Source organism: Bradyrhizobium sp. (genome assembly GCF_035652035.1).
Lineage (GTDB): Bacteria > Pseudomonadota > Alphaproteobacteria > Rhizobiales > Xanthobacteraceae > Bradyrhizobium.
The window spans coordinates 1-55298 of sequence record NZ_DASREO010000112.1; the positions used below are offsets into that span (position 1 = coordinate 1).

The 55298-nt window shown below is 60.1% G+C and carries 61 protein-coding genes, 2 tRNA genes and 2 pseudogenes (1 of these 65 running past the window's edge); 35 read left to right on the forward strand and 30 right to left on the reverse strand.

Annotated features, from left to right (window positions below):
- The 10 genes and pseudogenes from VFB05_RS30980 to VFB05_RS31025 form a co-directional block, all read left to right on the forward strand.
- A pseudogene (locus VFB05_RS30980) lies at nt 1-1320 on the forward strand (hypothetical protein); the annotation flags it as partial.
- Nucleotides 1321-1357: 37 nt separating this feature from the next.
- The gene (locus VFB05_RS30985) at nt 1358-2794 is read left to right on the forward strand and encodes a hypothetical protein (protein WP_325019797.1); all 1437 of its coding nucleotides are present in this window, start codon (nt 1358-1360) and stop codon (nt 2792-2794) included.
- A 166-nt stretch (nt 2795-2960) separates the two neighbouring features.
- A complete protein-coding gene (locus VFB05_RS30990; protein WP_325019799.1) occupies nt 2961-3518 on the forward strand; it encodes a lysozyme in 558 nt (185 codons plus the stop codon).
- The gene (locus VFB05_RS30995; protein WP_325019802.1) at nt 3502-3681 is read left to right on the forward strand and encodes a hypothetical protein; all 180 of its coding nucleotides are present in this window, start codon (nt 3502-3504) and stop codon (nt 3679-3681) included. The genes VFB05_RS30990 and VFB05_RS30995 overlap by 17 nt, the downstream gene beginning before the upstream one ends.
- A 184-nt stretch (nt 3682-3865) precedes the next feature.
- A complete protein-coding gene (locus VFB05_RS31000; RefSeq protein WP_325019804.1) occupies nt 3866-4225 on the forward strand; it encodes a hypothetical protein in 360 nt (119 codons plus the stop codon).
- Between the two features lie 2 nt (nt 4226-4227).
- Entirely contained in the window at nt 4228-4419 is a 192-nt protein-coding gene (locus VFB05_RS31005) for a hypothetical protein (RefSeq protein WP_325019806.1), read from the forward strand.
- 408 nt (nt 4420-4827) lie between these two features.
- Nucleotides 4828-5208: a hypothetical protein gene (locus VFB05_RS31010; protein WP_325019808.1), complete on the forward strand. Its 381-nt coding sequence runs from the start codon at nt 4828-4830 to the stop codon at nt 5206-5208.
- 48 nt (nt 5209-5256) lie between these two features.
- Nucleotides 5257-6204 carry a metallophosphoesterase gene (locus tag VFB05_RS31015; protein ID WP_325019810.1) on the forward strand — a complete coding sequence of 316 codons (948 nt, stop codon included), beginning with the start codon at nt 5257-5259 and terminating at the stop codon, nt 6202-6204.
- Nucleotides 6205-6391: 187 nt separating this feature from the next.
- Nucleotides 6392-6673: a DUF4406 domain-containing protein gene (locus VFB05_RS31020; protein ID WP_325019812.1), complete on the forward strand. Its 282-nt coding sequence runs from the start codon at nt 6392-6394 to the stop codon at nt 6671-6673.
- A 28-nt stretch (nt 6674-6701) separates the two neighbouring features.
- Nucleotides 6702-7934, forward strand: coding sequence for a hypothetical protein (locus tag VFB05_RS31025; protein WP_325019814.1), 1233 nt, complete (start codon nt 6702-6704; stop codon nt 7932-7934).
- Between the two features lie 6 nt (nt 7935-7940).
- Here the strand turns inward: VFB05_RS31025 and VFB05_RS31030 are convergent, their stop codons facing one another.
- The 5 genes from VFB05_RS31030 to VFB05_RS31045 all read right to left on the reverse strand — a co-directional run bounded on the left by VFB05_RS31030 (nt 7941) and on the right by VFB05_RS31045 (nt 10793).
- On the reverse strand, nt 7941-8303 hold the full coding sequence (locus VFB05_RS31030; protein WP_325019816.1) for a hypothetical protein: 363 nt from the start codon (nt 8301-8303) through the stop codon (nt 7941-7943).
- A 12-nt stretch (nt 8304-8315) separates the two neighbouring features.
- Nucleotides 8316-8567, reverse strand: a complete 252-nt coding sequence (locus tag VFB05_RS32290) for a DUF551 domain-containing protein (RefSeq protein WP_414643342.1) — start codon at nt 8565-8567, stop codon at nt 8316-8318.
- A gap of 434 nt (nt 8568-9001) precedes the next feature.
- Nucleotides 9002-9268 carry a hypothetical protein gene (locus VFB05_RS31035; RefSeq protein ID WP_325019818.1) on the reverse strand — a complete coding sequence of 89 codons (267 nt, stop codon included), beginning with the start codon at nt 9266-9268 and terminating at the stop codon, nt 9002-9004.
- A gap of 1101 nt (nt 9269-10369) precedes the next feature.
- Complete coding sequence (locus tag VFB05_RS31040) at nt 10370-10555, reverse strand: hypothetical protein (RefSeq protein WP_325019820.1); 186 nt, start codon at nt 10553-10555, stop codon at nt 10370-10372.
- 19 nt (nt 10556-10574) lie between these two features.
- Entirely contained in the window at nt 10575-10793 is a 219-nt protein-coding gene (locus tag VFB05_RS31045; protein ID WP_325019822.1) for a hypothetical protein, read from the reverse strand.
- Between the two features lie 123 nt (nt 10794-10916).
- Between VFB05_RS31045 and VFB05_RS31050 the strand changes: the two genes are divergently transcribed.
- The gene (locus tag VFB05_RS31050; protein WP_325019824.1) at nt 10917-13259 is read left to right on the forward strand and encodes a putative bifunctional diguanylate cyclase/phosphodiesterase; all 2343 of its coding nucleotides are present in this window, start codon (nt 10917-10919) and stop codon (nt 13257-13259) included.
- A gap of 18 nt (nt 13260-13277) precedes the next feature.
- Here VFB05_RS31050 and VFB05_RS31055 read toward each other — a convergent pair whose 3' ends face one another.
- From VFB05_RS31055 to VFB05_RS31070, 4 genes are all read right to left on the reverse strand, one after another.
- Nucleotides 13278-13748, reverse strand: a complete 471-nt coding sequence (locus tag VFB05_RS31055; protein ID WP_325019826.1) for a PaaI family thioesterase — start codon at nt 13746-13748, stop codon at nt 13278-13280.
- The gene (locus VFB05_RS31060) at nt 13745-13981 is read right to left on the reverse strand and encodes a hypothetical protein (protein ID WP_325019828.1); all 237 of its coding nucleotides are present in this window, start codon (nt 13979-13981) and stop codon (nt 13745-13747) included. Before VFB05_RS31060 ends, VFB05_RS31055 begins: the two co-directional genes overlap by 4 nt.
- A gap of 1 nt (nt 13982) precedes the next feature.
- Complete coding sequence (locus VFB05_RS31065; RefSeq protein WP_325019830.1) at nt 13983-14543, reverse strand: bifunctional transcriptional activator/DNA repair enzyme AdaA; 561 nt, start codon at nt 14541-14543, stop codon at nt 13983-13985.
- 85 nt (nt 14544-14628) lie between these two features.
- Complete coding sequence (locus VFB05_RS31070; RefSeq protein ID WP_325019832.1) at nt 14629-15192, reverse strand: nitroreductase; 564 nt, start codon at nt 15190-15192, stop codon at nt 14629-14631.
- A 179-nt stretch (nt 15193-15371) separates the two neighbouring features.
- Here VFB05_RS31070 and VFB05_RS31075 point away from each other — a divergent pair, with 179 nt between their 5' ends.
- Complete coding sequence (locus VFB05_RS31075; RefSeq protein WP_325019834.1) at nt 15372-15818, forward strand: outer membrane protein assembly factor BamD; 447 nt, start codon at nt 15372-15374, stop codon at nt 15816-15818.
- Between the two features lie 27 nt (nt 15819-15845).
- Here VFB05_RS31075 and thrS read toward each other — a convergent pair whose 3' ends face one another.
- Entirely contained in the window at nt 15846-17903 is a 2058-nt protein-coding gene (gene thrS / locus VFB05_RS31080; RefSeq protein ID WP_325019837.1) for a threonine--tRNA ligase, read from the reverse strand.
- A 200-nt stretch (nt 17904-18103) separates the two neighbouring features.
- Between thrS and VFB05_RS31085 the strand changes: the two genes are divergently transcribed.
- Nucleotides 18104-19354, forward strand: coding sequence for a hypothetical protein (locus tag VFB05_RS31085; RefSeq protein WP_325019839.1), 1251 nt, complete (start codon nt 18104-18106; stop codon nt 19352-19354).
- Between the two features lie 159 nt (nt 19355-19513).
- Nucleotides 19514-20695 (forward strand): MFS transporter, encoded by a 1182-nt coding sequence (locus VFB05_RS31090; RefSeq protein ID WP_325019842.1) that lies wholly within the window; start codon nt 19514-19516, stop codon nt 20693-20695.
- A gap of 9 nt (nt 20696-20704) precedes the next feature.
- Here the strand turns inward: VFB05_RS31090 and VFB05_RS31095 are convergent, their stop codons facing one another.
- On the reverse strand, nt 20705-22000 hold the full coding sequence (locus VFB05_RS31095; RefSeq protein ID WP_414643343.1) for an alpha/beta hydrolase: 1296 nt from the start codon (nt 21998-22000) through the stop codon (nt 20705-20707).
- Nucleotides 22001-22459: 459 nt separating this feature from the next.
- On the opposite strand from VFB05_RS31095, the gene VFB05_RS31100 reads away from it, so the two are divergent.
- Together VFB05_RS31100 and VFB05_RS31105 are read left to right on the forward strand one after the other, a co-directional pair.
- Entirely contained in the window at nt 22460-23836 is a 1377-nt protein-coding gene (locus tag VFB05_RS31100; RefSeq protein WP_325020055.1) for an APC family permease, read from the forward strand.
- Nucleotides 23837-23855: 19 nt separating this feature from the next.
- Complete coding sequence (locus VFB05_RS31105) at nt 23856-25088, forward strand: hypothetical protein (RefSeq protein ID WP_325019844.1); 1233 nt, start codon at nt 23856-23858, stop codon at nt 25086-25088.
- Between the two features lie 15 nt (nt 25089-25103).
- On the opposite strand, the gene VFB05_RS31110 is transcribed toward VFB05_RS31105, so the two are convergent.
- Nucleotides 25104-25271, reverse strand: a complete 168-nt coding sequence (locus VFB05_RS31110) for a hypothetical protein (protein WP_325019846.1) — start codon at nt 25269-25271, stop codon at nt 25104-25106.
- Between the two features lie 116 nt (nt 25272-25387).
- Nucleotides 25388-25648 carry a membrane protein insertion efficiency factor YidD gene (gene yidD / locus VFB05_RS31115; protein ID WP_325020057.1) on the reverse strand — a complete coding sequence of 87 codons (261 nt, stop codon included), beginning with the start codon at nt 25646-25648 and terminating at the stop codon, nt 25388-25390.
- A gap of 377 nt (nt 25649-26025) precedes the next feature.
- Between yidD and VFB05_RS31120 the strand changes: the two genes are divergently transcribed.
- Nucleotides 26026-26865, forward strand: a complete 840-nt coding sequence (locus VFB05_RS31120; RefSeq protein ID WP_325020059.1) for a hypothetical protein — start codon at nt 26026-26028, stop codon at nt 26863-26865.
- A gap of 34 nt (nt 26866-26899) precedes the next feature.
- On the opposite strand, the gene VFB05_RS31125 is transcribed toward VFB05_RS31120, so the two are convergent.
- Nucleotides 26900-27373, reverse strand: a complete 474-nt coding sequence (locus VFB05_RS31125; RefSeq protein WP_325019848.1) for an iron-sulfur cluster assembly scaffold protein — start codon at nt 27371-27373, stop codon at nt 26900-26902.
- A 228-nt stretch (nt 27374-27601) separates the two neighbouring features.
- Here VFB05_RS31125 and folE point away from each other — a divergent pair, with 228 nt between their 5' ends.
- The 4 genes from folE (at nt 27602) to VFB05_RS31145 (ending at nt 31509) form a co-directional block, all read left to right on the forward strand.
- A complete protein-coding gene (gene folE / locus VFB05_RS31130) occupies nt 27602-28315 on the forward strand; it encodes a GTP cyclohydrolase I FolE (protein ID WP_325019850.1) in 714 nt (237 codons plus the stop codon).
- 64 nt (nt 28316-28379) lie between these two features.
- The gene (gene hisI / locus VFB05_RS31135; protein ID WP_325019852.1) at nt 28380-28805 is read left to right on the forward strand and encodes a phosphoribosyl-AMP cyclohydrolase; all 426 of its coding nucleotides are present in this window, start codon (nt 28380-28382) and stop codon (nt 28803-28805) included.
- Nucleotides 28806-29082: 277 nt separating this feature from the next.
- The gene (locus VFB05_RS31140; protein WP_325019854.1) at nt 29083-30180 is read left to right on the forward strand and encodes a transglycosylase SLT domain-containing protein; all 1098 of its coding nucleotides are present in this window, start codon (nt 29083-29085) and stop codon (nt 30178-30180) included.
- 153 nt (nt 30181-30333) lie between these two features.
- Complete coding sequence (locus tag VFB05_RS31145; protein ID WP_325019856.1) at nt 30334-31509, forward strand: DUF2336 domain-containing protein; 1176 nt, start codon at nt 30334-30336, stop codon at nt 31507-31509.
- A 44-nt stretch (nt 31510-31553) separates the two neighbouring features.
- On the opposite strand, the gene VFB05_RS31150 is transcribed toward VFB05_RS31145, so the two are convergent.
- The 4 genes from VFB05_RS31150 to VFB05_RS31165 all read right to left on the reverse strand — a co-directional run bounded on the left by VFB05_RS31150 (nt 31554) and on the right by VFB05_RS31165 (nt 35448).
- Nucleotides 31554-32156 (reverse strand): c-type cytochrome, encoded by a 603-nt coding sequence (locus tag VFB05_RS31150; RefSeq protein WP_325019858.1) that lies wholly within the window; start codon nt 32154-32156, stop codon nt 31554-31556.
- A gap of 226 nt (nt 32157-32382) precedes the next feature.
- Nucleotides 32383-33024: a c-type cytochrome gene (locus tag VFB05_RS31155; RefSeq protein WP_325019860.1), complete on the reverse strand. Its 642-nt coding sequence runs from the start codon at nt 33022-33024 to the stop codon at nt 32383-32385.
- Nucleotides 33025-33078: 54 nt separating this feature from the next.
- Nucleotides 33079-33855, reverse strand: coding sequence for an outer membrane protein (locus VFB05_RS31160; protein WP_325019862.1), 777 nt, complete (start codon nt 33853-33855; stop codon nt 33079-33081).
- A 30-nt stretch (nt 33856-33885) separates the two neighbouring features.
- The gene (locus VFB05_RS31165; protein WP_325019864.1) at nt 33886-35448 is read right to left on the reverse strand and encodes a cytochrome C; all 1563 of its coding nucleotides are present in this window, start codon (nt 35446-35448) and stop codon (nt 33886-33888) included.
- 254 nt (nt 35449-35702) lie between these two features.
- Here VFB05_RS31165 and VFB05_RS31170 point away from each other — a divergent pair, with 254 nt between their 5' ends.
- Nucleotides 35703-36353 carry a c-type cytochrome gene (locus VFB05_RS31170; RefSeq protein ID WP_325019866.1) on the forward strand — a complete coding sequence of 217 codons (651 nt, stop codon included), beginning with the start codon at nt 35703-35705 and terminating at the stop codon, nt 36351-36353.
- Nucleotides 36354-36420: 67 nt separating this feature from the next.
- Here VFB05_RS31170 and VFB05_RS31175 read toward each other — a convergent pair whose 3' ends face one another.
- Nucleotides 36421-36852: a MarR family winged helix-turn-helix transcriptional regulator gene (locus VFB05_RS31175; RefSeq protein ID WP_325019868.1), complete on the reverse strand. Its 432-nt coding sequence runs from the start codon at nt 36850-36852 to the stop codon at nt 36421-36423.
- A gap of 214 nt (nt 36853-37066) precedes the next feature.
- Between VFB05_RS31175 and VFB05_RS31180 the strand changes: the two genes are divergently transcribed.
- Nucleotides 37067-37333 carry a high-potential iron-sulfur protein gene (locus VFB05_RS31180; RefSeq protein ID WP_325019870.1) on the forward strand — a complete coding sequence of 89 codons (267 nt, stop codon included), beginning with the start codon at nt 37067-37069 and terminating at the stop codon, nt 37331-37333.
- 192 nt (nt 37334-37525) lie between these two features.
- On the opposite strand, the gene VFB05_RS31185 is transcribed toward VFB05_RS31180, so the two are convergent.
- The 5 genes from VFB05_RS31185 to VFB05_RS31205 form a co-directional block, all read right to left on the reverse strand.
- Nucleotides 37526-38551, reverse strand: coding sequence for an ABC transporter substrate-binding protein (locus tag VFB05_RS31185; RefSeq protein WP_325019872.1), 1026 nt, complete (start codon nt 38549-38551; stop codon nt 37526-37528).
- A gap of 183 nt (nt 38552-38734) precedes the next feature.
- Nucleotides 38735-39298: a hemerythrin domain-containing protein gene (locus VFB05_RS31190; RefSeq protein ID WP_325019874.1), complete on the reverse strand. Its 564-nt coding sequence runs from the start codon at nt 39296-39298 to the stop codon at nt 38735-38737.
- Between the two features lie 768 nt (nt 39299-40066).
- Nucleotides 40067-40642, reverse strand: coding sequence for an Hpt domain-containing protein (locus VFB05_RS31195; protein ID WP_325019876.1), 576 nt, complete (start codon nt 40640-40642; stop codon nt 40067-40069).
- A 16-nt stretch (nt 40643-40658) separates the two neighbouring features.
- Complete coding sequence (locus tag VFB05_RS31200; protein ID WP_325020061.1) at nt 40659-41204, reverse strand: response regulator; 546 nt, start codon at nt 41202-41204, stop codon at nt 40659-40661.
- A 111-nt stretch (nt 41205-41315) separates the two neighbouring features.
- A complete protein-coding gene (locus VFB05_RS31205) occupies nt 41316-42095 on the reverse strand; it encodes an NAD kinase (RefSeq protein WP_325019878.1) in 780 nt (259 codons plus the stop codon).
- 127 nt (nt 42096-42222) lie between these two features.
- Here VFB05_RS31205 and VFB05_RS31210 point away from each other — a divergent pair, with 127 nt between their 5' ends.
- Nucleotides 42223-43788, forward strand: a complete 1566-nt coding sequence (locus tag VFB05_RS31210; protein WP_325019881.1) for a S10 family peptidase — start codon at nt 42223-42225, stop codon at nt 43786-43788.
- A 24-nt stretch (nt 43789-43812) separates the two neighbouring features.
- On the opposite strand, the gene VFB05_RS31215 is transcribed toward VFB05_RS31210, so the two are convergent.
- Nucleotides 43813-45201: a serine hydrolase domain-containing protein gene (locus tag VFB05_RS31215; RefSeq protein ID WP_325019884.1), complete on the reverse strand. Its 1389-nt coding sequence runs from the start codon at nt 45199-45201 to the stop codon at nt 43813-43815.
- Between the two features lie 126 nt (nt 45202-45327).
- Nucleotides 45328-45873, reverse strand: coding sequence for a tetratricopeptide repeat protein (locus tag VFB05_RS31220; RefSeq protein ID WP_325019886.1), 546 nt, complete (start codon nt 45871-45873; stop codon nt 45328-45330).
- A gap of 285 nt (nt 45874-46158) precedes the next feature.
- Here VFB05_RS31220 and VFB05_RS31225 point away from each other — a divergent pair, with 285 nt between their 5' ends.
- The 4 genes from VFB05_RS31225 to VFB05_RS31240 all read left to right on the forward strand — a co-directional run bounded on the left by VFB05_RS31225 (nt 46159) and on the right by VFB05_RS31240 (nt 48657).
- Entirely contained in the window at nt 46159-46452 is a 294-nt protein-coding gene (locus VFB05_RS31225) for a His-rich protein BRANT (protein ID WP_325019888.1), read from the forward strand.
- A 372-nt stretch (nt 46453-46824) separates the two neighbouring features.
- Entirely contained in the window at nt 46825-47229 is a 405-nt protein-coding gene (locus VFB05_RS31230) for a hypothetical protein (RefSeq protein WP_325019890.1), read from the forward strand.
- Nucleotides 47230-47511: 282 nt separating this feature from the next.
- Nucleotides 47512-48234 carry an outer membrane protein gene (locus VFB05_RS31235; RefSeq protein WP_325019892.1) on the forward strand — a complete coding sequence of 241 codons (723 nt, stop codon included), beginning with the start codon at nt 47512-47514 and terminating at the stop codon, nt 48232-48234.
- A 234-nt stretch (nt 48235-48468) separates the two neighbouring features.
- On the forward strand, nt 48469-48657 hold the full coding sequence (locus VFB05_RS31240; RefSeq protein ID WP_325019894.1) for a hypothetical protein: 189 nt from the start codon (nt 48469-48471) through the stop codon (nt 48655-48657).
- Between the two features lie 105 nt (nt 48658-48762).
- On the opposite strand, the pseudogene VFB05_RS31245 reads toward VFB05_RS31240, so the two are convergent.
- A pseudogene (locus tag VFB05_RS31245) lies at nt 48763-48990 on the reverse strand (hypothetical protein); the annotation flags it as partial.
- A gap of 167 nt (nt 48991-49157) precedes the next feature.
- Between VFB05_RS31245 and VFB05_RS31250 the strand changes: the two are divergent.
- From VFB05_RS31250 to VFB05_RS31275, 6 genes are all read left to right on the forward strand, one after another.
- Nucleotides 49158-49280 (forward strand): glucose transporter, encoded by a 123-nt coding sequence (locus tag VFB05_RS31250; RefSeq protein ID WP_325019896.1) that lies wholly within the window; start codon nt 49158-49160, stop codon nt 49278-49280.
- 327 nt (nt 49281-49607) lie between these two features.
- Entirely contained in the window at nt 49608-49865 is a 258-nt protein-coding gene (locus tag VFB05_RS31255; protein ID WP_325019898.1) for a hypothetical protein, read from the forward strand.
- A 71-nt stretch (nt 49866-49936) separates the two neighbouring features.
- Nucleotides 49937-50011: transfer RNA gene (locus VFB05_RS31260), tRNA-Thr, on the forward strand.
- 133 nt (nt 50012-50144) lie between these two features.
- A complete protein-coding gene (locus VFB05_RS31265) occupies nt 50145-50534 on the forward strand; it encodes a hypothetical protein (protein WP_325019900.1) in 390 nt (129 codons plus the stop codon).
- A 170-nt stretch (nt 50535-50704) separates the two neighbouring features.
- Nucleotides 50705-51349: a hypothetical protein gene (locus VFB05_RS31270; protein WP_325019902.1), complete on the forward strand. Its 645-nt coding sequence runs from the start codon at nt 50705-50707 to the stop codon at nt 51347-51349.
- A gap of 41 nt (nt 51350-51390) precedes the next feature.
- The gene (locus VFB05_RS31275; RefSeq protein ID WP_325019905.1) at nt 51391-51810 is read left to right on the forward strand and encodes a hypothetical protein; all 420 of its coding nucleotides are present in this window, start codon (nt 51391-51393) and stop codon (nt 51808-51810) included.
- 81 nt (nt 51811-51891) lie between these two features.
- Here the strand turns inward: VFB05_RS31275 and rlmB are convergent, their stop codons facing one another.
- Complete coding sequence (gene rlmB / locus VFB05_RS31280) at nt 51892-52725, reverse strand: 23S rRNA (guanosine(2251)-2'-O)-methyltransferase RlmB (protein WP_325019907.1); 834 nt, start codon at nt 52723-52725, stop codon at nt 51892-51894.
- Between the two features lie 223 nt (nt 52726-52948).
- Between rlmB and VFB05_RS31285 the strand changes: the two genes are divergently transcribed.
- Nucleotides 52949-53034: transfer RNA gene (locus VFB05_RS31285), tRNA-Tyr, on the forward strand.
- A gap of 159 nt (nt 53035-53193) precedes the next feature.
- On the opposite strand, the gene VFB05_RS31290 is transcribed toward VFB05_RS31285, so the two are convergent.
- Nucleotides 53194-54543, reverse strand: coding sequence for an MFS transporter (locus VFB05_RS31290; protein ID WP_325019909.1), 1350 nt, complete (start codon nt 54541-54543; stop codon nt 53194-53196).
- Between the two features lie 84 nt (nt 54544-54627).
- Nucleotides 54628-55298, reverse strand: partial view of a phytanoyl-CoA dioxygenase family protein gene (locus VFB05_RS31295; protein WP_325019911.1) — the 3' portion only. Its footprint extends 202 nt past the window's final position; the window shows 671 of its 873 coding nt (coding positions 203-873); the start codon falls outside the window, past its right edge; its stop codon occupies nt 54628-54630.

Genomic DNA, 55298 nt, shown 5'->3' on the forward strand with positions numbered 1-55298 from the left:
GATTCCGGTCAGTGGAAGCCTGCGAAGACGGCTGTAAATCCCCAAACGAGGGAAATGGTCGCATTTGACGGCAAGGACTGGCAGAAGGTCACAACGCATGGCCACGGTGTCCTTGGCTATATCGATGATGCCGTGCGCGCCCTCGCCAGCGGCATGACCTTTGGATATGCGGACGAACTCGCTGCCAAGATGGGTGAGCTTACCGGGGTCGGGGGCAAGAAGGGTGACTATGAAGGCAACCTGGCTCAGCAAAGGGCGAGGGACAAGGAGATACCTGCGGCCATTAGCGTGCCCGGAGAAATAGCCGGTAGCGTCGCCAGTACGATGGCGGCGGCTCCGGCAACTGCGGCGGCGGGAGCGGTGACGGGACTCTCCAAGCTCCCCACGGTCGCGAAGGCTATATCCAGTGGCGCCGGGGTTGGTGCTTTGTTCGGATCGGGACAGTCTGAGGGAGGTCTAGAAGATAGACTTAAAGGTGCGGCCGAGGGCGGCGCAATAGGTGCCGCTACAGGTGGCGTTCTTTCGTTGGCGGGTAAGATATTCGGCGCGGCCGGCGACAAGATCATGACCAGCGTAATTCGCCCGACTTCTCGAGATATTGCGGACGGATTCTCGTTGGACACAATCAAGCGGTTCGATCTCGGCGGAAGCCTGAACACCACTTATGAGAAAACCCAAAGCAAGCTTGGCGAATTATCAACCCAGCTTAGGGAAAAGCTAGCGTCTTCAAGGGAAACGATCAACCTTGAAGATATCGTTGATCAGACCCGGAAAGAACTTAATAGCTCCGGAAAACTGAAGGGTTTCGGCGCAAACCAGAAGATCGCCTCTGCACTGGATAGCCTTGGCGAGGAAGTAAACCTCGTTGGTAATAATCTCTCAATACCTGATGCACAGATCGTCAAGCAGGCTTCAGGATCGTTCGGAGCGTGGCAGTTTGGCAGACCCGATCCGGAATCAAAGGCGTCAGAGATCGTCTATAACGTATTCTATAACAAGCTGAAGACAGCGATCGAGAAGGCGTCTCCCGAAGGGGTCAAGGAAATCAATCAGGATATTTCCAAGCTGATCCCGGTCAGTAACGCTCTGATCAGGCGGATGCCTGTCGCGAGCCGAAACAACATGGTTTCCCTCACCGACATGGTAAGCCTTGCGGCATCTCTCGCAGACCCAAGGGCGATGGGATTGTCGGCTCTTAGCTTTATCCAAAAGAGCGGAGCGGCGGGTAATTCCCTGTCGAAGCTAGGCGCGAAGATACCAAGCGCAACCGTTCCTGCAACCGTTGGCAATACCTTGGGCGCATCTGCGTTCCAGCAATAACCTCAAACATTTCTAGTCTGAAAAGGATGGTGGCCTGATGGCTGCACCGTTTACGGTAACGTCTGTCTCGAATTACAACTCTAATCCTCCCTCGGATGACGGTTCTCAGACATCGGCCAACCGCGTCCAGTGGTCTACACAAAAGAGCAAGCTTTCCGATCCGATAAAGACGGCGTTCGATTCGAGCGAAACAAACACGTCAACGGCCTTCGGAAAGGTAGTGGGGGGTGCTGGCTTTACCAGCACTGCCGTAGACTACACGGTCTCGGCCTCCGATCAGGGAAAAATCATCAAGTGTACAGTCTCGGGGAAGACGATAACGACGCCTGATGCGACCTCTGTAGGCTCTCCCTTCGTCTTTTGCGTTTTGAACAATTCGTCCGGCGACATCACCTTCAAGGGAAACGGCACTCAGACCATTGATGGTCTGGCAAGCTTCACGATACCGGCTGGTTGCGGCTGTATGGCCAACACCGATGGAACTAACTGGTTCACGGATGGCCAGAACTTCAACAACGTGCTTCAGAGACCGCAGGGTTATCTAACCCTCACCTCTTTGACTCCTATCATAACGGGAGACGTTTCGGCGGCGACGGCTGTTTATTATACGCCATACGATGGTGATCGCATTCCGATTACCGTTGACGGCGCTAGTTTCAAGATGAGGCAGTTCTCAGAGCTAACACTGACTCTTGTTGCCAACCATCTTGCTAGTACCCTCTATGACGTGTTCGTGTTCGACAATTCGGGAACCACAACGATAGGAACTGGTCCCGCCTGGAATACGAATACCGCAGGATCATGCGCGAGAGGTACCGGAGCGGGTACTACTGAGCTACAGCGGGTTCACGGTCTTTGGACTAACAAAAACTCCATGACCGCAAGAAACGGTGCAACAACTTACACGGTTGCAGCCAACGAGGGGACTTACGTTGGCTCTATCTTCATTGACGGATCGGCAGGACAGGTCACATGCCATCGCACATGGGGACAGAGCCGAAAATGGGGAGTGTGGAACGCATTCAATAGAGTTCCAGTATACTTGAAATGCGGAGACTCCACAGCATCGTGGACTTATACAAGCACTACCATAAGACAGTCTGACGCGGCTTCAGGAAATACGCTTACTGTGTTTTCTGGCCTTGCTGAAAATGTCTTTGATCTGTCGTTCAAGCAGAAATTGCAATATATCAACGTCAATGCGACGAGCGCAAACTCTGGCGCGCAAATCGGTATTGGATGGAATAGTACAACTGCCATTTCCGGAACGGCTGGAGCGGCTGTAGAGAACTACGGACAAACGGCAACGCTTGCTTCCATCATGACGCAAACAGTGACCGCAGAATATATTAGCCCTCCTTCGATTGGCATAAACAATGTGAATGCGGTTGAGTCCGCTCTTGTGAACGCTAATGCCCAGACGTTCTTTGGAACGGAAGCCAATATGTCTCTAACTGCTCGATGGATGGCCTAACAGACACCGCAGCACACACCGTCCCTGCAAACTAGGGGTGGCGGCGGGTTCTTGTGTGAGGTCTCTCTCTTTTGGTCGCATCCAGAGAACATAACAATCAAGAGCATAGCTAAAATTAGTTTCATGATCTGACCGTATCTGAAACCCTAAACCGAAGATGGAATAGATGAAAAAGTCAGCCAAGGCAACGGCCGGGGCGGGAGCGATACTTCTTGCGCTATCATTTCTTCAGCCTTGGGAGGGGCTGTGGACAACGGCAAAAGTCGATACGATCGGTACCGGCGACCCTCCCACAGTTTGCTATGGCGCAACTCGCGCCGAGATTCCTGATCTCAAGCCCGGCGACAAATACACCAAGGCGCAGTGCATCGCGCTGCTGAAAAAGAGCCTCCCGAAATACTGGGCCGGGATAGCGGATTGCATCCATGTCGATCTTCCTGATGGTGCGCAGGCCGCATTGATATCAGCTTCCTATAACGCCGGTCCAAAGGCCGTGTGTCGATCTCCCATGGTTGAGCGCATGAACGCTGGCGATCTGTTCGGCGGCTGCGATGCCTTCTCTGGATGGTATGTCCGCGCAAAGGGACGGGTGGTTCAAGGTCTCGTCAATCGTAGAAATGCCGAGAAGGCGCTTTGCCTGCATAAACCAAAGTCTCAACCGCTTCCGTGGTGGAAGCAAATCTTTCTCAAACTGAAAGGAATTCCCTATGTTCGCATGGGTTGACGTTGCATTTTGGCTTCCTGGCGGAATCGCTTTGGGAGTCTGGCAGTATCAAAACATCATGAAATTGATACTTGGTGGAGAAGGATTGGCGGCCAAGATGAAGGCTGACGCCGAAGCCATCCTTGCAAAGATTGCGGCCGCAAAAGCTGCCGTTACCAAGTGAACTTCGATGGCATAGCTCCGGTCGTTCGCATCTTCTTGCGATACTTTGGAGCTACACTGGCGACCAAGGCCGGTGTTTCAATCGACGTTACAGACCCAGATATCGTCAATGTCATTACGATGGTTGTCGGGGCCTCATGTTCTGCGGCTTCCGAGACCTGGTACTACATCGCCAAGAAGAGGGGATGGCGGTGCTAGGGATCATCTTTAGTGGTCTGACCTCTCTCGCGACCTCCGCTGTTACTGCTTACAACAAGACCAAAGACGTTACTATCACGGCGATCCAATCGGCCGTTGGTATTGCAGCGTCACAAGCACAGGCCATGTCCCTGTGGATTGGCCATCCGCTTTCCCCGCCATCGATCCTCGCCTATTCCGTTGCTCTCTACTATAGCAAGGCGATTGCCTACGACAAAGTAATCAGCTTTTGGATAACCGGACACGACGGGTTCACCCCTCCGGTTACTGGCGCGACCTCTTACGTCGCCATGACGATCATTTCCGGAATGTTCTTCTCCGGTATCGCAAATATCATCAAGAGGTAGACATGAAAAAACTCGTCATTGTGAGTGCGTTGCTGCTTGGCGGTTGCTCATCGATGGAAAGACCTCAATTGGGTATCATCCATCATTCAAAACCAAAGGTGGAGGCGGAGCCTCCAGCGGCTGTTACACCCAACGATCAGGTCAAGAAGCGTTGGACAGATAAGTTCAAGCATCATCCGAAGTTCTTTCACTGAGCGGCAAGATGAATCACCACGACGCCATCTCCGTTCCTCTGGCTGTTATCAGCATATTTTCCCCGGCCTGGATTCATCACTTGCAGGACATCTGGTCAATCATACTGCCTGCTGGCGGTGCAATCCTCCTGTGTTTGCAGATCGTCTATTACTGGCGAATGATCTTTAAACAATGATCCGCGCGGTCATCATCGCCGCAACAATTTCAACCCTCTATTGCCTTTGGCTCGATCAACCCAAGCCGGTCATGCCGGTGCAGGTGGATTACTGCGTCATCGATATGCACGTAGCTGCGAAGGACGATTTCGGTCAATGGCACACAGGTTGGACAAAGGGATACGGACCTTGCTCTCTCCTAGATCGCTACGAGAACGCATAAACTGGTCCCTCGTGGGGGCCATTATTGTGATGGCCGTTCTTCTGTTCTTTCTCTACGGCGTTCAATTTGCTGTCGCCAGGGACGGGGGTCAATGGGAGCAAACCGATCCAGAAGTCAGGCAATGGTATCGAAGCCTCATGCAGCCCGACAATCCTTCAGTCTCATGTTGTGGCGAGGCTGACGCCTATTGGTGCGATGAAATCCATGTAAAAGACAGCAAGACCTTCTGCAATATCACGGATGATCGTGACAACGAGAAGCTGAGACGAACTCCTGTTCCTATTGGGACCGAGATCGAAATTCCCGACCGCAAGCTGACCTGGAAATACGGCAATCCGACCGGCCACAGCGTTGTGTTCCTGAGTTCTGGCGGGTCCGTCTATTGCTTCGTTCAGGGCGGGGGTGTTTGAAGTCCGCTAAGCGGCGATGATTTTCATCAACAAATCATTGAGGCTTAGATGCCAGAAGCAAGATGCTCAAACGAAGAGTTCATGCGTCTGTTCAGTTCGATTGGTGCAACGGCTTTATCAGAAAAGCTTGGAATAACAGAAAGAAATGTCTACAAACGACGCAGGCGCCTAGAGAATAATCTCGACAGTCTCCTTTCCGCTCCAAGCACTGCTTCAATTCAATATCCCGGCCGCGTTCCTCTTCAAATCGCTAATGGTCAAGTCCTCGTAGGAAGCGACTTCCATATCTGGCCAGGTGAACAATCTACCTGCCTTCGCGCCTTCAAGAAGTTTGTAGACGACATCAAGCCAACCGCCATTATCCTGAATGGCGACGTGATGGATTTCCCGCGCATCTCTCGTCACCCCCAGAACTGGGAGAAGGCGCCGGATGTCGTGGAAGAGCTAGAATCCGCGCAAGATCATCTGAACGATATTGTTATTCGCTCCAGGCGCGGCACACAGAAGATTTGGACGCTTGGCAATCACGATGCGCGTTTTGAGGCTCTGATAGCCAACTCAACGCCGCAGATGCGAGGCGTGAAGGGTGTTCACCTCTCTGACCATTTCGGTGCGTGGCAGAAAGCAATGTCCTGCATGATCAATGATGGCGTGGAGGGCGGAGCCACGATGGTCAAGCATCGCTGGAAAGGGGGCATGAACGCCACAAGAGCAAACACCCTCAATGCCGGTATCTCGATGGTCACTGGCCACCTTCATTGTCAGAACGTGCGACCTCTTTCTGACTATCGTTCTTATGATCGTTACGGCGTCGATACTGGCTGCGTGGCTGACAAGAACCATCGTGCGTTCTCTTATACGGAAGATTCTCCGCTTGATTGGCGGAGCGGGTTTGCGGTCCTGACATACCGGGATGGGCGTCTGTTGTTTCCTGAGTTGGTGACGAAATGGTCTGACAACGAAGTACAATTCCGAGGGGAAATCATCAGGGTATGAAAAACTATCGTCAGATCATCGATGGGGAATGGTACGAGGCGTCATGGACCGGGCAGCGTGATATGTGCTGCCACTGCGGTCTTGTTCACATCACGGATTATAAGGTTGAAAAGGGTAAGCTGTTCTTCCGCGCGAGACAGAGCGAGAGAGCCACCAAGGACGCTCGTAAGAGATTCAAGTTCGAGCGGTGAAAGTCTATATTGCCGGCCCAATGCGCGGGCGCGTTGATCTAAACAAACCTGCGTTTGCCAAAGCCGCAAACCGCTTCAGACTAGAGCATCATCAGGTCTTCAATCCCGCATCAGCCAATATCGAGGGAATGCCTCTCCGCGGGATCATGGCCTATGTCCTTGGCCAGCTCTGTGAGTGCGACGCTATCGCCATGTTGCCGGGCTGGTGGCGAAGCGGCGGGGCAAGGATCGAGTGGCTTCTCGCCAAATATCTCAAACTGAAAGTGATCTATCTATGACGTTTCTATACATGCGCTGGGAGTTGACATGAGCCTATTTGGCGGGCCGATGATCCCCGACTCTGGCGGCCCGATGATGCCGGTTCGTAGCCTTTCTACTTCCTATGTCGGTCACGTCGCGACTGGATGCCGAGTTCCTCAGTCCCTCAATGCGCCGACAGCGGCACAAATGATGTCGCGTTCTCGTCATCGCATGGCTGCGAGTACCCCAACAATAAGGATCGGCATTCCGCACTGGTTTATCGCCAATACCAATAGTTCCGCCATTGAAGAGACTGTTGCGGCCGGCGCTGCGTTATTCACCGGATCGCTGGAGTATCCGGCCGGAACATTTACACAGCTTACTTGGGATGGGCAGATCGAGCCTTTTCTAGTCCCTATTGGCACCTTTTTTTCTGATCCGGTCACGGCGCCGCCGCAAGGAGCATTCTTCTATATCCGGATATGGCGAGACACTACCGTCGTGGGTGGAGGCGCAACACTGCCTTGTATGAAATGGCCTAACGGTGTTGATACCGCAAACGGCGAGGCCTGCACCTATGGGGCTACTGGTATAGCTGATCAGACTATGGGAGGAACGATCACCAACACTACCAACGGTGTGATGTTCAGCCCGATCGCAATCATTGGCACGACCAACCAGCCATCGATCGGTGTGGTGGGGGATAGTCGAGCTTTTGGTTTGGGGGACACATTTACCGGAACGAGCGGCGGGATTGGGGAAATCGAACGAGCGGTAAATAGCAACTATGCCGTCATGAATCTAGGTGTTTCCGGCGACCAGGGGAATAGCTTCCTGTTCTCGAACGCCCTGCGTTTTTCTGCTCTGCGCTTCTGCTCGCACCTGATTTGTCAGTATGGAATCAACGATATCGTCACAGGCGGGGATTCTCTTGCGACCGTACAGAATGCACTGAAGAACGTCTGGAGCTACTGGCGCGATCCGACTAAGGTCTTTCAGACTACGCTTCCGCCATATACGACTTCGACCGATAGTTGGGCGACTCTAGTCAACCAGACGCCAAACGCGGCGGAATCAGTGCGGGTAGCTGTGAACGACTGGATCAGGACCATCCCGTCAGGGCTGCACGGCTTTTTCGAAGTGGCTAACCAAGTCGAGAACTCGCAGGACGGCGGTAAGTGGCAAGTCAACGGCTCCGCGTTCTTTTACACGCCGGACGGTGTTCATGAGAACAGCACGTCAAACATTGCGATTGCCAACAGCGGGTGCTTCCAGTTGGGAGCCTTTACGCTTCCGTAGTCTTCTCTAGACACTGCTAACGAGGCGCCAACGGATAATATGCCCCGTGAAGCTGTTCGTCTCGTACCGCTCCGAAAACCACTTCCACATATCGGCGTAGTCCTTGAACCCGTCAGCCCGAGCGAAGTCGTCAATGTCGCCGGGGAAGCGCCTGGTGTCGCCAAGGGTCACGCCGCGCGCCGTCAGCCCGACATAGGTGCAGTCGATACAGACCGCATCAGCGAGCTTCCGGCAGGCTTTGGTGCGCTGTCCGGTATAGAGCTGGATCGCTTGACCGGGATTAGCCCGCGCGTTGCGGCGGATCGTTTGCGTCTTGCGGCCGGCCGCGACCGCGTCAGCGAATTGGGCTTGGAAGTTGATGGCTACCATGACGGCGCTCTCTCAGGGAGACGGAGGAGCGGGTCGCTCCATCCAGTGCGTTACATTCCAGACCTCGCTTCGACAGTTCTCGGAATCGCTGGCGTACTTACTTTCGTCGTAAAGCCACCATTTCCCGTCCGAGAACCAGCAATCACTGACGCGCCCATAATCGCCAGTCGATAGGCCTCCCTTCGGCGTGGTGAGCCAAAGATCAACTTTGCTGCCGTCCCTCGGCGCGGTCTCGATCGGTTGCCATTCACCCATGATCGTCATCCTGGCTTAGGAATTCAACTTTGGCTTTGAGAATCCCCATCTTGCAAGCTCTTCCGAGGTTAGAGAATCCCATCGTTTCAATAGGTCAAGCGCCACAGCCAATGGTATTCCGCGAATGAAAAACTCATTCATGCTCGGCGGCTTCATCTCACGCTCCTGGCGTTCGCTTGCTCGCTGCACCATTTGCACCACTGGTAATGCACGTCCATCGGTACATACCACGATGGCACGGTAATCGGTCCAAGCGCGTCACGACCAAGCACCTGTGGCTCGCCCCTCTCGATAAGACCGCGCTCCAAAAGCTTCTTGAGCGTCATGGTGCCACCACGCGGGCGCTCATTGATAGCGATTAACTCAAAGTCGCGTCGCTGTGCTGGCGTCATGCCGGCGCATGGATGAGGAGTTTTTGTTCGGACCAACCACATTTTGAGTCTCTATTTAGGATCAGCGTTGACTATCTTGAGGCCATGAAGGCGAAGCGCTCTAGCCACTCGCCGCCAAACGTCAAGGGAAGTCATCTCTTGATAATAGTAGGTGGCGCCGATCAGGTCGCTCGGTCTATAGTTTTGTTTGTCAACAAACAGACCGCCGAGCCAATAGGCTAACTCTGCGATCTCCTCGTCTTCCCTCGTGAAAGGGGCGTCGGTATGGTGGTCATCGCCCATAGGATCTTCGATGGGGCGGAGTTCGTGCTTGGCCATGCACTCTCGGGAATGCTTCTCTAAGGGGCTCACGGTCTATCCCTGCTCAACTGTGCGAATGCGGTTGAAGACCCAACGCCGCTTGAAGCGCAAGCAGGCCAGTTCCTATGATCAGGAAGGCGAGGCCAACCGCTGTCACCGACCATGGCTTGATCTGACATAGGTTCATTAGCGGCGTATAAACCCAATCGTAACCGAGCATAGTCCATGCCGCTGAACACCAGCTCGTACCCCACCATGGCTTTCGCATCTCAGTTACTTTCTTCGGTCATCTCTGCGGTTATACTATTTCCGCGATTTGCGTATAACTCTCAAAGCATCCAATGCGCGATCAAGCACGATGCGGCGATGAAGATAATCATCCGCAGCGTTAAGCCGTGAAACGTATCCCATCTCATTCGTTGTTCCCATTCGAGACTGCGGGTCCGTAATATCTGAGGTTCGAACATCCGCAGTCGCCCCGCCGACAACATCGCCAGGCCCAATCAGATCCACCAGGGCAACGGACCAGCCAAAGTGGTCCTTGTAGCGCCGGAAACTTGACCAGCAAGACGGCGAACCATTGCGGGATGGCGATGCCTCGTGACCTGAAAAAAATCTGTTCCACCTGAACCTCCGTTGCTACTGAAACATGCGATCGCGGGTCACGGCTCTAATAGCCCGACACAGATCGTCAATTGTGATGTGATAGAGTGCGTCGGGATAGTCGATCACAACTCCCTGTTCCTTCGGAAGTCGAGGTCGCAGCGAACGATCAAAAACCTGACGCTGGCTAAAGTTTAGCGTATCCCTGAACGCCTTGGCCCTCGCCATATTCGCCGCCCATCGCTTGCGGGCAATCCAGCTTGCAAAGCCCATTTTCCAACCTCACTGAAGTGTGATCTTGACCTTAACCGCACGGTCGCCTTTGGCTCGGCACTTTTCCCAGCACTCGCGCTGCGTTTGACTGAGCACGCGATTAGACCACTGGGAGATTCCGTACCGAGCCTGGACATGCTCGGCGATGGCGTCGTTTCGGGTGAGACACTGACCGACATAAAGGCCGGCGTCACCCACGATCGCCCAGCGGATATATTCCTGCTTTCGAGCCATTTTCGCCCCTCACTGATAACTGTCGCTAGGCCATTCCTTCGGATAGGTGGCCTTGATGTATCCCAATGTGGCGAGGCGTGACCGCTCGTCCATCTGTTCAAGGGCCTTCAGGATCACGGCAAGCCGGTTTACGGTATCCTCGCCATAGTCCTTAACCACCACGGTTTGCTGCGACTTCGCAGGCTTCCTCGCCATCACTGTTCTCCCTGAAATGTCAGCCGACCACGACGCCGAGACTGGCGAGTTCTTGCTGGGTGCGGATCATCAGCGGCCAAAGTCGATTGCGGTGATCATGCTCCACCTTGTTGTAGGTTCGACATTGGCCGATCGCGATGTTCAGTCGCTCCCATCTCGGCGTGTCGTTCTTCAGGCTATCGCGCTTAGCGATCAGGCCACCGATGAATTCCGGGGTGAATGAAAGGGGCATTTTCATGGGAACATCTCCTGAACTTGATGTGCTTATTTTGTGCTCGTGACCGCCTAGGTTCTACCATTGTTCACGGCGGTTTGTTCTGGTTTTGCGAACTCTCCACCGACCTCTAACCCTATATTTTCAGTGGAATCCGGCCCCTGTTCTCCTTTAGCCGCCATCCTGCTGAAGGATGGCGAGGCCGGGCTCGAGGTTTCGCGCACCGGCCGCTACACCCAGAAATGGCTCGGGCAGGACTACTGGAATGTTCCGCTTGGCGAGCTGTCGCCGGATTGCGCGACTGTGCTTGCGGAGGCTGCATCCTGCGCGCTCAATAACAGCCGTCCCTATCTTTCGTCCGCCCACTGCGTGCGTGACGGGTTGGTTCAAACTTACAACGTGCTGGCCCTTCCAACCGCCTCGCGCTGGGGACATACCCTGGTCGGCGTTTACGTCAACGAGCGTGACGACAAATACAATCTGCTCGACGCAATTTTCTCCGCAACCGACGAAGGCGTGCTTTCGCTCGCGGCGATCCGCGACGGGGAAGGCCGGCCGTTCGATTTCCAGATCGTCCACCACAACGCCGGTGCGGCGCGATTGCTCAAACTGCCTGCCGCCGATCTGCTCTGGCAACGGCTCAGCTCAAAGGGCAATCTTCTGTGCTCGCGCGAGGTGGTCGAACGACTGCTTCAGGTGGTCAGAAGCGGCACGGGCGATCAGTTCGAGATCGACAGCGACGAGCGAAGCCTGCAATTGGGTGCGACCGCCTTCGGCGACATTCTCGCGCTGACGGTCTCCGACGTCACCGCGCTGAAGCGGCGCGAGGCCTCGTTCCGGCTTCTGTTCGACAACAACCCGATGCCGATGTGGGTGTTCGACGCCGAGACGGCGCGGTTCCTCAGCGTCAACGATGCCGCCGTTCAGCATTACGGCTACGCCCGCGAAAAATTCCTCTCCATGACGCTCGACGAGATCTGGCCGGAGGACGAGCGGATCACCCACAGGGAGGCGCTGGTCAATATCGGCGACGCCTACCAGTCGAACCGCAACTGGCGGCACATCAGGGCCGATGGCAGCGAGATCCATGTGCTGACCTATGGCCGACGCGTCACGTTCGATGGCCGCGACGGCTATCTCGTCGCCATTGCCGACATCACCGAACGCCGCAAGGCCGAAGCGCGCATTGCCTACATGGCCCATCACGACGGATTGACCGACTTGCCCAACCGCGAATTTTACCAGGAGCGGCTGAGCCAGGCGCTGCAAGAAGCGCAAGGCGCGAGCAAGCGCGTGGCGGTGCTGTGCGTCGATCTCGATCTGTTCAAGAACGTCAACGATTCCTTCGGCCACCCGATGGGAGACCGCCTGTTGCGTCTGGTCGCCGACCGTTTGCGCTTGCAGGTTCGCGGCGGTCATGTCGCTGCGCGTCTTGGGGGCGACGAATTTGCGCTCATTCTGACATCCGATCCCTCGCCGAAGGAGATCAGCGATTTTTCGACCCGCCTGATCAGCGTGCTGAGCGAGGCTTACGATATCGACGGCGTCGAGGTCGTGATCGGCGCCAGCGTCGGCATTGCTCTGTCGCCGAGCGACGGCAAGACGTCCGAGGAGTTGATGCGCAGCGCCGACATGGCGCTGTACCGGGCGAAGTCCGACGGTGGTGGCGTTCACCGCTTCTTCGAGCGCGAAATGGACCTGATTGCGCAAAAGCGCCGCGATATGGAGCTCGACCTGCGCCGCGCCTTCGCCAACGGCGAGTTCGAACTGCATTACCAGCCGCTCGTCGACATCGGCGCTAACAGCATCAGCGGCTTCGAATCGCTGCTGCGCTGGCAACATCCGGAGAAAGGCATGATCTCGCCGGCCGAGTTCATTCCGATCGCCGAAGATATCGGGCTGATCGTCTCGATCGGGGAGTGGGTGCTGCGCGAGGCCTGCGCCGAAGCCGCGAAATGGCCCGGCGACGTCAAGGTCGCGGTCAACCTGTCGGCCGTGCAATTCCGCAGCCGCAATCTGGTTCAGGCCGTGATCTCGGCACTGGCGCATTCCGGCCTGTCGCCGCTGCGCCTCGAACTCGAGATCACCGAATCGGTATTTCTGGCGGAGACGGAAGCCAATCTCGCCATCCTTCACCAGTTGCGCGAGCTCGGCGTGCGCATCTCGATGGACGATTTCGGCACCGGTTATTCGAGCCTCAGCTACCTGCGCTCGTTTCCGTTCGACAAGATCAAGATCGACCGCTCTTTCGTCAAGGACCTCGCCGAGCGGCCGGATTGCGTCGCGATCGTGCGCGCGATTTCGGGTCTTGGCCGCAGCCTGAACATCAGGACGACGGCGGAAGGCGTCGAAACCGTCGATCAGCTCGACTGGCTGCGCAACGAAGGTTGCGACGAGGTGCAGGGATTTTTGTTCAGCGCGGCAAAGCCGGCGAGCGAGATCGCCGCGCTTTTTTCGAGGTTCGGAGGCCGCGCCTCGCAGGCGGCGTGATCCTGGGTTTTAGCGCCGTCAGCTCGGAAAGATCAGACACGTCGTGGTGCCGTGGGCGAGCAGGCGGCCTTTGCCGTCGGTGACACGGCCCTCGGCGGTGCCGATGCGGCTGCCACGATTGAGCACTACGCCTTCGGCCCTGATGGGCCCCGTTTCAGGCGTGATCGGGCGCACCAGCGAAATTTTGAACTCAAGCGTCGTCTGCGCCTCGGACTTTTCGAGCATCGTTTGGACAGCCAGCCCCATGCAGGTATCGAGGAGCGTGGCCGTGAGGCCGCCATGCACCGTCCCAGATGGATTGAGATGATCGCCGGTTGGAGTGATGGTGACAACGACCCGTCCAGCCTCGGCTTCGCTGACATCATAGCCCAGCGTTCTGGCGATCGTGTTCAGGGGCAGGGTTCGGTTGGCGAGACCTTGCACAAACTCGAGCCCCGACATCTCCTTCCGCACCTCGAGGCTCACCGTCCCATAGCTTCTGGCGGTCATCGGATTTCTCCTTCGCACGATCGTTTGGTCATCTCATGCTTATCCGGTTGTAACCCAATCGCCGTTTTGAAGCCGCATCGGAAAGCAAGGTAAAGAATGCAAAACAGATCGCCCTCTATGCTTCGGGCTTCTTGTGCTTTTCCCAAAAGCTCAGCAGCAAGATCTTCGATCTCCAGAGTCTCTGCGTGTTTCCAGGCTTCCTCAATGTAGGTGTCATCAAGTCCATGAATCATCTTACGGTCGCTTCTTCCTGAACGCCGAAGGCGGCCGGCTAAAGAGGTTCACGAATGCTGCGTGCATGCGCCGTGGATGGGAAAATCCCGCGCGCTCGGCAACGTCGCTTATGGACAGGTCGGTGCTATCGAGCAGACGTTTGGCGCGCTGGATGCGGAGGCTGAGCGCGACCTGGAGCGGCGAAGCATCAAGATGGTCGGCGAACAGCCGCGACAGGTGACGCGGCCCTACGCCGAGCTTTGAGGCGAGGGCCGTCACAGCCTCACGATCGAGCGCGCCATCCTCCATCAGTTTGAGTGCGCGTTCCACCGTCGTTCGCGTGCCCTTCCAGGCAGGACAAAACGGTGCGGTCTCGGGGCGGCAGCGCAAGCACGGCCGAAAGCCGGCGCGCTCAGCCGCGGCCGCGCTCGGATAGAAACGGATATTGCGGGCAAACGGCGTCCGCACCCGGCATACCGGCCGGCAATAGACGCCTGTCGTTCTGACCGCGACGAAGACGACGCCGTCAAAGGCGGGATCGCGCCGCTGGAGCGCCTGGTATTGCGAGGCAAAGTCGAGCATATCCCAAGTTCATAGCTGCGCTCGCGATCGCCGGCCACCCGGAAGCCGATGACCTCGTCCGAAAACGACCGCTTCGCGGGCCGGCTTAAAACCGCGTCACGATATCCGACAGCACGGGCCGCGGGCGGTCGTCGCTCGGCTTTGAAACGTTGCCTATATGAACGAGGCCGGCGAGCTTTTCGTCTGCCTTCAGTCCGAGCCCGTCGAGCACGTCGCGATCGAAGGCGAACCATCCCGTCAGCCAGCATGCGCCATAGCCGAGCGCGGTGGCCGCCGTGACGATATTCATCGCGCTGGCGCCGGCGGACAATTCCTGCTCCCACGGCGGCACCTTGGGATGCGGCTTGGTGAAGCTCACGATCCCGATCACCAGCGGTGCATCGGTGAGACGTCGTTTCTCCACCTCGATATCGGCCGGCGAGGCATTTGGGTTTTTCCTTGCAAAGACGCCGGCAATGACCTCGCCGGCGCGAAGCCGCGCATCGCCCTCAAAAATAATGAAGCGCCAAGGCACAAGCTTGCCGTGATCCGGCACCCGCGCGCCGATGGTCAGGATGGTCTCGAGCTCGGCTGGCGAGGGGCCGGGCCCCGTCATCTCGCGCGGTTTGACGGAGCGGCGGGTCTTCAAAAGGTCTAAAGCGTCGGGCACGAAGTGGTCCTTGGGATATTAGCGGGTGCACCGCAGCAGATAGGCGCAGTGCCACGCCGATGGAAGCCGATTTAGAGCGATTATGACGAAGTAATTCGCCGCCAGGCTGAACCCCCGAAACGACTCGCTGGACAAATGGTTTTAGGACTGACGTGGCAGTGATCAAGTGGAGTGGTGAGATGATGCTGCGAACGGTAATTCTGGCAACCCTGGTTCTCACGCTTGTCGGCTCGCGACCGGTGCAAGCCCAGACGTCTCAGGTGCTGCAGATCGAGGACAACAATGAAAAGGCCGTCCTCGATGCCGAGGTCGCCAGACAGATGAATGCCGCTCGCTTCTTCAAGGAGAAGGGCAACAACCCGCAGGCGATCAACCGCTTCAGGGTGGTCATTGTCGAATATCAGATCTCGCCCTATGTCGAGGAAGCGCTGGCGCACATCACCCAGGCCTATCTGGCGCTCGGGATGAAGCCCGAGGCGCAATGCGCGGTGGCCGTGTTGCAGCGAAAATTTCCCAACAGTCCCTGGTCGCATCAAGCGCTCGACGCGCTGAAGGAGGCCGGTCTGGAGCCAGCCGAGGACCAAAAGAACTGGATTTTCCAGGCGTTCAACGGAACGCGTCTTTAGACTGGGCAGGCGGCGTTCACTGAACTGCTAGCTCGCGTGCGCTCCGTTCGCTGATGTCGCCCGCTTGATATCCGGCGGTGTCGCCTCGTCGACCAATGCTGCGATGGCTTCGTCAGTTGCCATCACCTTCTGTCCGTCGCTGCCGAGCCGGCGTACCGAGACCGAGTGCGTCTCGGCTTCCTTCTTGCCGACGACGAGCAGCGCAGGGATCTTCGCCAGCGAATGTTCGCGGACCTTGTAGTTGATCTTCTCGTTACGCAGGTCGATCTCGACGCGGAGGCCCGCGCGCCGCGCGGCAGCCGCGACCACCTTGGCGTATTCGTCGCCTTCAGAGGTGATGGTGGTGACGACTGCCTGGATCGGTGCGAGCCAGAGCGGGAAGTTGCCCGCATAGTGCTCGATCAGGATGCCGATGAAGCGCTCCATCGAGCCGCAGATCGCCCGGTGCACCATCACGGGGGCCTTTTTCGAGCCGTCGGCGTCGATGTAGAACGCGCCGAAACGCTCAGGCAGGTTGAAGTCGACCTGCGTGGTGCCGCATTGCCAGTCACGGCCGATGGCATCGCGCAGCACATATTCAAACTTCGGCCCGTAGAACGCACCTTCGCCCGGATTGATCGTGGTGCGGATGTTGTTGCTTTGCGACTGGATCTCTTGCAGCACCGTCGCCATCACGCGCTCGGCATGGTCCCACATCTCGTCGGTGCCGACACGTTTTTCAGGTCGGGTCGAGAGCTTGACCGTCAGTTCGCCCTCGAAGCCGAAATCGGCATAGGTCGACAGGATCAGCTCGTTGATCTTGAGACACTCTTCCGCAAGCTGCGCCTCGGTGCAGAACACATGCGCATCGTCCTGGGTGAAGCCGCGAACACGCATCAGGCCATGCATCGCGCCTGAGGCTTCGTAGCGATGCACGACGCCGAATTCTGCAAGCCGCAACGGCAGATCGCGATAGCTCTTCAGGCCGTGCTTGAAGATCTGCACATGGCCCGGACAGTTCATCGGCTTGAGCGCAAACCAGCGCTTGTCCTCGGCCTCGTCGCCTGCCGATTGCGCGGCGAACATGTTCTCGCGATACCAGTCCCAGTGGCCGGAGGTCTCCCACAACACCTTGTCGAGGATTTGCGGCGCGTTGACCTCGCTGTAATCGCCGGTGAGGCGGCGGCGCATATAGGCGATCAGCGCCTGGAAGATCGTCCAGCCCTTCGGGTGCCAGAACACGACGCCCGGACCTTCTTCCTGGAAGTGAAACAGGTCGAGCTCGCGCCCGAGCTTGCGGTGATCGCGCTTCTCGGCTTCCTCGATCTGCTTGAGATACGCGTCGAGGTCTTCCTGCTTGGCGAACGCCGTGCCGTAGATGCGGGTCAGCATCGGATTGTTGGAATCGCCGCGCCAGTAGGCGCCCGCCACCTTCATCAATTTGAAGGCGTTCCCGATCTTGCCGGTCGAGGTCATGTGCGGGCCGCGACACAGATCGAACCAGTCGCCCTGGAAATAAATCTTGATCGGCTCGTCGCCGGGAATGGCGTCGACCAGCTCGACCTTGAAGTTCTCGCCCTTGTCGCGGAACACCTGCTTGGTCTTTTCGCGATCCCACACTTCCTTGGTGAAGGGTTTGTCACGCGCGATGATCTCGCGCATCTTCTTCTCGATCGCGGAAAAATCTTCCGGCGTGAACGGCTCGTTGCGGAAGAAGTCGTAGTAGAAGCCGTTCTCGATCACGGGACCGATCGTCACCTGCGTGCCCGGCCACAGCGATTGCACCGCTTCGGCCAGTACATGCGCCGCGTCGTGGCGGATCAGTTCGAGCGCGCGCGGATCATCGCGCGAGATCAGCTCGATCTTTGCATCCGCTTCGATGCCGTCGTTGAGATCGGCAAGCGTGCCGTCCAGCGCCATCGCCACCGTGCGCTTGGCGAGCGAAGGCGAAATGCCTTTGGCGATCTCAAGGCCGCTGGTGCTTCTGGGATATTCGCGCCGGGCGCCGTCGGGGAAGGTGAGGGTGACCTTATGCACGGGTTCGGCCGGCTTCAAATTCGTGATGCTGTATTGGAATCCGGACGCGGGGGCATTCTTGTCAGACATGGTATCTCCTCAAAGCTCACTCCTGCGAACGAGCGCAGGTAAGCGGAAAACCCGTATAGCAGGGGATTCGGCACCTGCAATCCGGCAATATCAAGAAAATTGCGCCATATTGAGGAGTTCGCGTCAGGGTTGGGCAGCAGACCCTTGACACTGGAGGCTCGTTGGCGTTCCTCCCCGTGGCCGGAATTCCTGGGGTCTCCATGACGCTGCGTCGCGTTCTCGTCGCTGTCTTCGTGTTGTTATGCGGATCGGCGACGGCGCAGACGGCCGCGCGGTTGACTTCGCCCGTCCGCGCGCGGCTCGCGCCGCGGCCGCTACAGATCCACCCGGTCGTCTTCTATGTCGCCAAGGGCGCGGCAGATGCGTGCGGGCAGGGCTGCGACACCTGGATCGCGATCGAGGGCCAGATCGACGGCAGCGCGGCGGCGCGGTTTCGCAGATTCTTCAAACCGCTCAGGGATCGCCATCTGCCGATCTATATCACCTCGCCGGGAGGCAATCTCGAGCAGGCGCTCGCCATGGGGGCGTTCCTGCATGAGAAGCCGGCGGTGGTGCGGGTGGCCCGCACGATCGTGAGGGAATGTGGTTTCGAGGCGCAGGACAGCGACGTCTGCCTCAAGCTCAAGCAATCCGGCCGCGCACTCACCAGCGACCTCTGGACGCGCAACGCGATCTGCAATTCCGCCTGTCCCTATTTCCTGCTCGGCGCTTCGACGCGCGAAGTTGCGCCGGACACGGCGCTCGGCGTGCATTCGGCGAAAGTCATCACCCAGTTCCTCGGCGTGGTGCCGACGGCGGAGATGCTGGCTGCCGCGAACCAGCGGGGGCGGGCGCGCTCCGACGGCCTGCTGGCGAGCTATTTTGCGCGGATGGGCGCGGATAATGGATTGCTGAAGCTCGTGAGCACCGTGAAATTCGAGGACGTGCACGTGCTGACGCGCGACGAGATCATCCGCTTTGGCATCGACCGGCGCGAGCAGGTCGAGACGCCGTGGCAGTTCGAAAACGGCGGGCGCAGCATGGCCGGCAAGGTCGTCACGCAAAAGGCCGAAGGCGAAGCCTCCCATCGGCTGTTGCAATGGCGGCTGATCTGCATCTCCACCGAGCAGTTCGAACTCGATGTCCAGCGCCCCGCCACGAAGTCGGTCTTTCCCACTGTCGCGATCGGCAATGCAACCGCTGCGCCGCTCGCTTTCACGCAGATCGTCTCGAAGACGCCGGGCTCCGAGTTTTGGGGCGTGCGATTGACGCGTGCGACCGTCGACAAGCTTGTAGGCCAGCCGCAATTCGAATTCATTGAATCGTCGCAAGGCCCGGACCGCAGGCACGCCGAGCGTACGGAGTTGTCGACCGAGGGCCTGTCGCGCGCCCTTGACACGCTGCTGCCGACTTGCCCTTCGAAAGAGACGGTGGCCGCTCAGCGTCCATCAGGCCAGGCGGCTGCGAAGTAGCGCTGAGCAAGTTTTGCGCTGGTCAACATGGTCGCGTCGACTGACAGACGACTTTCTCTCATGTAGCGCGCGACTTTCTTTCATGGACGTTGCATCGCTTCCAAATAATTCGAATGGCTGCCCTTTCCATCGGCCGACTTGCACGTTAGATGCGGCCGCATGAAAAACCTGCCGCCTGAGAGTCCCGTTCATCGCCGTTTCGCCCCGACCGCGCTGATGTTCGGCAATCTCGTCACCGGCTGTTCGATCCTGGCGCCGGCGGGCATGCTGATCGAGCTCGCGTCCGATCTTCACATCACCGTCCACACCGCGGGCCTTCTTGTAACCTTCGGCGCAATCGTGCTCTGCATCGGATCGCCGCTGACGGCATGGCTCACAAGCCGGATCGAACGCCGCGCCTTGCTGACGGCGACGCTCGCCGTCCTCGTACTCGGCAATGCCGCATCCGCCTTTGCGCCCAACTACGCGGCGCTGCTGGTCATCCGCCTGATCATGCTGGCGGTTGGTGCGCTCTATACGCCGCAGGCCGCAGGCACCGCGGCGCTGATCGTGCCGGTCGAAAAACGCGGCGGCACCATTGCCTATGTGTTTCTCGGCTGGTCACTGGCCGCCGCCGTTGGACTGCCGCTGATCACCTTCCTGACCAGCCGTTACGGCTGGCGCGCGGCCTATGGTGGCATCAGCGTCATTGGGATGCTCAGCTACGCGCTATTGCTCTGGCGATTGCCCCGGGGCCTCGTGGGCGCGCTCGTCGATCTGAAGACGTGGGCCGATCTCGGACGTAACCGGGTGATCGTCGTGCTGCTCGGTATCACGACGCTTTTGATGTCGGGGCAGTTCGCCGTGTTCACCTATATGGGGCCGGTGTTGTCGCGGCTGACGCAGCTCGGCCCCGATGCGGTCGGGCTCGTATTCGCGATCTACGGCGTCTGCGGCTTTCTCGGGATCATAGCCGTCAGCAACATCGTCGATTCCTGGGGGCCGTTGAGGACGTCGGTGTTGTGCATCTCGTTGGTGCTGAGCGGCGTTGCGGGATGGGCGCTCTCTGCAGGTGTCTATCCGCTGATGGCGGTCTCCGCCGCGATCTGGGGGCTCGGTTTTGCCTCCAGCAATTCGATGCAGCAGGTTCGCCTGGTCGCGGCCGCGCCGCCGCTCGCTTCCGCCTCGGTTGCGCTCAATACGTCGTTTTTGTACGTGGGGCAGGCGATCGGGTCGGGGATCGGCGGAGCATTGTACGCGCACGAACTTATCTACGGCATCGGCTATGCCGGCGCGGCCTTCGTGGCTTTGGCGCTGTTCACCGTGATCCTGACTCGGAATCTTTCGGTCGCGAAAAGCTGAACGTGGCGCCTAGCGACTGATCGCCGTGTCCGAACTGCTGGCGGCGTATCGCGTCAGTGCCGGCGTCAATGACATCTTGGCGAGCACGTCGCGTACCGGCTTGTCGGTCCAGGCGTGGGTGACGTAGTCGCGGTGCGTGACGCCTTCGGGCGTCCTGACGAAGACGACGCTGCCCGGGCGCAACGGGCCGTCCATGTCGTCGGAAACGGCGATGCCCTTGTCGCGGATCATCTCCATCAGCTCGCGATCGCGCGGCTGGGTGTAGTGGGTATAGGCGCTGACGAAGAATCCGGAGCGGTTGTGCTCGACCCAGGAGGCGAACTTGTCCAGTTCGCCATAGACCGCATCGAGCAGCACGACGCCGCGGACGCGGTTGCCGAGGCCGCCGACGTCAAGGGCGTAGGCGGTGGGAACGAAGCCGCCGCTGTAACCGATGATCACGATCGGCATGTTGGCGAAAGTCTTCGCGGCGTTCGGGTCGCCGTAGAGCTGAGCGAGGTGATCGGCCGATTCATTGATGAAGCGCTTCAGCGCGCCGGGTTGCCAGAACTTGCCGGCGCTGGAGTCGGCGGCATCGAAGGCCAGCTGCGGCGCGAGCAGCACGGCATTGGCGCCGGACTCGGAAATCTGCTGCGGCACGCGCTGACGGTCGCGCACGTCGCGTTCAAGCGTCGCGCCGTGGCCGTGGAAGAACACGACGATGACGCCCGGCTTGTTGATGTCGAAATGCTCGGGAACGTGCATCAGCACGCGGTTGTCGTTGAAGGTCTCGTTCTGCCAGAACACGCGGCCGGAATAGCCGCGGTGGCCTTTGCGGTCGCCGTCGGAAACGTTCAGGAACGGCGCCTCGCTGCGCGGATTGTTGCCGTAATAGGGGAAAGCGGAGGATTTCAAACCGACCAGCGCGGTTTGGTCTTCATGCTGGGGACGCTGATAGGGCACGACCGGGGCCAGCGAGGCGACACGATAGGATTGCGTCTGCACCACGCGGCGGCTTTGCGCATCGGCGACGTTCGCCGGACGCTGCTTGAAGCTTTCCGCTGCGGTCGGGAAGCGGTCCTTGAATTGCGGTTTGGGGAAGCGGTCGTCTAAGCTGTCGCTGGCCCCGTGCACGTTGGCGGCGAGCGATCCCGCGCTGGGCGAGTTGCCGCATTGGGCGAGGGTGAGCGAGAGCGGGATGAGCACGGCGAGGAGAGGGAAGAAGCGCCGTGAAGCGACGCGCGAAAGCGCATGGCGTACCGTGCCCGGTATCCAGAACAAATTCACGCGACCATGACTTTCAGATTTCGGATTGGCCCCGACCATCCACCCCTTTTCCCCAACCACCGTCTCACGGCCGATGTCAGCGCGTATGTGTTGCGGTGACGTTAATTCTCCGGAAATCTTCCCCATTTCCGGAAAGGAATTAGACAACACGAAATCGTGTCGTCATTGTGGGAGGCGCGCGTTTCGTTGCTGCCAGCCGGATTTCTACGGTTGGGAATCGGTATTTAAACACCTAAAAGTATCAGATCTGAATTGTCAGGCGGCGTCCTTGAATTGGCCCAAGCCTGATTGCACGATGAAAATTGGCGGGCGTGGCGCCCGAAGCGCGGGCGAACATGGTGGCATCAGTGGAGTGGATTTGGCATTCGCGTCTTAATTGGCCGCGGGTTTGTAAGGCGAATGCCAAATCCCAAACTCCACTGGAATCGGTATTTGCTGGTGATCCTTTGATTCTGACGTTCGCTACGGTGTTCGCTGCAACGGGAGGCGAACGTTAGAATCGGATCACCAGCCACTGGAACTGCGACGTGGGGTGACCGGCCTCACGGCGGATCGACGGTCTCGGTTGCGGTTGCGACCGCCATCGTCGTCGCCGACATGGTCGGCGTCGGGGTCTTCACCAGCCTCGGCTTCCAGGTCAAGGACATCCCCTCGGGCTTTGCGATCCTCGCGCTCTGGACCGTGGGCGGCATCGTCGCGCTGTGCGGCGTGTTTTCCTACAGCGAGCTCGGCGCGATGTTTCCGCGTTCAAGCGGCGAGTACAATTTTCTGAGCCGCGCCTATCATCCGGCTTTTGGCTTCGTGGCGGGCTTTGTGTCGGCGACAGTCGGCTTTGCGGCGCCGGTGGCGCTCGCGGCACTTGCGCTCGGCGAATACGGCCGGTCGATCTTGCCTGACGCGCCGCCGATGGCGCTGGCGGTCGGGATTGTCTGGCTGGTGTCGCTGGTTCAACTTACCGGCGTCAAGCACTCCTCGACCTTTCAACTGATCTCCACCGTCCTCAAGGTCGTGCTGATCACGGCCTTCCTGATCGCGGGCTTTGTCATCGGCACGCCGCAACCGGTCACCTTCACGCCTCAGGTCAGCGACATCGGTTATATCGCGAGTTCGCCGTTCGCGATCGGGCTCGTCTTCGTGATGTACTCGTTCTCCGGCTGGAACGCCGCAACCTACATCATCGGCGAGATGCGCGACGCCGGCCAGAACCTGCCGCGCGCCTTGTTTACTGGGACGTCGATCGTGCTCGTGCTCTACGTGGCGCTGAACGCGGTTTTCCTGCACACCGCGCCGATCGACAAACTGGCCGGCCAGATTGACGTTGCCCGCATTGCCGGCAGCTATATTTTCGGCGAGTTCGGCGGCCGCATCGTCGGCGCGATGATCTGCATCGGGCTGATCTCTTCGATCAGTGCGATGATGTGGATCGGCCCGCGCGTGATGATGACGATGGGCGAGGACATCCCCGCCTTGCGGGTGTTCGCGCGCAAGTCGAAGCAGGGCGCGCCGGCCTATGCCATCCTGTTTCAGCTGACGGTCGCGACGTTGATGCTGTTTAACCGCAGCTTCGAGGCGGTGCTGGATTTCATCCAGTTCTCGCTGCTGTTCTGTTCGTTCTTCACCGTAGCTGGCGTGATCAAGCTGCGGATCATGCGGCCCGACCTGCCGCGGCCCTACCGCGCCTGGGGATACCCGGTGACGCCGGTCATTTTCCTGCTCGTTACCCTTTTCATGATGTACTATCTTGTCGTTGACCGGCCGTTGCAGTCCTTTTTCGGTGCTCTGATTATGGTGTCAGGCCTCCTGATCTACGTCGTTTTCCGCAAAAAGGACGATGCCGCTTCTGCGACCCCTTCACCCAACGCAGGTCGCACATAAAGGCAGGTCGTAGATAAAAATGTTTCGCCCCTTGAAAACCATCGTGGCCGCTGCGGCCCTGTTATTCGCAGCAGCGCAGGTGAGCGCGCGCGCAGCCGACGCCCCGACCGCCGACGACACTGCGAAGTTTCTCGCCGGCATGATGCCGTCCGCCGACTCGCCACTGATGCCGCTGACCAGGGATCCGGCCTGGCAGCATCATGCGCGGTTTTTCGATTCCGCTTTCGGTCAGCTCGAGCAGCGGCAGATGTCGAAGGTTCGTGCCTGGTCGGAGGCCAACATCTCCGCGCTCAAGCCGACCATGTTCTACATGTTTTCGGGGCCCGACTTCCTTTACGCCAACGCGTTCTACCCGAGCGCGACGACCTACGTGCTGAGCGCACTGGAGCCGCCGGGTTCCGTACCGGACATGACGAAACTGCCGCGCGGCAGCATCAGTGCGGCGTTGGCCAATGTCGAGCACTCGCTCGGCTCGATCCTGAGCTTTTCGTTCTTCATCACCAAGAAGATGAAGGTCGACCTGCATGAAGGCCAGCTCAACGGCACGCTGCCGCTGCTCTACGTGTTCATGGCGCGCTCGGGCAAGACCATCAAGAACGTCTCGACGGTTGCGCTCGACGCCAAAGGCACGGCGTATTTTGCGAACGAGAATCCCGGCGGCAATGCCGTGCAGGGGGTGCGGATCGTGTTTGCGGGAAGCGATGGCGTCGATCGCACGCTGTATTACTTCTCGACCGATCTGTCCGAATCCGGCGCCAGATCGAGCGGCTTCCTGAAATTCTGCGCAACACTCGCGCCCGGCAACAGCCTGATCAAGAGCGCCTCATATCTTCTGCATTCCAATAACTTCTCGACGGTGCGCGATTTCATCCTCGCCAACAGCGCAACCATCATTCAGGACGATTCCGGAATTCCGCTCGGCTATTACAGCGCCAGGAAGTGGCGTCTCTTTCCGTTCGGACGCTATGCCGGTCCGATCTCGGAATTCCCGAACAAGTATCAGCAGTCCTATACCGAGCTGTTCCAGCGCGCCCAGCCGATGGATTTCGGCATCGGCTATCGCTGGCGCTCGCATGAATCGAACCTGCTGCTCGCCGTCCGTCTGCCGGACGACGGCGCGGCGACCGCAGATGCGACATCATCGACCGAGGTGCCGCCTCCGGCGCCGCGGCCCAAGCGGCCGCGCAAGCCGCATCCGGCGCCACTACCACCACCGCCGCAGCCGTCGCGCGGATTTTTCTGGTTTCAGTGAAACTGAAGAGGCGCGCTACCAGCGCACGGTCTGGCTCGGCTCGACAAAGCTCGAGGTGAGATGCCTCTTCGGGTGTTCGGTCATGAAGTGGCCGACCGCAATGACGATGAGGATGATCGCGACAATCGCCAACAAATCGATCTGCCGAGGGTCGTGTCCATCAGGCTCGATCTTCCAGCGCATTGTTGACGTCCTCCGTGAAAAGAAGACACCAAGCTAACCTTGGAAAGGATATGCCGGTTCCCGCGTCACCGCAACGCAGTTTGGGTGATGCGTTGCAGCGCAAAGAGCCGTGCGTGTCACGCCGAATTGACGCCGCGCCAGCGTCCGTATTTCCACGGTAGATACCATCGCGCGCCGGCGGGTTTTGTCGCCGGCACATTGTCGATGCCCGAGGTGCCGAACGGCTGACAGCGGAGCAGTCGCGCCAGCGTCATCCATCCACCGCCCCACAATCCAAAGCGTCCGATCGCCTCATCGGCATAGACCGAGCACGTCGGCAAATGCCTGCAGTTATAGCCAACCAGCGGCGAGAGCGTGTGCCGGTAGAGCCAGATCATCGCGCGGCCCGCCTGCCGCGGCAACTGCTCGACATTGTGCGAACAGTTGACGCAACGCGCCGACAGGTTGAGCTTGAGGTGCGAATTCTTCAGGGGCATCGGCCTGCGATCTTAAGCGCCAATTGTCTGGTTCCAGCGCATGGAACTTCCATGCGTCAATAATTGTGCCACAGTTTTGGAAATATCAACGGTCTGCACCGCGGCGCAACAAGCCGTCTATGGACGATTCGGACAACTGCGTTTACGTTTCTTAACGTGGGGATGACAGAATCGTTTTCGTGTTGCCGCCCGTTGGCGATTGCGGGGAAGGAACCAAATTGAAACTCGTCAGACTTCGCTTCCGCGGCTTGGCACTCCTGGCTGCTGCCTTTGCGTGTATGGCCGTGCCGGGCATCCTGGCTGCGTTGACTGGTTTGGCGCACGCCGACGGAACGCTGGAGGAGCGCAAGCTTCCGATGCAGTTCAGCTGGGTGGCATGTCAGCCGCATTGCGGCGGATGGATCAGCGCAATCGGCATCGTGACGGCAGACAGCCCGAAGGATTTTGAGGACTTCTCGCACGGACGCGATCTTCGCGGCGCCACCGTCGTGCTGGATTCCTCTGGCGGCTCGGTCAACGACGCCATCACGCTGGGTCGCCGTTTCCGCAGCCTCGGTTTGATGACGACGGTCGGCACCAGCGTTTTGACCCGCAGCGCGCAGGGTGAGCGCGGCGCGATCGAGCCTGACGCCTATTGCGAGTCGATGTGCGTGTTCCTGCTGTTGTCCGGCAAGACGCGCTACGTGCCAGAGGCCGCGCATGTGCGCGTGCACCAGATCTGGATGGGCGACCGCGCCGAAGACGCGAAGGCCGCGAGCTATTCCGCGGATGACCTGATGATCGTCGAGCGTGATATCGGCCGGCTTGCGAAATACACCTTCGAGATGGGCGGCGCCGGCGAACTGCTCGCATTATCGCTCAGCGTGCCGCCTTGGGAAGAACTGCACGAATTGTCGCGCGAGGAATTGCGGCAGACCAATCTGGTGACGACGGATGCCGTGGCCGAGGTGCTGCCATCGACGGGCGGATCGGTCGCGCAGGTCGTTGCCATCAAGCCGGTCCAGGATCGCTTCGTGACCGCGGCGGCGCACGACGAGAAGCCCGCGCCGGCGGCCAAGTCGACCCGGACAGCCGAGGTGCTACCGACCGCGAGTGTCGCGGCCGCGCCGGCCCAGTGAAAGCGCTGAACAGTTTGTCGGACAGCTAACGGATCTAGGCAGAGGCGGGCTGCGCCGCTGCGCCGTTGGCCTTGTCAGGGGCTTTTGCTTCGATCTGGCCGATCGCGTCGACCACGGCGTCGAAGGTGAGCATCGTCGAGGCATGCCGAGCCTTGTAGTCGCGGACCGGTTCGAGCACGGCGATCTCGGCCCATTTGCCTTCCGGGGGCTTGCCGTTTTCCTTCAGCATCTTGCGAACAACCTCGCGCAACTCACGCAATTCGCTCGCAGTCGAGCCCACGACATTGGCCGCCATGATGGAAGAGGAGGCCTGACCCAGCGCGCAGGCTTTCACGTCATGGGCAAAGTCGGTGACGACGGGCCCGTCCATCTTCAGGTCAACCTTCACGGTCGACCCGCAAAGCTTTGAATGGGCGGTTGCAGAGGCGTCCGGCTGTGGCAGGCGGCCGAGCCGGGGGATATTGCCCGCCAGTTCAATGATCCGCTTGTTGTAGACGTCGTTCAGCATAGCCCAAACTCGTATTTCCCGGCCTTGGCGGCCACGATGCATGGTCCTATATATGGGTCGAGATGGTGGAAATACAGCCACCCCGATTGAGCAGGTGGTCCGAAATCGGTACCCATTCGGCCACCGCAAAGCCAGTAAAGTGGGGGGACTCAGGCGCCCGGCGGCAACTGTCCGCCCCGTCTGCCGGTGACACTCCGGTCTCAATGAGACCGGTCGAACGGAGCTGACATGGACGCAACGATCAAATCCCTTCGCCCAAAGACTTCTGATTCCGACCCCAAACCTTCCCAGACGAAACCTTCGGATGTCCGGCCGGCCGAGCTCGATCCAGCCGAATTTCTGGCGGCTGCAGTTCGCGCCGATCAGCCGCGTCCCTCGCGCGCCGAAGCGGAACGCGCGGTGCAGACGCTGCTCAGCTATATCGGCGAAAATCCTGCCCGCGAGGGCCTTTTGGACACCCCGCGCCGCGTGGTCGAGGCCTTCGACGAATTGTATCAGGGCTATCACCAGTGCCCGGCCGAGGTGCTCGATCGCACCTTTGGCGAGACCGCGGGCTATGACGACTTCGTGCTGGTGCGCGACATCGAGTTCACCTCGCAGTGCGAGCATCACATGATGCCGTTCTACGGCCGGGCGCATATTGCCTATACGCCGGTCGAGCGCGTCGTTGGCCTGTCGAAGCTTGCGCGTCTCACGGATATCTTCGCGCGGCGTCTGCAGACCCAGGAACATCTGACGGCGCAGATCGCGGCCGCCATCGACGAGGTCCTCAAGCCCCGCGGTGTCGCGGTCCTGATCGAGGCCGAGCATACCTGCATGTCGGTCCGCGGCGTCGCCAAGCACGGCGCGATGACCTTCACCAGCCGCTACACCGGCATGTTCCGCGACAATCCGGCCGAGCAGGCCCGTTTCATCTCTTTGGTGCGCGCGCCGCAGCGCTGAATAACTTCCGAAGAACTCTCGCGTCCTCGGAGCTCTCGCCAAAACCCTTCGAGGAATAAAGTCAGTGTCTACATCCGATAGCGACGACCGCGAAGAAGGGCTGATGCTTCAGCCCAAGTTCGACGCCAACGGCCTCGTCACCTGCGTTGCCGTCGACGCGGCGACGTCGGAAGTGCTGATGGTCGCGCATATGAATGAGGAAGCGTTGCGCAGGACCATCGCGAGCGGCGAGGCCTGGTACTACAGCCGCTCGCGCGGGGCGCTGTGGCGCAAGGGCGAAAGCTCCGGCCACGTCCAGCGGGTCGTCGAAATGCGGGTGGATTGCGATCAGGACGCGATCCTGATTCGCGTCGAGCAGACTGGCGCGGCCTGCCATACCGGCCGGCATTCATGCTTCTACCGCAAGGTCGAGGCGGTCGACGGTGGCGCGAAGCTGTCGTTCGTTGACGCAGATCGGAAGTTCGATCCAAAGGCGGTCTACAAAAAGTAACTCTGCTCGTCGTGCAACGACGCCGTCTCCGTCATGACCGGGCTTGACCCGGCCATCCACGCCTTTGTTACCGATGAAAGGAAGACGTGGATGCCCGGCACAAGGCCGGGCATGACGAGCCGAAGAATTGCCACGGCTGCTCACAATGACTAGGCCGGAACCGCCTTAACCCGCTCTTAACCATAATCACCGCACTGTGAGGCCGGCCAAAGCGCTGGTGGGAGCCTTCGCGTCGGCCATATGGAATAGGTCGTTTCGCGGGGAGCGAGACCAGACGATGTCGGTCGACAACTCGAATGCCTCGGCCGCGGCCGGTGTCGATCCTGCGCGCGTGCGCGTGGCCGGCGCCATCAAGCAGGCGGCCGGCGCCAGCGGCATGAGCTTCCAGTATCTGCTGACGACCGCCAAGATGGAGTCAGACTTCAATCCGACAGCGGGCGCTTCGACGTCTTCGGCCCACGGGCTGTTTCAGTTCATCGACCAGACCTGGCTCGCCACCTTCAAGGAAGCCGGCCCTCAGCTCGGCTACGGCGCCTATGCCGACATGATCAGCAAGTCTTCCGACGGCACCTATTCGGTTGCCGACCCCACGGCGCGGAAGACAATCATGAAGCTGCGCGACGATCCGGCGGTTGCATCCGACATGGCCGCTGCGCTCACCCAGTTCAACAGTTTCCGCCTGACCGGCATGATCGGCCGGCGTCCGTCCGACAGCGAATTATACATGGCTCATTTCATGGGCGTCGGCGGCGCGGCAAAGCTGATCGGCAATGCCGAGGATAATCCGCAAGCGTCTGCCGCGCGGCTGTTCCCGAATGCCGCGGCCGCCAATCGATCGATCTTCTACGACCGTGCCACGGGGCGGGCGCGCAGTGTGTCCGAGGTCTATTCGGTGCTGCAGCAGCGCTATGCGAGCGCGGCCTCCTCATCGGCGACCCAAAGCGCGATGGCTTCGGTCGGTGGCGACATCGTCAGGCCGACAATCGCGGTCGCAAGCGCGAGCCCGAGTCCAAGCACTGCCGCGCCGTCGGTCGACAGCGCGACTTATCTGTCGACCTTTCCGGACACTCGATCGGCCGCGCCGGGGACAACAGCCTCCGCCGCGCCGATCACGATGGCATCAGTCACAACGACAGCAGGTGTCGCGCCATCGAGCCCGGTGTTCCGTTCGCTGTTTCAGGATGGCGGTGGCCGCCCTCAGCCGGTTTCGCAGGCGGTGCGCGAATTGTGGGGCAACTCCGCCTCGCTGACGTCGGATCCGCCGGCGTCGTCCACTGGCGCTGCGCCTTCGACCACGGTCGCAGTCGCGCCGGCTTCAGCGACGAGTGGCGGGCTCGATCTCTTCTCAGATCGCAACGGCACCTTCAGCGGCTAAAGCCGCACAAGCGGCTCGCGCCGCAGGCCTTAACAAAAGGTCAATGAAACCAGCCGGTTATAGTGAACGCTTTGTTAAGCGTCGTGGTTTATTTTGTCTTGCACTGGCGCAAAATGACAGCGCCAGGGTTTTTTTGCGTAAGCCGGCAGGGCAATGATCGTTCGGCAGTTCATCAGTTGGATTAAGACCGCTCCCGCAGGCGAACGCGCCGAGGCGACACGAGCCTTGGCGCGGGCCTGGCTCATTTCCGACCTTTCCGAAGACGACCGGTCAGCCGCCGAAGGCGCGCTGCTGATGTTGCTTGACGACACCTCGCCGTTGGTGCGCCGGGCGATGGCGGATGTTTTCGCGCGCAGTTACGAGGCGCCGGCGGCCATCGTGCAGGCGCTCGCGCTCGACCAGCCGTCGGTTTGTCTGCCGATCCTCGAACATTCGCCGCTTCTGATCGATGCGGATCTCGTCGACATCGTCGCGACCGGGGACGGCGAGGTGCAGTGCGCGGTCGCGCGCCGCATGAATTTGCCGGCTTCGGTCTGCGCCGCGATCGCCGAGGTTGGTTCCGCGGCGGCGGCGCTGGAATTGATCGAAAACCCCTATGCGGAATTGGCCCCGTTTTCCTGGGACCGCATTGTCGAGCGCCACGGTCACCTCGCAGCGATCCGCGAATCGATGCTGGTGCTGGAAGATCTTCCCGCTGCGACGCGGGTGGCGCTGGTCGCCAAATTGTCGGACACGCTGGCGCAATTCGTCGTCGCCAGGAACTGGCTGAGCGCCGATCGGGCTGAGCGCATCGCCGGCGAGGCGCGCGACCGCTCGACCGTCAGCATCGCCGCGTCCTCGCGCGGCGACGACATGCGCGGACTGATTTCGCATTTGCGCGCGACTTCCCAGCTCACCGCGGGTCTGATCCTGCGCGCGCTCTTGTCAGGCAATCTCGAATTGTTCGAGGCTGCACTCTCCGAATTGTCCGGCCTGCCGCGCTCCCGCGTCTCTTCGCTGTTGCTCGATCGCGGAGCAGCGAGCCTCGCGGCGCTGCTGCGGCGTGCGGGCTTGCCGGAATCGACCTTTGCCGCATTCCGCGCGGCCGTTGATGTCATTCACGAGACCGGCTTTGCCGATACGCTCGGCGAGGCGGCACGGCTGCGCCGCCGCATGGTCGAACGCGTGCTGACACAGTGCGAGACCGATCATAGCGTGACCGACCCGCTGCTCATTCTGCTGCGGCGCTTTGCAACGGAATCGGCGCGGGAGGAAGCGCGCCTGTTCTGCGAAGAAGTCGCGGCCGAAGACGCGATCGAGCCGATGCATCACGACCTGATCGCGGCGTAGGCCGTATTCATTCGGAAGGGGCTCGGATTAGCCTCAGCCGGGGTTCACCTCACGAAGCTGAGATAGGATGCGAGCGCCTCGATTTCCTCGGGGCCGAGATGGCTTGCCACCAAGGGCATCGGCGAGCCTGCCGTGGAATGATAGCCCTTGTTCCATTGTTCCAGTCGCGCCTTGACATAGAAGTAGGCGAGCCCGCCGAGACGCGGAATTTCGCGGATGCCCTCGCCATTCGGGCCGTGACAGGCGTAGCAGGAAACGATGTTGGCTTCAGGGATGCCGTCCATGAAGATACGCTTTCCCTTGGCGGCGAGCGCACTGTCGCCGTCATTGGCGGGTTTTGGCTGGATAGAGGCGAAGTAATTGGCAAGATCGCGGGCGGTATTCGGATCAAGCGCGGCCACCGCATTCCACATGTACTGTCTGGAGAATGGATTGTCGCGCGTGTGCTCGTGGAAGCTCCGGATCTGGTTCAAGGTGTATTGCGGTCGCTGTCCTGCGAGCCGAGGCGCAACCGTATAGCCTTGTGCGTCCGTGCCGTGACACCAGGTGCAGTTGCGGACCGCGGCGCTGTCGGCGAGCGCCGGCACGGCTAAGACCAAGCATGCGGCGACCGCCGTGATCGCCAGTTTCAGCCCAATGCGCTTCATGACCCTGGTGCCCACTTTCCGAAGTTCGTCCCCCATTGCAGCACCCATCTTCACGAACTTCGGAAAGTCATGGGCACTGGCAAACTTATTGGTTCTGGTACCGCCTTATCGATCTGAAGTCCCCTGATCGAATCCGCCGCCTGTGGTGCAGGGACTTCAGATCGGCGGTACCAGGCTCTCGTGCTTCACCCGCTCGCCGATATGCCGCCGTATGCGGCAACAGCATTCATCGCAGATCACTGACATAGGCCGCCACCGCTTCAATCTGTGAACGCGTCAAGTTATGCGCTGTCGGCGCCATGATCGCCGACGTATCGACCGCGGTGCCCTGGCCGCGCTGTTTGCTCCAGCCGCTCAATTGGCCGACCATGTAGGGATAGAGCTGGCCCGCCAGCCGCGGAATTTCGCGTTGGCCGTGCGCGTCCGTACCATGGCAGGCCGAGCAGGCCGGAACGTTTGATTCGGGCAAGCCTTCCTCAAAGATCCTCTTGCCTTGCGCGACCGCGCCGTGCGGCGCGCCGCCAAAGGGCGCCGGGTTGAGATGGTGGAAATGGTTGGCCAGAGCCGAGATCATCGAGGGGCTCAGCACATGCGCGACATTGAACATGATCGGATTGGTTCGCCGGCGCTCGATGAAGGCCTTGAGCTGCGCTTCGATATAGTCGGGCTGCTGGCCCGCAAGGCGCGGCATGGGGAAATAGCCGAGATAGCCCTGGCCCGACAGGCCGTGACAGGTCTTGCAATATTCGAGTTTGGCTTCGAAGCCGCCTACGTTCGCGGCCGATCGTTCCTGCGCTCGGGCGGTCGCCGAGAAGGCAACCGCAATAACGGCCACCCGCAATACCAGCCTTAAGCCGATTGCCTTCACGCTTCGTCCCTCTCGCCCTCGATCGTTTTCATTCAAGCTGACGAACTGAGGCCATCACCACCCCGATGCCCCGATGTGAAAGTTGAAGCCGACCTTGATGATCTGAACGCTCTGCTTGACGTTCACAACGCCGGTGAGGGTGGAAACCTGGTCGGTCATCAGAACGTTGCCGTTGCCGAATCCGTAATAGTCGTATTCGACATTCATCGACCAATGGCGCGTGAAGGCCCAGTCGACGCCGCCGCCGGCAACCCAGCCATAGCGATTGTCCACCCCCTGGAAGTGGAACGGTCCACCGCCGTTGAAGTCGCCGCCGCTCACGTCGTATTTGTCGCCGGCCACCGCGAAGCCGCCGCGGGCATAAACGAGGACGGTGTCGAAGGCATAACCGATCCGCCCCGTGACGCTCGCCAGAAAATCATTGTTGGCCTGCACGAGCGCGGTTTGTCCCGTGAACGGAAGCCCGACCAGCGAACTCGCCTTCATGGTCGTGCCCGACGCGCTGCCCTCGATGCCGATGACGGCGCCACCGGCGAACTGATAGTCGCAACCAATCTGGCCGCCGACCACGGCGCCGGTCGGCGTCGTGGTGACGGTGGTGACACCGACCGTCGTGCCTGCGCCATTCAGCGTGTCCTGCACAAGCTGCACCGGATCGGTCATATCCTTGGTGCCCCTGCCGGCGCCGACATGCCCGCCGAGATAGCATCCCGTCCAGCTGAACACGGGAGCGACCGGCATTGGGGTTTTCATCGGCAGGTCCGCGGCGATGACAGGTGTGGCGAGGGCGCTCGCGAGTGCGGCCACCTGGAGGAAGAGAATTTTTTTCATCAGACCATCTCCGACTGCGGTCATGTCCGCCTACATCGCAAACCAGGCGTGGAGGAACAGGGTGTTGTTGTTGCTGGCCCCGACCGTGGTGCCGTTCAGCTTGTTGTAATAGGTGTATTGCAGGCCGATCCGCGCGTTGAACCACGGCCATCCGACCATCTTGCTGGCGCCGAACGGAATGTAGGCAAGCTCCGCCGTCCAGCCGTTGGTGTTCGGTGTGAGCGCAATGCCCGTTGCGGGATCGAGCCCGTACAAGCCGGCATCGGCTGTACCCCAATTGCTGAAATACTGTCCCGTGAAGACGACCCGGTTGTCGGCGCCGTAGGCTAGGGAGCCCTGCAGTTTCAGGCTATTGAGCGTGTCGTTTGCATTCGTCGGCAGTCCGGACGGCCCGAGGTTATTTGCGAATGTCGCGTCCAGCTGCTGAAATTCCCTGATGTAGCTGCCGCGCAGCGTCAGCCACCAATTGTCGCCTTGGTACTGATACTGCGCGTCGAAGCCGATGTCGGTGAACTTGTCGGTTTGCGGAAACACCGCGGTCGACCACGTCTGGAAGCTGGTATCGACCCAGGGATGGACGTTGAATTGGCCGCCGAAGGTGCCGATCATGAACGTGTTGCGGCCCCAGTGCGGCTCCAACGCCACGCGCCAATAGGGAGAAATGCCGCCGAGCTGGCCAGGTGCGCCAAAGGGGTCCGTGCCGAGATTGTTCTGCGTGCTGAAGCCTAACGTCTTGTAACCGGTCAATTCGAGATAAAGCAGGTCATTGATGAAGGCGTAGGCGCCGACACCGCCGACATGCGCGGCGAAGGCGCCTTCGATCACGGTGCCAGGGTTTTGCGGACCAAAGACATTCGACACCGCGTAAGGGAAGCTCCAGGCAGGCGTGGTGTTCCAGACGTCCTGCACCGTTGGATTATTGTTGGCGGTGATGCCGTAGATGATGTCGAGCGGGCCGAGATGCGCCGTATTGGCGTAGCGAACGTCGGTATTGTCCCAGGTCCATGTGTGTCGATCGAACGGGTCCGCCGAGGGGCCCGGCCCGATTGCATTGTAGGTCACTTGCGCGAAGGCGCCGATATGGTCGGTGATCGCACCGCCCCAGAATCCGCTGAACGGAGAAAGCACGACGTTATTGTTCTGGCTGTACGGATCGGGCGGGCCGATCAGAGTGCCGAGATCGGCTTGCGTATGCGTGTAGCCGACGACGGCCATCATCGAGACCGGAGGGACCCACTCCTTGTCCTCCTCGGGCTTCGAAGACACCTGAGGCAGCGACTTCACGTAGCCCATCATCTTGTCGTACTCGGCGCGCGCATCGCGCGCGATTTGCGAGGAGAACGGATTGGTTCGGAATTCGCCGCCGCCGGTGGTGTAGCCGAGCAATTTGAAGCGCCGGCCGTAAGGCGTCAGTGCGGGAAAATCAGTGTGGCAGGTGCCGCACGGCTGGCCGGTCTGGCGCGCGAAGCTGGGTAGCGCCCGCGCTGAGGGCGAAAACGCTATCGTCAGCGATGCCGCCAGGAAGATGATCTCCGCAAGCGCAACGATGCACGTCCGAAATCGAAGACTGCAATCAATCAAGTGTAACCGCATGGCGAATTCGTTTCCGCAACGCACGGGCCTGATTTGCGTCGCGCAGCAGTAGGCCAAGGATCGGACAAAACGCCAAGCGTTTCATCCCGTTCGCGTAACGATTGAAGATCGACGCGACAAAGCTGCAACGATCGTTGCAGCTACAACGCTCAGTGTCTCAACATGAAAAGTTTGGTGACGCTTGATTTAGATCGGTGGATCATAAAGATGGGCTGCGGCAAGGTTGCGCCGCTGGTCGAAGCGAGGGGGAGCGCATGCATTTCAGGTCATCGTTGTTGGGTGCGATCATTTTCGCTTTGACGAATCTGTCCACCACCACTGAGGCTCAACAGAAAGCAGCTGCTCCGGCGGAATCGCAAACTTTCAAAGCCAAGTTCGACTACTGCAAGACCTGTCACGGCATCCAGGGCCAGGGCTTTCGCGGCTCCTATCCGATGCCTCGACTGGCGGGACAGCAGCCCGAATATCTCGTCAACCAGCTGCAGGCGTTCATCGAGCGCCGGCGAAACAATCCGGTGATGTTCAACGTGGCCCATGTGCTCTCGCCGTCGATGGAAAAGGCGCTCGCCGAACAATTCAACGGGCTCAACCCGAAGCCCCTTGATGGCACGTCTCCCAAAGCGGACGTCACCGAGGGCAAGAGGATCTATCTCGAAGGTATCCAGAAATCCGATGTGCCACCCTGCGCGTCCTGCCATGGCGATGACGCCAAGGGCCGCGATGCGTTCCCGCGCCTCGCGGGACAGCTGCACGACTACGTCTACAAGAAACTGACGAACTGGGACAAGGAACGCGGCCAGGACAAGAGCAATCCGGACAATTCAGCGATCATGCAGCCGATTGCGCATAATCTCTCGGAAGCACAGATCAAGGCTGTCGCAGCCTATGTCAGCCAACTCGAATAGTTCGGAAGTCGGTCATTGGCGAGCATGACGCCGATGCTTGATGGGTCCTGGCTTCACGAGGTCGACGCTACTCCGCAATGAAACCTTGCTTGCGCAGCAGAAATTTGACCTCGTCCTGCGCAGCGAGCCAGGCCGATTGCGCATCGCTGAGCAGCTGTTTGCCGGCTTTTGTGAGAGCAATCGGCCTGCTTCGGCCATTTGCCCGTTCCTGCACTTCTTTGACCCACCCTTCCAAAAATATCGACTTCAGGTCTCGGGTCAGAGTCGACTTGTCCAGCTCCTGCTTCCGCGCAATGGCAGCGCGCGTTGTTGGCTCCATCCGGCCGATCATCTCAAGGAGAGAAAACTGCACTGCGCTGATGCCGAACGGCCGAAGCTTGATATCATAAATCTCCGTCACGGCCCTTGAGAGCCGCCTTGTTCTCATCAACACGTTATCATTGCTCTCGGCCACGATGCGATCGCCAAGCGCGGTCGATTCTTCGGATGCGGAGCTCACGTGCAATTCCCTTCGAATCGCATACTGATCCGAACACCGGCGAATGTTGTTGCGGTAAATCAACCTTTCTCGGGTCGCCCCGCCAAATGCAGATGTCGCATGCTCAAATAGCCGGAAAGGCCCCCTCGGAAGCGCAAAAATACATTGCGCCAGATCAAGGAAATCGTCTCGGACCTCTCTATTTTTGCTCGTGATTCAGAGGGAGTCGCCAATCATGACTGACAGAATTTCGCGTCGCCGCGTTTTGACCGTTACGCTCGGCGTGGCGGGAGCAGCCTCCAGCGCAGGGTTCCTCGGCTCAGTGACGCCAGCTCATGCAGCGAAGGCACCGCAAAAGGCGGTCAAATATCAAGACACGCCGAAGGGAGACCAGTCCTGCGAGAATTGCGCTCTCTTTGAACCCCCTTCCTCCTGCAAGACGGTCGACGGAACAGTTTCGCCGAACGGCTGGTGCATGGTCTACGCGAAGAAGGCGAGCTAGAGAGATATACTGTTTGTGATGCTGCTGCGGACGAGCGCCCAGAGCTGGCTAAAGGAGCCTCGCTAGAACTTATTGTCGCTCGGCCTCGGCCTCTTGCTCCAATTGCCAGGTGTAGTGACCGCTGTTCCTTCCGAGGCAGACACCGATCTGCCTTACGAGCAAGTCAGCTTTGGGCCAGCAGAAGTCGTGTCTCTATTCGATCACCTCATCGGCCAGCAATTGCAGAGAGTTCGGCACCTCGATACCCAGCGACTTTGCAGCTTTCAAGTTAATGACCAGCTCGAATTTGGTCGGCTGCAGCACGGGAAGATCCCCAGGTTTCTTGCCCATGAGAATTTGGCCGATCAGGGCGCCGCCTTGGCGATACATTTCCAGTGGGCTTGCGCCATAACTAATCAAACCTCCGGCCTCCACGAAGTTGCGTAGTTCGAACATCGTCGGAATCATATGCCGTATTGCGAGTTCGGCGATTTCAACACGACGATCGAGAAACAATGCGTCGGGCGTGACAACGAGCGCGCTATCCTGATGCAAGACGATCGCTCTAAAAACAGCGTCGAAATCTCTTTCGCTGCTGGCTTGCAGCAAATCGAGAGGCAACCCGAGTGCCTGAGCCGCTCGTTGCACCTCTGTTTTCTGCGCTTCCACTCCGGGCCTGGCCGGATTGACCAGGACAGCAATTTTTTTCATGGACGGAAGCAGGTCACGAAGAATCCCCAGCCGCTTTGACACCAGTTCGGAGCTAAGCAAGGTCGCGCCCGTTACATTTCCGCCTGGTCGGTTGAAACTTGTAACGAGGCCGATCGCCACCGGATCGGCGGCATTCATGAAGACGATCGGGGTTGTTGTCGTCACAGATTTTGCGGCCAAAGCCGAAGCTGGGCTACCGCCCGCAACGATGATCGAAACCTGACGCTGGACCAATTCGGCGGCCAGCATCGGTAACCGGGCCGTCTGGTCCTCCGCCCAGCGATATTCGATCACCAGGTTTCGGCCCTCGATATAGCCGACCTCCTTTAGGCTCTGACGGAATGCGCTCAGCTGCGACACATAGGCGTCCGGCGCAGCGCTATGGAGAAATCCTATCACTGGCGCTGCGGGCTGCTGTGCACGAGCAGCGAGCGGCGATGCCACTGCGCCACCGGCAAATAGGATAAATTGACGTCGCCTCATGGGTCGCCCGCGCTCCGTTAGAAAGACTAACATCGGCGGCAGCATTACGCATCTCAGCAAAGCGCAGCCGGGCGACTTCCGCATGGGTCACAAGCCGTCATCCGATCGAGTCCGCCCGATGTCCGCTTCCAAAACGGCGGAATCAGGTCTGGCGGGATGGCTCCGCGTTACCGCAGCGGCTAACGCGTTTCCGGCAGCTTGAAGCGCTCTTTCACGCGGGGGCGAACCCTATTGTCGCTCAGCCTCTGCCTCTCGCTCCAACTGCAAGATGCGCGTTCTTACCGCGTCGAATGTCTCTTCGACTGCGTCACTGAACAGCGGGTCTTTATGGCCGGTCAAGGCCGAAGCAATCTCCGTCCAATCCTGGGGCTCCAATGCCCTGCGCGCGGCTGGAAAGAAATCACGATCTTCCATCATGATGTGACGCCGTTCGCACTCTATGAAGTCGCGAATGATGTCATCGACGCTTTCCCGCAAAATTTCGCGATCGGCGAGGACGCTGGCTATTGCCTGATTGACGCGGCGCAAACGCTCGGACCCCTTCTGATGCTCCAGCGCGAGGGCACCGACCTTCTTGGCCGCGCCCGGATCGCGAACTTCGAGCTTGGCGAGGATCAAGTCTTCCTGCGGATGATGATACAACTCCGTATAAACCTCGAAATAGCTGATAATCGCGCGAATGACCTCATAGTCAGGGCGGTCGCTGCGATCGAAAAGTTCCAGTTCGCGCTCAAGCACGGAGAGTAGCACTTCAACGTTGCGATGCTCTTGGGATAACCGCTCAATGATCAACGTCGCCTCCAACGGATATCGACAAGTAAAGCTAATCGAAGCTGCCCGCCGCTCTTTGCGCTACATCAAATCTTGACTTTTCAAAGTTTCGGAATCGTGGATCGGTGCTGATTGCCCGTCGTGCCAATGTGTCGCAGGTGCTTTTCCTTGTGACGACGGGCAAATCACGGGCAACTATTTGCTCGTCCCGCCCGATCAAGAGGGGCGTTTCGCGATCGTCACGAACGTTGGGTGCGGGATGCGATGGACGCGAATCCACTGACAGACGAACGGTGGATATCGCGGAAGCGAAGTCGTGTGGGCCTGATCTCCCGACGCTGAGATCAACACGGCGACAACGCTAACGCGTTGCGCTGCGGACGGAGACAACAAGCCCGGTCTCCCGGGCGAGCACGAAGGAAACCGTAACACCATCGCCGCGGGAAATGCCGGGCTGATCCGGCTGCAACCGCAGTGACTTGTCTTGTGTGCTTTTTTTGCACGCGAGGCTGCGGGCGCAAACGGCGCCCGGTATTTCCCGCGCCCTCTTTTCAGGAGGGACGATACTTTGAAGAAGCCCGGACGCGTTTCGCGCCGCGGGGAGGAGACGGGCTGTCCGAGGGTGTCCATGCAAGCGCATTTGTCATGCCCGGACTTGATCCGGGCATCCATCAATCTTCAGGAGAGCATTTGTCGACGCGGGATGGATGGCCGGGTCATAGGCGAGCGGAAGCGGCGCCGTTCTTCAAACGATGCCCGGCCATGACGGCAGAGGCGAACTTGCGAACCTCAGTCCGCCGGCGCGATGCTCGGCGCCATCACGGCTTCAAGATGTTCGGGCCGGTCGAGGTTGACACGCGCCAGATAATCGTCGGCGACGTTGCGCAGACGCTGGCTGAGTTCATTCGAGATGACGATGGTGTCGAGCTTGGTGTGCTCGTGCACGATCGCCTGAATGGCGTTGATGTGATGGGCGATCAGGTCCGCCGGCACGCGCGCCAGATCAGGCGCGTGTTCGATGATCCGGCACAGGCTCTCGGCAACCGCGCCGGCCGGGGGAAAGCCGAAGGTCGCAGCGTCGCCCTTGATATCGTGGGCGGCGCGGAACAGTTCGTCGCGTGCTTTCGCCGTAAAGCCATCCCTGAGAATGGTAGCGTGGGCAGCCGCAAGCCGCCCGACCTCGATTTCCATCCACTGATTGAACTCGCCGGACAGGTCGGACAGCGCTTTTTCGGCGCGCGCGACCGGATCGTCGAGATCGTCTTCGGCGACGCGCCGCAACACCTTGCGCAGGGGATTGGGCTGCGTGATCACATGGTGATCGGTGAATTTCTTGACCTCGATGTCGGATTTGCTGTTCGCCATGTGCTTTGCTTCCCCGTTAAACGCCGGAACGGGCCTTGTCGAGCAGCGAGGGCTGCTGAAGAATTTCGAATTCGCCGCCGACGCGCCGCTCGGGCCCGATATAGGCGCCATTGGTGTTGCGCCGGCGGTCCGGGCCGAAATAGGTCTTGGTCTTGATGAAGGGACGCGGATTGGCGACGACGTTGAGGATGCGCTGATACAATCCCTTGGCGGAGATCGGCTTGGCCAGGAATTCGGTGACCCCGGCATCGCGCGCCACCGTGACGCGCCGCTTCTCGGAATGACCGGTGAGCATGATGATGGGCGCGTAGGGGTTGCCCTTGGATTCCGGCTGCCGGATCATCTGCGCCAGTTCAAGCCCGTCGAAGATCGGCATCGCCCAGTCGGTGATGACGATGTCGGGCACATAGTGCGTGTACATTTCGAGTGCGGTGGCGCCGTCTTCAGCTTCATAGGCTTCGCGTGCGCCGAACGAGTGCAAGAGCGTCCGCAGGATGCGGCGCATGTGCGGATTGTCGTCGGCAATGAGAAAACGGAGCTTGTTGAAATCGATACGGAACATGCCGGCGCCCTCGGGGACACGCATACAGGCGACACCGCAGGTATACGCGACGTTAACCATAGGCCTGCCGCGTTAAGGAATGGTTGCGATCGCGCGATCAGCGGTACGGATTTAGGGGCCGAACTGTTCGCGCAGGATGCGTTCTTCGAGGCTATGGCCGGGGTCGAACAGCATCCGCATCGAGATGGTCTTGTCGGACAGGATCTCGACACGGCGGACGTCCCGCGCCTCGTCGTGGTCGGCGACCGCCGCGACCGGGCGCTTGTCGCCCTCGAGCACCTCGATGACCACGAAGGCGGTGTTGGGCAACAGCGCGCCGCGCCAGCGCCTCGGCCGGAACGGGCTGATCGGCGTCAAGGCGAGGAGGGGCGCATTGATCGGCAGGATCGGTCCTTGCACCGACAGGTTATAGGCGGTCGATCCGGCCGGCGTTGCCACCAGGATGCCGTCGGCGATCAACTCCGGCATGCGTTCGTGTTCGTCGATCAGGATCCGCAGCCGCGCGGCCTGATAGGTCTGGCGAAACAGCGACACCTCATTGATTGCGTGGTGCAAGTGAATGGCACCGTGCACGTCGGTGGCGCGCATCAGCAAAGGATTGATCAGCGTTTCGCGTGCGGCCGCCAGACGTTCGTGCAGGTGATGCAGCGAAAACTCGTTCATCAGAAAGCCGACCGTGCCGCGATGCATGCCGTAGATCGGCTTGCCGGAGTGCATGTACCGGTGCAGCGTTTGCAGCATCAAGCCGTCGCCGCCGAGCGCAACCACGACATCCGCTTGCGACGGATCGTGATTGCCGTAAGCGGCCGTGAGCCGCGTCAGCGCTTCCTGGGCCTCGGCGCTTGGGCTCGCGACAAAGGCAATCCGGTCGTATGGCTGGGCTGTGCTCATGAAGTCGTGAGGAGTCCTGTGAGGGTCACGGTTTAGACTAAAATCGGTCGCTCACCTAAAATAACACGCTTCGGTGCGTATAAAATGGCTGGGGCCGCGCCGGCGTGAGAAGTTGGAGAGAAGATTAATGCGTGTCCGGCCTGCGATCCTTCGCCTGGCGACGACAGTCCTCGTGCCGGTCCTGCTGGCGGTTGCGAGCGACGCCATCGCTCAGGATGCCAAGCGCGAGCCTTCGTCGACGCCATCGCCGGCTTCGCAATCCTCGCCATCACCTTCGGGCCCAAGGGGAGGGCAACCGTCGTCACACGGCGCCTTGGCCGAGACGCGCAAGCTGCCTGAGGATTCCACCACCAAGCAAACCATCACCGTGCAGGGACAAACGCTTTCCTTCACGGCAATCGCCGGCTCGATCAGGCTTTTCAACGAAGGCGGCGATCCGCAAGCCGACATTGCCTACACGGCCTATCACCTCGACGGCACCGATCCGCGCCGCCGGCCCGTGACGTTTTTCTTTAACGGAGGGCCGGGCGCCGCTTCTGCCTATCTGCAACTCGGCTGCGCCGGCCCCTGGCGGTTGTCGATCGAACGCGAGGACGCGCTTCCCTCGACGTCGCCCGAGCTGAAGCCCAATGCGGAGACGTGGCTCGATTTCACCGATCTCGTCTTCGTCGATCCCGTCGAAACCGGCTACAGCCGTTTTGCTTCGGCCGACGGCGACGTTCGCAAGCACTTCTTCACGGTCGACGGTGACGTCAACGCGCTTGCGGTCGTCATTCGCCGCTATCTGGAAAAGTACAATCGGCTGCTGTCCCCCAAATTCATCGTCGGCGAAAGCTATGGCGGCATACGCGCCCCGAAGATGGTGCGCGAATTGCAAACCCAGCAAGGCGTCGGCGTCAACGGGTTGATCCTGATTTCTCCGCTGTTCGACTACCGCGAATTCGGCGGCACAAGCCTTTTGCAATATGTCATCAGCCTGCCTTCGATGGCAGCCATCAAGCGCGAAGCGAGCCATCCGGTCACGCGCGCCGACATGGCCGATGTCGAGACATACGCGCGCGGCGATTTCATCGCCGACTTGCTCAAGGGCGAGGCCGACAAGGAAGCGACGACGCGGCTCGCCGACCGCGTCGCTGACCTGACCGGCATCGACCAGGCCGTCTCACGGCGCCTTGCCGGGCGTCTTGGCATTTCGGAATTTCGCCGCGAGTTCGATCGCCGCGACGGCAAGGTGACGGGCCGCTACGACGGTTCGGTGCTGGGCCTCGATGCCGACCCGGACTCAAGCGACAGTCATCTCAACGATCCATCGGGCGACAACCTGATCGCGCCGTTGACGAGCGCAGTGGTCGATCTGACCAGGAACGTGCTCAAATGGCGTCCCGACGGACCGTACCGTCTCCTGAACCGCTCGATCTCCTGGGATTATGGGCGCGGAATGAATCCGGTCCAGTCCACCTCCGACCTGAGGCAAATTCTGGCGCTCGATCCAAAGCTGAAGCTTCTGGTCGGACACGGATTGTTCGATCTCGCCACGCCATACCTCGGCTCGAGAATCTGGCTCGACCAGTTGCCCGCTTTTGCATCGAGCGACCGGGTGAAGCTTGTGGTCTATCCCGGCGGCCACATGTTCTATTCGCGCGAAGGCTCTCGCCAGGCTTTCCGTGCCGAAGCCGAAGCGCTGATGAAGTGAAAACGACCGCTTACCCGCTGAGGCTCACTCCTGGCGGACGCGGCGCTTCGGCTGCGCGTATCTGCGCTCGATCTCGGCGACGACGGCCTTCTCTGGCTTTACGTTGACGCCTGCGAGCCAGATGTCGGTGACAGCGCCGGATTTGCCGCGCGAACGGCGAACCGTCTCGCCATGGCTGCCGTAGCCGCTTGCCGATACGATCCGGCCCTTGTCGCGGCCGGTGACCTCGATTTCGGCGGCGTCCATGAACGGATTGTTGAAATACGGACTGGCAACGATCACGCGATTTCCCATGGGTAGGAGGTCGACGGCGCCCCAGATCGTCCACCAACGACCGGCCCAATCGCGCAGGCGCCGCTCGGGTGCGCCGCGCGTCTTGAATGCCCGCAGTATTTGCATGCAGCCGTCCAACCAGAACGGCGCTCCGCCGTCGATGGAATTGCTCAACAGGGTGATGCTGACTTCGCAGGCCGGTATCACAACGGTGCGAGAGAGATAACCCTGAAAGCCGCCGCCATGACCGAACCAGTCCCACCCATCGGTTTGACCGATGTTGACCCCCAGCCCGTAATAGGCCTCGAAGCTCTGCGGAATGCGCCAATGTTGTCGCGTCATCTCCCGGCGGCTTGCGGCCGAGATTAAGCTTCGCTTCGCGTTCGGCGCCAGCTGGGCAAAGAAGCGCGCTGTATCGGCTGCCGTGCTGACGACGCCAGCCGCTGAACCAATCGCATGGGCAGGGTTGTCGCCAGGCAGGACGAAACGCTGTCCAGCGGGCTGGCGACGCAGGTGGCCGCGTGCAAAGGGAACGCCTTTGGCGAGCGGTGTATCCGGCAGGGTTTCCTTGAGGCCCACAGCGTCGATGATCTCGCGCTTGATCCAGGTGGCATAGCGCTCGCCGGTAACGGCCTCGATCAACAGGCCGAGTAGCCCGAAGCCGTGATTGGAATACTTGAAGCGCGTGTTGGGCTCGATCGCTGCGGGCTGCTGAAGTTCGGCCATCAGCTCCCGCGTGTGCAGATAGTCACGCCTGTCGGTAAACTGTCCGGAATCGGCGCCATCCCGGGTGAGGCCGGCGCTATGCGAGAGCAACTGCGCGATGGTTGTCTCGGCGACTTGTGGATGCAGCCCCTTGACGTACATTCCGACGGGATCGTCGAGCCGCAGTTGGCGCCGCTCGCGCAGTTTCATAATTCCGGCCGAGGTGAAGCTTTTCGAATGTGACGCGATCCGGAAACGATGGCGCGGCGTGAGCTTTTCGCCAGTATCGAGATTGGCAACGCCGAAGGCCCGCTCTCTGGCGATCTCGCCGCGATAGGCGACTGCGATGATGCATCCCGGTTGCTGCGAGGCCATCACCTGGAATTCAAGCCAGTCGCACATATAGTCGACCGCCGATCGTAACCACGGATCCACGTGCCTGATCTCCTGAGAAGCCGAAGATGCAAACCTACTACCGAAGCCGCGTTCGGCAGTAGGGAAAAGAAATACCGGCGCAGTTGCCTGCGCCGGTCAGGTTCGGGCCAAGTCCGGGGCTGATAATTAGTAGACGAGGCCGGTGCCGGCTGGCTGTTCAAGCGCCATCGCCAGCGACTTGTATTCGGCGCAGTCGGTGCCGCAGATCTGCTTGATGCGGCCGAGGTGATACTGGGCGGATTCGCGGTTGCCCTGTTCGAGCTGCCACAGGCCGTAATACTGCCAGGTGCGGACGTGGTTCGGGTCGGCCTGCAGCGCGCGCTCGTACCAGACCTGCGAGACCTTGTAGTCGCCGAGCTTGCGGTAGGAGTAGCCGATCAGGTTGGCGACGTCGGCGACGTTATCATGACCGAGCGCCTTCAGCTGCCCGATTGCGGACGTGTAGTCATGACGATCGTAGATCGTGGCATAGGCCGCGCGATAGCCGTCGAGGAATTTCTGGTCCTCGATGCTCGAGCTCTTGTCGTGCTTCTTTTTCTTGTCCTTGCTCGAGTCCGAAGGAGGCGAGGGCGTATCGCTGCCGGCCGCCTTGGCAACGTTGACCATCGGTCCCGCCACCATAGCGGTGGCGAACATCGCAAGGGTCAAAAGTCGGATCGCAATTTTAGTCATGCGTCTCTCCTGATTTAAGTCGAGGGCAACCCTACACCGGAGCCCTTCAAGCTGAACACCCGCAGTCTGCGATCATTCCAGCGACATTTTTTTGCAGTTTTCGGGAATTTTTCGTGCGGGCGCGGGCAGGCCCGATTCCAACATGACCAGAAATTCATTGAGATGAACGAAGGCCGCTGTCCGGCTTCAGGACGGGTTCAGCGCCCGCCTCTTAAGGTCACGCCATGATCGACGAGCCCGGTCACCCGACCGGCACCCTCCGGGATCCCTTATAAGGAGCTACCCATGTTGAAGACCATTTCTGCCGCTCTGGTTGCCGTTTCCGTTCTTGCCGCCCCCGTGATGGCTGCGAGCACGACGAAGACCGCGCAGGCCCCCGTCACCAAATCAGCCACCGTGACCAAGCCGGCAGCGGTCAAGAGCCCACTGAACGCCAATGCCAAGATGGTCCATCAGCACAAGCGCCATCACAGGCATCACGCCAAGCTTCACCGGTCGCACAAGAAGATGGCGGCCAAGCATCACAAGTCTCTGAAGGTCTCAGCCAAGCCTGTTATGCACCCCGCCAAGCGTGGCTGACGACGAGCCGCGGAGGCGGTTCGCTTCCCCGAGGTGCTTTCGCGGATTCAGGTCCGGCCCACGCCACCCCAACGGCGTGGACCGGTACCTGCTTTTTGAGAATTCCCTTTCATTTTTGAAACGGATAGAAACCGTCCTAGCGGAGTGGATTTGACATTCGCTACCCGTCTGGCTGCGGGTCCATCGAGCGAATGTCAAATCCTAAACTCCGCTAAAACTTAAATTTGCTAGTGGTCCTTTAAATCCAGCATTCGCAAAAGTGCCCGCTGCAAAGGCATTTGAATGTTAGAAGCGGAGCACTAGTGGGGCGATACTGACGATCCTTTCAGCCAGGAAAATTGCGGGTTTCGATTGGGCATCTCGGCAAAGCGCGTGGCTACCTTGTTGCTGCCGATCGCGCTCGCAGCGTGCTCGTCGAGCGGCGACGAAGGCCGCACCTTGAGCCTGTTCAATGACAAACCCGACACGCCGCAATCCTTCCCGGCAAACTACCGTGCCGAGTTGCTGGCCTTCATGAGGACCTACCTCAACAATCCGGTCGGCGTGCGTGACGCGGCGATGGCCGAGCCTGTCATGCGCGATGTCAACGGCAAGATGCGCTACATCAGTTGCCTGCGTTATTCCGCGCGCGAATCCGACGGCAGCTATCGTGAACCACACGAGCGCGCGGTGCTGTTCGTCAATGGCCGTCTTGATCGCCTGATCGAGAAAGGCGGCGAGCTTTGTTCGGGCGTGGCGCTGGCGCCGTTCCCGGATATGGAGAAGATGTCGCGGTGAAATGGTAGTCTGGGATCCCAGACGGACACCAAACGGCTCGAAACCGCAGCAAAGCTTCATCACGTCCCAGCGAGCTTTGGTCCAACGATCTGAACCTTCTGCCGGACTGGCGCGACCAAATTGGAAGAATGCTGCCGAAATGCTGGCGGACGTGGAACAAAACGCCGCCGCGTTGTTCCCGCGACATGCTGAAAACAAACGTGTTTGACGCTGCCACGAAGCAACCAAATTGACGCCACGTTGTTTGTTTGTTGTCGATCACGACGATAACGGGGAACCATCATGAAAAAGATCCTGCTAGGCGCGGCCGCTTGCGTGGCGTTCGCGGCACCGGCCTTCGCAGCTGACCTCCCGGCGCGGCCCTATACCAAGGCTCCGGCCCCGGTCTACAGGGCGCCCGAGGCCATCTATAACTGGACCGGCTTCTACATCGGCGGCCATGTCGGAGGCGCCTTTCCGGGCAGCAACAACCTTCAGGGCAGTGACGCCCGCTTCATGGGCGGCGTGCAGGGCGGCTTCGACTATCAGTTTGCCAACAACTGGGTGATCGGTGCGGAGGCTCAATATAGCTGGCTGACGGGCAACAGCGGTACCGGCGTTCTCTTCCCGGGCGGTACGGTCGTCACAGGCAACACCGACCAGATCGGATCTGCGACCGGCCGGCTCGGCTACGCCTTTGGTCCGACGCTGCTCTATGCCAAGGGCGGCTATGCCTGGCGTGGCAACGACAATCTGCTTGGTGTGAGTACGAACGGCGTGCCGGTCGCCTTCGCGGCCACAGGCAATCATCGCGACGGCTACACCGTCGGCGCCGGCCTCGAATACATGTTCACGCCGAACTGGTCGATCAAAGGCGAGTACCAGTACTACAACTTCGGCAGCACGACCTTCACCGGCGGACCGGCACCCATCATCGGCGCCCACTTCCGCGACGACGAGCACACCGTCAAGCTCGGTATCAACTATCGCTTCGGTTGGGGCGGTCCGGTCGTCGCCAAATACTGATCGGATCCTTTCGGGATCACCAATGGACAACGGAAAGGCCGGCTAAACAGCCGGCTTTTTTGTTGGCTGCACGTTGTTTTCTGCAATATTTTTTCAGCTGTCGTGAAACTTTCGTCGGACGTGAGTTATTATCTGTCGGGCAGCAGGCTCGACATCACACATGCGTAATACATGCGTATTTTTGCCCTAGCGTTGGTCTTGTGCGCGAGCGCTTTGCCATGCCTGGCGGAGACAGTGCTGAAGTCCGAGCCGCTGTTTCTCGCGCCTTACGAGGTTGCCTTCGTCCAAAGCACGCTATGTCCACTTGGGCAGGTGCTCAAAGTCACCGGCGCCATCCGCGGCCTGCATCGCCGCAAGAGCTGCATGCCCATGGCTCCCGACATGGCCTCCGAAGAAGCCTCCCTCGCGGTGGCGACGCCTTAGGCGCTTTTCCGATTAAGCGCTTTTCCGATTAAGGCCGTAAGTTAGGTTCTCGACGTGCTCGTTTGAGGTATCCGGCGTGAGCGAATCCCACTGCAGGCCGCGCGCGGCCTCGCGTTCCGCATCGGCCTGGTTCCGCGCCGGATCTTCCTGCGGATCGGCCGGGCAGGGCCTGATTTCGTAGTCGTTTTCCAGCACCGGTCGCGACGCCGGCCTGTCATCCCCGGATACCGCCTCGATCACCAGCCCGCTTTTTCGGGCCAGTTTCCAGACGTCTGCCTCGGTCGGGTAAGCATTACTCAGCCGCGCATCGTTGCAAAATAGCGCGTAAGGCATTCAAAACTCCACAAAAACAGCTTCTACAGACCTGCTTAACGCGACAGACCGGTTCCGGTTGCAGCCGGTTTGAGGGAGGGGCGGGTAGCACGGCAGGTGGTGAGTCGTAAATGAGATATGAAGGGGATAAAAAATATGGCGCGGGACTCTTCCGGTAGAATCGCCTGATGCTCGCGCTCGCCATGAGCATCATCAGCCAGATCGCCTGCGGGAAAATTCACACGACGCTGTCGGTTGTGTTGCTGGCCGCCTGTGCCGCCAACCTGGCGCTGCTCTGCGCCTTCCTCTGAAGCCGATTTTGCAGGCAAGCTGCCACCTGCCGCATCCTTGGCCTTGAAGAGCGCGCAATTCCCTCGATATTCTTTGTCGATCGCGAGCTTGCCTCAGCTGCGTGCTGAGGCTGAGCACGAACGTCGAAAGTGGGCGGTAGTGGTCCGATTCTAACATTTGTATCCCTTCTCAGCGGGCACTTTTACAAATGTTAGAATCAAAGGACCACTAGCAAATATATGATTCTAGTGAAGCTTTGACTCTGACGTTCCTTTAAAGGGGTCGCTGCGAAACTGAAAGGAACGTCAGAGCCGCTTCACTAGCATCAAAGACGAAGGAACGGTTGCATGCCGCGAAAGGGTGTCACGGGTCACGACGAGTGGGTGGTGACCGAAGCACTGGCGACGGCGCTGATTGCGCTCGAGCAATTGCCGCAGAAGCATCAGCCGGCCGTGCAAATGGACGATATCAAGAAACTGCTCGTCGCGGCCTGCCAGTCGGGGACTGTCAACCTCCATCTCGCGCAAGCCAAATGCCGCCTGTTTCCAAGCGCCGACCGGGAGGCGATCTACCGGGAGTATGGTCTGGAGGACGGCCAGGCCTGATCAGGGTGCGAGGAGGGGGAAGGATGGCCCTTGCCGGGCAACTCTGCTATTGGACGCCCCGATCTCAATTCGCCGGTTTAGCTCAGCGGTAGAGCAGCGGTTTTGTAAACCGAAGGTCGGGAGTTCAATCCTCTCAACCGGCACCAGCGCTCGAAAATGGCCTTCGCGCCCACCCATCAGCATCGATTAAAACCGCCGCGGCTTGGTTAACCGCTGATTAATTTTATTCTGCGACTGCTGTTCTCGGCGGCCCCGATCCGGGCTTGCGGAGGGACACGGATGTCGACGTCAGCGATCACCAGCCTCTTCAACGCTCTGCAGTCGAGCTATACGACCACGTCGCAGGCCCAGTTCCCGCCCGGCTCGAAGTTTGCCAAGGTCGATCCGACGAAATGGCAGGGCACCTGGACTGCAACGGATTCCAAGGGCAAGCCGGTTACACTCACGATTTCGAACGTCAGCGGCTATCGCGCGACTGTCCGCTTTACGAATGCCGAAAGTGGCCTTCAGACCGGGCGCGTCATGATCAACACCAACGGTATCTTCCGCATCGGCAATTCCCAGATGCAGCTGACCGGCGCCGGCAAGATGACGATCTCTACCGTCGTCACCGATTCCACGACCGGCAAACAGTCGATGGAAACCGATCACGCCAAGCTCCAGAGCTGAACGGCCCGCGCGCTGCCGCGGCGTCCGGTTAACATTTTCGTATCGCGACCCCTCCCAAATTGACGAAGCATGAAGGGCTCGGCGTTAGGCTTACCGCTAGTTTGGCGGCTTGCCTTAACCCTCGATGCCTCGCGTTCGATTAGGGTTACGGCCTATTTCGGATGTGGATGATGCGCGCAGCAATCACACTGGCGGTCTTGATCGGAACGGCGGCCGCGGCATGCGCCGAAAGCGGCCCAGTGATCGCGATTCCCGGCCGCCCGGGCGTGCCCGTCATCATCAACGGCGTCGATGCATCCTATGCGGTGGTCGAAGGCGACTGGGGCCTGGCCAAGGGCGTGCATAATTTCCCCGTGACGGTGTATGGCGGCCATCCGGCCGAGCCGCCGCCGGAAGTCGGTCACTATTATCCGAGTGCGGGCCGTCTGCCGGGCTATGGCCGGCTCGAGATCGAAAGCGCCGCCAAGCCGAAACCCGCGCCGACCTTCCATGAATCCTGGTCCGCCGGATCGAGGCAGGCAGATCCCCTCATTCCCTCAACGCAATTCAATCAGGTGCCGCAGTATCCGCCGCCCGTGATCCTGGCGCCGCAATTCAACGAGCGCGATCGCGGCCGCGGCCGACGCTTTCAGCAAGACTCTGCGATGCCGCAGCAGAATTCGGCGGCCCCGCTGATTTCGCCCGCTCCGCAGCGCTCTGCACCCCCTCAGCAGAACTCTGTGGTCCCTCAACAGAACGGGCCGGCCGTTCAGCAGAACGCTCCGGCCGCTCAGCCGGAAGTCAGGGAGCAGGGAGGTCCAGAACACCGTCCGTAAGATTCGACCTCAATAACAAAGTCACCCAACAGGAGAGAGTAATGCGTCAGTTGATTTCAGGAATGGTAGCGGCGCTCGCCGTGATCGCAGCGGGCGTTGCGCCTGCCAAGGCGTGCGATATGTGCTCGCCGTGCGGCTATGTGTGCGGCGGCGGCTATGTTCAGCCATACGTGCAGCCTTACGTTCAGCCCTACGCGGCCTTTGAGCGGCTGCCCGATCCGGAGGTGCAGTATCACGCGGCCCCGATCGCGCCGCCGCAATACTACTACGTCAATCAGGGCCCGACCTACAGCGGTCCCGGCAATTTCGCGCCGCGCCCGTATTATCAGGAAGGCGGCGTCTACGGCTGGCCCCATCATCGCCATCACTACGGCTACCACGCCTTTCACCACTATCCGTGGCACCATCACTACGGATATCGCTACGGCTATCGTCCGCACGTGCTGCACAGCTACTACTGATCGGCTGAACGGCCTCATCGAGGCGAAGCAACATCGGCGCCTGCTTGCGTGATCTGCAAGCGGGCGTTCTTCGTTTTGGGGCTAGCTCATCAGGCAGAGCCGGCTTGCGCCGATATAAAGCGCGAGCACGGCCGCGTTCGAGACGTTGAGGCTCTTGATCTCGCCGGGCATATCGAGGCGCGCGACGACGCCGCAGGTCTCGCGGGTCAGTTGGCGCAGGCCTTTGCCTTCCGCGCCGAGCACGAGCGCCAGGGGTTCGCGCAACGCGACCGAGGCGAGATTTTGTTCGCCCTGGCTGTCGAGGCCGACGGTCAAAAAGCCGCGCTCGTTCATCTCGGTCAGCGCGCGGGCGAGATTCTGCACCGTCACCAGCGGCACCAGCTCCAGCGCGCCTGAGGCGGACTTCGCCAGCACGCCGGTCGCCTCCGGGCTGTGGCGCGCAGTGGTGACGATCGCCTTCACCGCAAAGGCCGCCGCCGAGCGCATGATGGCGCCGACATTGTGCGGGTCGGTGATCTGGTCGAGCACCAGCACGATGCCTTCTTGCGGCAGCGTATCGATGTCGGGCGAGGCAAGGGGCTCTGCTTCCGCCAGCATCCCCTGATGCACCGCGTCCGGCCCGAGCCGCTGGTCGATCAGGGTCGGCCGCACGATCTCGGGTGTGACGCGGGTGTCGATCTTGTCGTCTGCCAGGCGGCGGGCGGCGTTTTCAGTCAGGAACAGCTTGCGAATGCGCCGCTTCGGGTTGGCGAGCGCGGCGGTGACCGTGTGCCAGCCATAGAGGATCACGGTATCGTCGGCCGCGCCCTCGCGCCCGCGCCAGGGCTGCCGTCGGCCGGCTTCCCGGCGTGGCCCGGCGTGTCTCTTGGGCCCCTCGGGGCGCTGGAATTTCGGTTTTCGGTCGCGATCTCGCATGGAAGGCTTGTCTCACGGGTACCAGTTCAAGGCAATTCCACGACAATTTACTGAGGCTCTGAAAATGTTGGCATTTTCGGCTCCGGCGTCGGTTGACTTTGCGTGTGTCCTTCGCCCATAAACGCGCCCGGCCGGGGCTTTAAACGGAGCGTTTCGGCTTTCAGCGTCATCGACAGGCTGATGTCCGCTGCCCAGGCGGGCAAGTTTGCGATGGATCTGAGACGGGGAAGTGTCCCGAGTGGCAAAGGGAGCTGACTGTAAATCAGCCGCCTCATGGCTTCGAAGGTTCGAGTCCTTCCTTCCCCACCAGCCTTCGCGCTTGGCGGCCACGCGTGGCCCTCATCCGAGATGCTACTCCAAAGCGCGCGGATCATGTCTTTCAGTGCGATCGCGTGCTGCCAGCATCGGACAAGTCGCGTCCGTCCGCGCCGGTGATCGCATAAGGCGCCGGTCTTCAGTCTCGTCCACTCATGCCCGCTGAGGCATCACCGCCGAAAGCGCGTCGCGACGATCGACTTCGGCCGCCGTGATGTCTTCTTGGTAGGTTTCCGGTCCTGCCCAGATCGCAACCACCGTGCAGAGCGACAGGAAGATCGCGTAACACGCGACCGGCCACCAGGTGCCATAGGCGGCAACCAGCGCAGTCGCGACGAACGGCGCGGGTCCGCCCGACAGCAGCGATCCCAGTTCGCGTGCAAACGCAAAGCCTGCGAAGCGGCGTTGCGGCGGAAATAGTTCGGCGAAGTAGGCGGCTTGCGGGCCGAACATCGCCGCGATCACCACGGCTCTCGCCAGGATGAAAGCGAGCGCGATCAGGATCCATTGCCTGGTGCCGACCAGCCAGAAGAAGGGGAAGGCGAGGGCAACGCCGGCGAGCGCACCGAACATATAGACGGGACGCCGTCCGACCCGGTCGGACAGGGCGGCAAAGCCGAGGATTGCGAACAGCTCGACGACGAAGGCGAGCATCAAGGCGCTGAGTGCTTCCGAACTTGGGACACCCACCGTCTTGATCACGTAGCTGAGCCCGAACACCGGGAAGAAGTAGCCCAATCCGTTCTCTGCCATGCGCGCGCCGAGCACGACCAGGAAGTTGCGTGGATGATTGCGCAACGCCTCCATCGCCGGGTTCTTTTCGACAATGCCACGCGCGACGACCGCTTCCTTGTAGACGGGCGTCTCGGCGACGCGCATGCGCACGTAGATGCCGACGAGGATGAGCACGAAGCTCGCCAAAAATGGCAGGCGCCAGCCCCAGCTCATCAGGGCGTCGTGCGGCAGCATTGATACCAAAGCGAACGCACCGGCCGCCATGAGATTGCCAACGGAAACTCCAAGCGGCGCAAAACCGCCCCAGAAACCGCGATGGTTGGCGGGCGCGTTCTCGACCAGATAGATCACCGCGCCGCCGTATTCGGCGCCGGCGCCAAGCCCTTGCACGACCCGCATCGCGACCAGAAGCAGCGGCGCCCAGACGCCGATCTGAGAGTAGGTGGGCAACAGGCCGATCAAGGTCGTGCCAAGTCCGATCATCAGGAGCGTCGCGACCAGCACCGGCTTGCGGCCGTAGCGGTCACCAAGAACGCCGAAGATGATGCCGCCGATGGGACGAACGGCGAAACCGACACCGAACGTCAAAAACGAGAGCAGGGTGCCGACCACCGGATCGCTCTTCGGAAAGAACAACTCGCCGAACACCAGCGCCGCAGCGGTGCCATAGAGGAAGAAATCGTACCATTCGAGTGCCGAGCCGATGCTTGCGGCCAGCACAACACGTAGACGCGGTTTGCCGGCGCCATCGGCTCCCATCTTGGTCATGCGTTTCCCCGTATGTTTTGTTTTGATTTTAGTTCTTGAAGAGCAAAGCCCGCAGGTTTCGGCCTGCGGGCTCTGTTCGCGTCTCTACGCTGCGCGCGTGAAGTAGTTTTTCTTGGACGCCGATTGCGTCTCGTAGATCGAGCCCTGGCGTTTGGGCGGTGGCAGCGGCATGCGCGCCGGCACGTCGGTCAGCCGCGGTGCGATCACCGGCGGACCTGCCAGCAGGCGGCTGTTGAACTCGTCGAAATCCTTCACGCCCGCGAGCGGCCAGGCGTCGCTGGCGGCGACCTCGTAGAGCAACAGATTGCGCGGGCGATTGGAGGTGTTCATGGCCGATCCGTGCAAAGCGCGCACGTGATGGAAGGACATGCTGCCGGCTTTGCCCATGCAGGGCAAAGCGCGCTTGATTTCATCCTGGATCAGATCGGGATCGATCAAGCCTGCGAAGCAGCCGTCCTCGCCGTGGTGATTCCACATCCCGTCGCCGGTGTGGGTGCCCGGCGTGACCAGCATCGGGCCGTTCTCGAGGTCGCAGTCGTCAAGCAGCACGCCGATGGCGAGGATGTCGTCGTTGGTGTGCGGATAAAACGCCCAATCCTGGTGCCATTCCACCGGCGAGCCATACTGCGCGGACTTCATGTTCAGCTTCGAGCCGTGCAGGCGCAAACCCGGGCCGATGAGCTGGGTGAGAATCTCGATCACCGGCTGGCTGCGCACGATCTCGTCGAAGATCGGATGAACCTTGTGCGGGGTCT

Coding starts and splice junctions, on each gene's coding strand:
- VFB05_RS30985 (WP_325019797.1), top strand. CDS start 1,358: ATGGCTGCACCGTTTACGGTAACGTCTGTCTCGAATTACAACTCTAAT.
- VFB05_RS30990 (WP_325019799.1), top strand. CDS start 2,961: ATGAAAAAGTCAGCCAAGGCAACGGCCGGGGCGGGAGCGATACTTCTT.
- VFB05_RS30995 (WP_325019802.1), top strand. CDS start 3,502: ATGTTCGCATGGGTTGACGTTGCATTTTGGCTTCCTGGCGGAATCGCT.
- VFB05_RS31000 (WP_325019804.1), top strand. CDS start 3,866: ATGGCGGTGCTAGGGATCATCTTTAGTGGTCTGACCTCTCTCGCGACC.
- VFB05_RS31005 (WP_325019806.1), top strand. CDS start 4,228: ATGAAAAAACTCGTCATTGTGAGTGCGTTGCTGCTTGGCGGTTGCTCA.
- VFB05_RS31010 (WP_325019808.1), top strand. CDS start 4,828: ATGGCCGTTCTTCTGTTCTTTCTCTACGGCGTTCAATTTGCTGTCGCC.
- VFB05_RS31015 (WP_325019810.1), top strand. CDS start 5,257: ATGCCAGAAGCAAGATGCTCAAACGAAGAGTTCATGCGTCTGTTCAGT.
- VFB05_RS31025 (WP_325019814.1), top strand. CDS start 6,702: ATGAGCCTATTTGGCGGGCCGATGATCCCCGACTCTGGCGGCCCGATG.
- VFB05_RS31030 (WP_325019816.1), bottom strand. CDS start 8,303: ATGGTAGCCATCAACTTCCAAGCCCAATTCGCTGACGCGGTCGCGGCC.
- VFB05_RS32290 (WP_414643342.1), bottom strand. CDS start 8,567: ATGACGATCATGGGTGAATGGCAACCGATCGAGACCGCGCCGAGGGAC.
- VFB05_RS31035 (WP_325019818.1), bottom strand. CDS start 9,268: ATGGCCAAGCACGAACTCCGCCCCATCGAAGATCCTATGGGCGATGAC.
- VFB05_RS31040 (WP_325019820.1), bottom strand. CDS start 10,555: ATGGCGAGGAAGCCTGCGAAGTCGCAGCAAACCGTGGTGGTTAAGGAC.
- VFB05_RS31045 (WP_325019822.1), bottom strand. CDS start 10,793: ATGAAAATGCCCCTTTCATTCACCCCGGAATTCATCGGTGGCCTGATC.
- VFB05_RS31055 (WP_325019826.1), bottom strand. CDS start 13,748: ATGACCGCCAGAAGCTATGGGACGGTGAGCCTCGAGGTGCGGAAGGAG.
- VFB05_RS31060 (WP_325019828.1), bottom strand. CDS start 13,981: ATGATTCATGGACTTGATGACACCTACATTGAGGAAGCCTGGAAACAC.
- VFB05_RS31065 (WP_325019830.1), bottom strand. CDS start 14,543: ATGCTCGACTTTGCCTCGCAATACCAGGCGCTCCAGCGGCGCGATCCC.
- VFB05_RS31075 (WP_325019834.1), top strand. CDS start 15,372: ATGATGCTGCGAACGGTAATTCTGGCAACCCTGGTTCTCACGCTTGTC.
- thrS (WP_325019837.1), bottom strand. CDS start 17,903: ATGTCTGACAAGAATGCCCCCGCGTCCGGATTCCAATACAGCATCACG.
- VFB05_RS31085 (WP_325019839.1), top strand. CDS start 18,104: ATGACGCTGCGTCGCGTTCTCGTCGCTGTCTTCGTGTTGTTATGCGGA.
- VFB05_RS31090 (WP_325019842.1), top strand. CDS start 19,514: ATGAAAAACCTGCCGCCTGAGAGTCCCGTTCATCGCCGTTTCGCCCCG.
- VFB05_RS31095 (WP_414643343.1), bottom strand. CDS start 22,000: ATGGTCGGGGCCAATCCGAAATCTGAAAGTCATGGTCGCGTGAATTTG.
- VFB05_RS31105 (WP_325019844.1), top strand. CDS start 23,856: ATGTTTCGCCCCTTGAAAACCATCGTGGCCGCTGCGGCCCTGTTATTC.
- VFB05_RS31110 (WP_325019846.1), bottom strand. CDS start 25,271: ATGCGCTGGAAGATCGAGCCTGATGGACACGACCCTCGGCAGATCGAT.
- yidD (WP_325020057.1), bottom strand. CDS start 25,648: ATGATCTGGCTCTACCGGCACACGCTCTCGCCGCTGGTTGGCTATAAC.
- VFB05_RS31120 (WP_325020059.1), top strand. CDS start 26,026: ATGGCCGTGCCGGGCATCCTGGCTGCGTTGACTGGTTTGGCGCACGCC.
- VFB05_RS31125 (WP_325019848.1), bottom strand. CDS start 27,373: ATGCTGAACGACGTCTACAACAAGCGGATCATTGAACTGGCGGGCAAT.
- folE (WP_325019850.1), top strand. CDS start 27,602: ATGGACGCAACGATCAAATCCCTTCGCCCAAAGACTTCTGATTCCGAC.
- VFB05_RS31140 (WP_325019854.1), top strand. CDS start 29,083: ATGTCGGTCGACAACTCGAATGCCTCGGCCGCGGCCGGTGTCGATCCT.
- VFB05_RS31145 (WP_325019856.1), top strand. CDS start 30,334: ATGATCGTTCGGCAGTTCATCAGTTGGATTAAGACCGCTCCCGCAGGC.
- VFB05_RS31150 (WP_325019858.1), bottom strand. CDS start 32,156: ATGAAGCGCATTGGGCTGAAACTGGCGATCACGGCGGTCGCCGCATGC.
- VFB05_RS31160 (WP_325019862.1), bottom strand. CDS start 33,855: ATGAAAAAAATTCTCTTCCTCCAGGTGGCCGCACTCGCGAGCGCCCTC.
- VFB05_RS31165 (WP_325019864.1), bottom strand. CDS start 35,448: ATGCGGTTACACTTGATTGATTGCAGTCTTCGATTTCGGACGTGCATC.
- VFB05_RS31170 (WP_325019866.1), top strand. CDS start 35,703: ATGCATTTCAGGTCATCGTTGTTGGGTGCGATCATTTTCGCTTTGACG.
- VFB05_RS31180 (WP_325019870.1), top strand. CDS start 37,067: ATGACTGACAGAATTTCGCGTCGCCGCGTTTTGACCGTTACGCTCGGC.
- VFB05_RS31185 (WP_325019872.1), bottom strand. CDS start 38,551: ATGCTGCCGCCGATGTTAGTCTTTCTAACGGAGCGCGGGCGACCCATG.
- VFB05_RS31195 (WP_325019876.1), bottom strand. CDS start 40,642: ATGGCGAACAGCAAATCCGACATCGAGGTCAAGAAATTCACCGATCAC.
- VFB05_RS31200 (WP_325020061.1), bottom strand. CDS start 41,204: ATGTTCCGTATCGATTTCAACAAGCTCCGTTTTCTCATTGCCGACGAC.
- VFB05_RS31205 (WP_325019878.1), bottom strand. CDS start 42,095: ATGAGCACAGCCCAGCCATACGACCGGATTGCCTTTGTCGCGAGCCCA.
- VFB05_RS31210 (WP_325019881.1), top strand. CDS start 42,223: ATGCGTGTCCGGCCTGCGATCCTTCGCCTGGCGACGACAGTCCTCGTG.
- VFB05_RS31220 (WP_325019886.1), bottom strand. CDS start 45,873: ATGACTAAAATTGCGATCCGACTTTTGACCCTTGCGATGTTCGCCACC.
- VFB05_RS31225 (WP_325019888.1), top strand. CDS start 46,159: ATGTTGAAGACCATTTCTGCCGCTCTGGTTGCCGTTTCCGTTCTTGCC.
- VFB05_RS31235 (WP_325019892.1), top strand. CDS start 47,512: ATGAAAAAGATCCTGCTAGGCGCGGCCGCTTGCGTGGCGTTCGCGGCA.
- VFB05_RS31250 (WP_325019896.1), top strand. CDS start 49,158: ATGCTCGCGCTCGCCATGAGCATCATCAGCCAGATCGCCTGCGGGAAA.
- VFB05_RS31255 (WP_325019898.1), top strand. CDS start 49,608: ATGCCGCGAAAGGGTGTCACGGGTCACGACGAGTGGGTGGTGACCGAA.
- VFB05_RS31265 (WP_325019900.1), top strand. CDS start 50,145: ATGTCGACGTCAGCGATCACCAGCCTCTTCAACGCTCTGCAGTCGAGC.
- VFB05_RS31270 (WP_325019902.1), top strand. CDS start 50,705: ATGCGCGCAGCAATCACACTGGCGGTCTTGATCGGAACGGCGGCCGCG.
- VFB05_RS31275 (WP_325019905.1), top strand. CDS start 51,391: ATGCGTCAGTTGATTTCAGGAATGGTAGCGGCGCTCGCCGTGATCGCA.
- rlmB (WP_325019907.1), bottom strand. CDS start 52,725: ATGCGAGATCGCGACCGAAAACCGAAATTCCAGCGCCCCGAGGGGCCC.
- VFB05_RS31290 (WP_325019909.1), bottom strand. CDS start 54,543: ATGACCAAGATGGGAGCCGATGGCGCCGGCAAACCGCGTCTACGTGTT.